This window comes from Empedobacter sp. R750, from assembly GCF_030324345.1.
GTDB classification, from domain to species: domain Bacteria; phylum Bacteroidota; class Bacteroidia; order Flavobacteriales; family Weeksellaceae; genus Empedobacter; species Empedobacter falsenii_C.
In genome coordinates this window covers 56,667-114,337 of sequence record NZ_JACAGF010000006.1, presented here as the reverse complement: position 1 = coordinate 114,337, position 57,671 = coordinate 56,667, and the positions used below count along the sequence as shown (strand labels likewise).

The window sequence follows — 57,671 nt, the reverse complement described above, 5'->3', positions numbered from 1 at the left end:
GGCAAAAAGTTAGTGGCATTTAGAGTTTATTTTGATGCAAAGTAAATCAAAATATCCATTAACTACCAAAACGTTTAATGTTAACTTTTCGTTCCTTAATTTTCAGAATAAGCGGTTCATATTCTGTATTTTGTTCCTTTTCTACCGTTATTTTATTCAAATATGTTTTTGCATAAACATGTTCCGGTAAACTATTTTCAACAAGATGAAACGTGTAATTTCCAACAGGTAAAAAAGCTGTATATTCACCTCTATCATTTGTTTTAACTGTAAATATCTGTCCATTTTCGTGATTAAAAATCAACGTAAACCCGAATAAATTTGCCGAAACCTGATACTCCAAATTTGAAGATAATTCATACTCAACTTTCCCTCTCACAACACCAGTTTGTTGCATTGGAATAGAAATAGAAGTCGTTTTAGAATTAATATTAACCGCATAATCTTGTGCAAACCATTTTTGTCCAGGAAGTTTGATTAAATAATTACCATATGGAACTTTTTTATACTTTATATTTCCTTCTAAATCTGTAATAAAGTTAGTTTCATTTATCTTCACATTACGACTATCAGCCACTTTATCACCTTCATCAAAAATACCATTTGCATTGTAATCATAAAACACAAACAAATTTAATGTTCCGTCTTTTACATCTGTCACAGTACGTTTCGCAGGCAAATTATATTGTACACCAACTTGCAAATAAGTTTGTTTGCTATTCAATGTTTTCGAATCGTAATGGCTAAAATTCGTTTGTGTACTCACAATAAAATTATCAATTGGTTGATAATCCACAGAAGCTCCAAAAGTTAGGGTATTTCCAAAATTTTTGTCAATATTATAATAAGTAGAAACTGCCGTATTCAATTTTTTCTGAAAAAAGCTTTGACGAAAACTCGCCGAAGTTGTAAAACGTTCTAATTGATGATTTAGATTATTCGTCGAATAAACCTCTGCAATCATCATACTTCCTCGTTGATAAATTGAGTTTAACTGAAAGTTTTTCACATTCCACGTTAATTGTCCATAAACAATTGGATCAACCTTACTCAATTCGTTTAGCTCAGAAAACCCTCCCAAAGCATTCAACACCAACTGATGCACACGTGAATTAGACAACCAAGTAAATGTTCCGTTTAAATAAGTCGATTTAAAATCCATCGGCATGTACGTAAACGTCTCATAATTCAGAATATTTGATTTTTCTATATTGAATTTTGGAGAAATCGAAAGATTAAAATGATTTGCTAATTTGAACGAAATTCCCGTCTCAAAACGCAACGTTTTCGACTCATTTGCTTGCATATAATTAATCAAATACGGATCGATAGATTTCGGATTGTTATTCGTAATCGTTAACGAAGACCACAACGAAAATTTAGAAAACGTACGTTGCAAACGCTGATTCAGATACAAAGCTCCACGTCGCGTTCCAGGATAATATCCTGAGCTGTAATAATTGGAACTATAAAAATCAAATTTACCTATTGTTCCTGAAACATTTGCAGAAACTGATAATGAATTTTCGACATCATTTGTCTCTTTAAATTTTGACAAACCATACCCAAATTTCACCGAGTGATTCCACTTATTTGGCGTAATCCATTTGTAACCATTTGTCAAAACAAAGTCCGTTGTCGAATAATTTCTATCAAATAAAGCGGTTGTTTCTAATTCGTTTTTATCTTTTATCAAAAATCGTCCATTCGCAAAAGTTGTATGACTATTCTTGAAAACATCATTACTCAAATCATCTAATAAATTATAATTTTTTTCGACTGTTCCAACTACAATTCGGTTATCATTCTTATCATAATTATTAAACAACATCACGCCTCGTCCATTAATTGGAATATCAAAATCGTTGTTGTTGATTGATCCGATTAAAATTCCCTTGTCTTTTCGTTGATATTTCACCCAAGAATCCGTCAAAACCATGTCTTGATCGTTATTCCAAGTTGTTCCATTAATATTATATGCAAATTCATTCAACCCAACCGAAAATTCTTGATGCGCCATTAAATTATAATTCGCATTAGCAGAATTGATATCACGAGCAGTTAATCGAACATAATTTGTAGAAAAATTGGTCCAATTCTGATTTAACATTGTTGGATCTCTATATACACGATTGGAACTTGCATTCTGAATGGTAAAAAACACATTTCCTGCAAAATCTTTGGTCGTTGTATAACCCGAAACATTTGCCTGAAAACTTTCAATTTTCATCATATCGCGGTCTACATATTTAGAAAATCGAACAATTTTTTCTTGAAAAGCTTCAACTATAATTCGCTTGTTTTCAGAAGTAAAATTACCTCTGAAGTCGGGAAGAACATTGGTTAACAAAACTTCTTCTGCTTGATTTCCCATATTCATTACTTTCAATTCATAATGAATAGAATCTCCTTCTTGACGATAAAAAATATTACTCTGGACAGGAAAAATTTTGATGTTTCTCTTCTGCAAAACAACAACCGAAGTAACGGATTTTCCTATTTCTTTTTTGCTTAAAAAATCAATAATACTGAATTCTAAATCTAATTTTCCAGCCATTTGCGATTTGTTCACCGTAAACTGCATTGGAATAAAAGCCTTCTTGTTTGGATTGATTTTTATTTGAAGATTATCTTGCGAATACGATCTTATTGCTGAAGGAATTTTAATTCCTAGACGAGCATTTATCGTATCATTGGTTGTATTTTCTAATTGAAGAATAACAGAAAAGTTGTTGTTATCTTCTAATTTAACTTCTTTTATTGTGCTAAATTTCAATCCATTATTTATAGTTTGAGCACGCAAATTTTGTCCGCTAACAAGAATAAGCAGAATAAAAAATACGCTTCGAAAATAATTGATTAAAAAGAACATATTGTTTTACAAAGGTGTAATCGTGTACAGCAAAGAAGTTGAATAATTCCCAGGTTTACTATTCAAAATTTTATTATCCGACGGAGTTGTAGAATAAATAATATTATATTTTTTTGAAGCCGTTTTAGAACTATTCGTCATCAATGATTGATTGTAATTTGAAAGTTTTATAACCTTAGAAAGATTATTTGTTTCGGTGTCTTTTATCTGAACATTGATTGAATTTAATTCCAAATTCTGTGCATCACTCGATTGTAAATATTGATTAAGCGACGAAACTTGAATATCGTAAGCCGTATCAGAAGAAACAATCAACCCGTTTTGATATTCTTTCTTCACACCATTTTTATAATCTTGTATCGTATTGAAAACCAATTCTCCATTTACAGCAGAACCATCGACCGCAATAGAAAGCGTTTGAATTGGTTCGTAATTTCCATTTGGACTAATTTGCATTTCAATCGAAAAAAGACTTGTTCCAATCACAGCTCCAAATTCATTCAATAAAGAAAACTCTAATTGAATAGGATAATTGTTCCATGATTTTAGAGGATTTAGATATGTTCCTGCATCAATCACAATATCATAATTCAAGACAATTGCACCATATTTTCCTACTGGTGTTGCAATTGTTAAAGGTGAACTTCGGATAAAATAATTTGGAGAAAAACTCATCGCAATGTTATTCTGAATAACTCCTAATTGATTTAGCGTAGGATAATTCTCTGAATAATATTGAGAAGTTGTATAATTATTGAATTTCAATTTCAGTTTTTCGACAGGAAATTCTTTTTTCTGAGAATTTACAATAGGCGAAACAACACGCGCAACTAAAGACCAATTTTTATAATTTAAAGCACCAGACATGTGCATTTCTACAGCCACAATATTAGTCGCCGTAACTCCACTACTTCCATTTACTTGCACCCAACCGTTATTGTGCGCATTAATCGTAAACTGAGCAGACACTGCCATTGTCAACAATACTGTAATTGTTGAAACTATTTTCTGAAACAAATTATTATTTATCATTTGAGAACGTCAATTCAGCAATTTTCAATTGATCATCTTTCTCAAAACTTAAAGTTGAGGTAACAATATACGAACCTTTTGGCAAATCCTTTGGCAATGGTATATATACAATTCTTTTATCATTTGGTAAACTATAAAAAACTGCATCTTGCAATTTTATTTGTTGACCATTTTCTTGATTAATGATTTCATTTCTAATCGTTCCTTCGCTCCAAACATTTCCATCATTCGAAATATTTAACACCAAACGATTTTCAGTTTTATCGTAAACAAAATTTGTAAACTCAACATTTGTATCACGCGCAATATTTAATCGTTGATAAATTTTGACACCTGTACGAATCGAGATTTTAATATTTTCTCCACTTTTGTTTTGTCCATCGATCGGATTTGTTTGCGTGATGTACATCATCGTAGTATGCACACTTTCTGCATTTATCTTTTCTGGAACTTGCATCAGAACTTCTATTTCTTTCGATTCTCTTGGCAAAAGTGTAAATGTATTACTCGGTAAAACTGTGATCCAGTTTGCATTACTTGTTGGTAAAGTATTAATTTCAGAAACTACATTAGCTCCTAATTCATCATACTTCCAATCATTAAAAGAAACTGATAACTCTAATGTATGTACATCACTTACATTGGTTACCATAATCTTTTTACGCTCAGACTCACCAGGATTTAACGCAAAATAAGTCCTTGGTGGACTTACAGATATACCTGATTGCGCACTAATCTTAGTTGAAATGATTAATGCTAAAAAAGAAACGATTGTTAAAAAACGAAGAACTTTCATAAGCAAAAACAGAAGTGATATTTTTCAATACCACTTCCTATTTTTTTATATTATTGTGCTTCTATTGTGTAAGTTACATTAGTTGTATACACGTTAGGATTCTCAACATTGTAATATTTGTTTACATAATCGTTGTTTCCTTTTCCGTTATACGCAACGTTGAATTTTAAATCTGTACCACCAACTGTACTAGAAATCAAGTTTTTGTCTGATTTATCTAAAACAACTTTACTGAAAGAAGATGAATTTAATACATTTCCAGTACCTAAAGTCGCTTGTAAATTAATTGTATTAGCTGCAATGTTATCTGTTGTAGAACCTTTTGTAAAAACTAAGTTTTCATTTTCAGATTTTACTTTTACAGCAAAACCACCAGTACTATATACAATTAAGTGGTCGTTCATAGTTTTTGTAACACCGTTAGAATAATCTTCTTTTGTTTGATATTCTAAGTTAACTGTATTATCAGTACCAATAAGAATAGTTTGAATTGGGTATAATTTTACATTCAATGTTGCTGAAGCTGTTTTTTGAGCTAAAGCCATTCCAGAAACTAATGCACAGAAAATCGTTAAAATAAATGCTAATTTTTTCATCATTTTATAATTTGTTAAAAATTTATTAAAAAATATTTGTTAAATAATCTGGTAGTTTATATATTTAAGATTGGTTATTCTCAAATGCGATTGCAAATGTAGAAGATGTTTTTGTTCTTAAAAGATTAAATCATACCAAAAGATGATGAAAAACGACATTTCTAACTATTTAATTCGGAGTGCTTTGTCTGAATTTAGTCGGAGAAATCCCAGTATTTTTTTTGAAAAACGCCGTAAAATTGGTCTCTTGGAGGAAATTGAGTTCCAGCGCAATGTCTTTTATTGACATTTTTGAGTTGACTAATAAAATCTTTGCATTTTTCATCAATTCTTCCACAATCATTTCTTTTGCTGTTTTTCCAAAAACGATTTGAGTTGCTTTATCTAACCTTCTTTTTGTAATAAAAAGTTTATCAATGTAAAAAGATACTTGTTTGTTTTCATTGACATTTTCTTGCAAAAGTTTTTTGAATTTAGTTGCCAACTCTACATCAAAATCATCTTGTATAAATTGGCTCTGCATATCAAATGTTTCCATTTGACCATTGATAATAATGCGTTCCAAAAGATTATGAGCAAGCTTCATATCTAATTCATTTTCGAATGCAGTAAAGAAATATTGCAAATAATTAGCCTCAAAAATTGGCGCAGAACAAATTGTATTCTCAACAATATTTATGATATCTCGCGAAAAAAGTGTAGAATTTTCTAATTTCAAATTCTCTTCGATTGATTTCGAATAAAATTCTTGTTTAAAAACGATATAATAAGCATCAGTACGACTAGTTTGTTTCACAAAATCTTGAGAGATATTGGGAGCTATAAAAAGAAAATGGTTTTTAGGAATCGAATATTCTTTTCCATTTATTTTATGAATAAATTTTTTAGAACCAGACCAGATTATTCCAAAATACTCATCAACGGATAACTCTTTTCTCAATTCCTCTATTTGTAGGATATCATTCAATTCAAATGCAGTTATACCTACATCAAAAATCAACTTATTATAAACATTACGACTATTCAACAACATACGTCTATACTATTTTATCAATGTTATCTATGCAAAATTACGACCATTTTTAATCAAATCACTTGATATAAATCAAGTTATAATTTTAGGGCTCCAAAAATAATAAAATACAATATGCTATTTAAGTATTTTTAGAAATTAACTAAAAAAGGAAGCTTATTTTTAATGAATAAAAAAAGTCTCAATAAATATTGAGACTTTTAAATGTATTATAATGTAGAAATTTTCTAATAACCTTCTGCTCCTTGCTCTCCTTTTACAATCGCTAAAGCAGACGATGTTCCAATTCTTTTCACGCCTAAAGCGATCATTTTTTCAGCTTCTTCTGTTGTGCGAACTCCGCCAGAAGCTTTCACTGGAAGCGAACCTGAATTTTCAAGCATTAATTTAATAACATGCTCGTTTGCTCCATTTGGTTCTCCATTTTCAGTTTTATAAAAACCTGTAGAAGATTTTACAAAAACTTTTGATGCATTTTCTTCACCTGCTTTTTCTAAAACAGTATCACGAATTAATTGTGTTATACCAACAATCTGATCATCTGTTAAAGCAGCAGTTTCGATAATCCATTTTACAACTTTACCTTCACGCAATGCGACTAATGTTGCAGCTTCTACTTCTTCTTTTACTTTATCGCTATCACCTTTTTTGAATGCTTCGTAGTTGACTACAAAATCTAATTCATCGGCTCCATCAGCAATTGCTTTTTGCGCTTCTCTCAACTTTTCATTCAAATCGTAAGTCCCTTCAGGAAAACCAATTACAGTTCCCAAAACAACATTCGATTTTTTCTCATCCAATAATTCACGAACTGATCTTACATAATCAGGACGAATCATTACTGCATAGATATCATTATCAATAGCTTCTTGTGCCAACTTGTGCACCATATCTAATGTATCAGAATTCGAAATACCTGCTTGTTCAGGTGTTTTAAGATACGTCGAGTCTAAATATTGATTAATATTCATCTTTGTATATTAAAGTTTTATTTGTCTATCTATTGGTTGCTCCAACGAAATTATAGTTTCTGTACGTGTAACCCCATCAATTTGCTGAATTTTTTTGTTCAACACATTCATTAAATGTAGATTATCACGACTCAAAATTTTAAGGAAAATCCCATAATTTCCTGTTGTAAAATGAGCTTCCACCACTTCTGGAATTTCTTCCAAAGCTTTCACAACTAATTTATAAGAAGAAGGTTTGTCCATAAAAACACCAACGAATGACATCGTTGAATAGCCTAAAATTGCAGGATTTACAATTACTTTTGTCGAATCAATCACACCAGAAGCCTCTAATTTCTTAATGCGTTGATGAACTGCCGTATTTGATATACCTAATTCTTTTGCTAATTGCGAAACAGGTATGTTTGCATTATCCATAAAGGCATTCAGAATCAACTTATCGATTCCGTCAATCTCAACCTGACCATTTTCGTGGATTCTCACCTATTCTTAAAATTATACCGCTACAAATTTAATATTTTAAAATGGTATAAACGGGAAAATGGTCGCTATATCCACCGAAATATTTTCCGCCAACAAAAGTTCTAAATGGCAAACCAGTTGATTTTCCGCCTGTATTCTTCAAAAAATCAGCATCAAAAATATCTGTTTTTATATATTCTAAATTTGATTGAGAAGCAAAAAATCCTTTCGAAAAAAGCTGTTGATCAAACAACATCCATTGTTTTTTAAAAATCATCGAACCCCTTTTATACGATTGTAGACTGACCATTGGATTGAATAATTCGTTTCGGTTTATCTCTTCTTGTTTGGAACGTGTATCCAATTCATCAATTAAGTCAGAATTTGTTGGAGAATCATTAAAATCTCCCATCACAACAATTTTCTCCGAATAATTTTCGGTTAACAAATCGTTAATTCTTTTTCGAATTGTTTTAAAAATATGTTGACGTTTTAATTGATTGATTTCTTTATCAATTTTAGAAGGTAAATGAACAATAAAAAGATGAACAATTTCGCCAACTAAATTTCCTTTTACATATAAAATATCACGTGTATAAGACTTTGTATCATACTGATCTTTAAAGATAAATCTAATTGGTTCGCTTTCTAAAACTTCAAAAAATTGTTGACGATAAATTAATCCAACATTTATTTTTCGTTCATCTAATGATTCATATAAAAGTGTTCTATAATCGCCATCTTTCAAAAAATCATTTTGAATCAAATCTTGCAAAACCTCTTCATTTTCAACCTCAGCCAATCCAACCAAATAAGGTAATTCGTTCGTTTCTAATTTGCCAATTTTAGAGATGCAAAATGCAATCTTATTTACCTTTGTATCGTAACGATTATCTTTCCATTTGATAAAATTACTAGGCAAAAAAGATTCGTCTGAAGATTTAGAATAAAAATTTTCGACATTATAAAATGCGATTGTCGCTAAATTTTGTTTCAAAAGAATTGTTTTATGCAAAATTAAGAAAGAAACTAAGTTTATAAAAATTGGTTTCTTAAGAAGAATTGAAAAGACGATTTTCTCAAAAGTCAACTTATACATGAAGTTGAAAAAAAAATCAATCAAAAATTATCAACTTGAACAATTTTCTTTCAATAAATTATCAACTTGACGACCTATCAAAAATCATGTTAAAAATTATACTAAAATTAGTGTAAATGATTGATTTATGGTCAACTTAATCTGCTAAATATTGTATATTTGCAAAGTTTGCAGTATCTGCATTCAAAATTGAAAAGATGTATTTTTAATTGACTATTATTAAAATAGTCTCAAAAAAATTTAAAACATAATGTCAAAAATTCATTACACACTTACGGATGAAGCTCCGATGTTGGCAACTCACTCATTTTTGCCAATCGTACAAGGATTCACGAAAACAGCTGATATTACAATCGAAGTTCCAGATATTTCTTTAGCTGGACGTATTTTAGCTAACTTCCCAGAATTCTTAAAAGAAGAACAAAGAATTCCTGATGCTTTAGCAGAATTAGGAGCTTTGGCGACTACTCCGGAAGCAAATATCATTAAGTTACCTAATATTTCGGCTTCTGTTCCTCAGTTAGACGAAGCGATTGCAGAATTGCAAGCGAAAGGTTTTGCTGTACCAAATTATCCAGCTGAACCAAAAAATGAAGATGAAAAAGCAATTAAAGCTAGATACGGAAAAGTTTTAGGTTCTGCTGTAAACCCAGTTTTACGTGAAGGAAACTCTGACCGTCGTGCACCAAAAGCTGTTAAAAACTATGCAAAAGCTAATCCTCACAAAATGGGAGCTTGGGCTACAGATAGCAAAACAGAAGTTGCTTATATGAAATCTGGTGATTTTTACGGTACTGAAAATTCTACTACGTTAGAAAACGCAACTGAATATACAATCAAATTTTACGGAGAAGATGGTTCTGTACAAGAATTAAAATCAGCAGCGCCTTTAAAAGCTGGTGAAGTAATTGATTCTTCTGTAATGAACTTAAACTCTTTAAGATCATTTGTTCAAGAAGCAATTCAAGAAGCAAAAGATAAAAACGTATTATTGTCTGCTCACTTAAAAGCAACAATGATGAAAGTTTCTGATCCAGTTATTTTTGGAGCAATCGTTGAAACTTTCTTCAAAGATGTTTTCGTAAAATATGCTGATACTTTCAAAGCATTAGATATTAATCCAAACAATGGTTTAGCAGATTTATTCGAAAAAATCAAAGGTCAACCTCAAGAAGCAGAAATTAAAGCTGCAATTGAAGCTGATTTAGCAAACGGACCACGTGTAGCAATGGTTAATTCTGATAAAGGAATTACGAACTTCCATGTTCCTTCTGATATTATTGTTGACGCATCTATGGCTGCATTGGTAAGAAACGGAGGTAAAATGTGGAACAAAGATGGTGCTGAAGAAGATACTGTAGCGATCATTCCAGACCGTTCTTACGCTGGTTTCTACGAAGCTGTTGTAGACGATATGAAAGCTAACGGAGCTTTAGATCCTACAACAATGGGTTCAGTTCCTAATGTTGGATTAATGGCTCAAAAAGCGGAAGAATATGGTTCTCACGACAAAACTTTCCAAGCTCCTGCAAACGGAACTATCAAAGTTGAAGACGTAAACGGAAACACTTTATTAGAGCAAAAAGTTGAAACTTCTGATATTTTCAGAATGTCTCAAACGAAAGACGCTCCTATTCAAGACTGGGTTAAATTAGCGGTTAATAGATCTCGTTTATCTGATACTCCAGCAATTTTCTGGTTAGATAAAGGAAGAGCTCACGATCAACAAATCATCAAAAAAGTTGAAAAATACTTAGCTGATCACGATACAACAGGTTTAGATATTCGTATCATGGACGTTAAAGATGCTATGAAAGAAACTTTAAGCCGTGCAAGAGAAGGAAAAGATACTATTTCTGTTTCTGGTAATGTTTTACGTGACTACTTAACAGATTTATTCCCGATTTTAGAATTAGGAACTTCTGCTAAAATGTTATCTATTGTTCCGTTAATGAACGGAGGTGGATTATTCGAAACTGGTGCGGGAGGATCTGCTCCAAAACACATCGAACAATTCGTAGAAGAAGGTTACTTACGTTGGGATTCTTTAGGTGAGTTCTTAGCATTACAAGCTTCTTTAGAGCACGTTTCTCAAACACAAGGAAACGCAAAAGCTCAAACTTTAGCTGATGCTTTAGATGAAGCAAATGCTAAATTCTTAGCGACTGACAAATCTCCAGGTCGTAAATTAGGAACTATTGATAACCGTGGTTCTCACTTCTATTTAGCAATGTACTGGGCAGAAGCGTTAGCAAATCAAACAAAAGATGCTGATTTAGCTGCTAAATTTGCTCCTGTTGCAAAAGCTATGGAAGAAAACGAAGCAAAAATTAACGAAGAGTTAATCGGTGCGCAAGGTAAACCTCAAGATATTGGTGGTTACTACAAAGCAGATTTTGCTAAAACAACTGCTGCAATGCGTCCATCTGCAACATTAAATGCAATTGTTGACGGAATCTAATCCAACAACATTTCTTTATAAATTTAAAACCTCGAGAAATTCTCGAGGTTTTTTTATTTAATGTCTTTTAATTAAATTCATTAACAAAAATTAACATTATTCGAGAAGAAAAATCATCATTCAATCAAAAGTTATGATAAACTTTAATAAAAAGTATGAATGAAAATCGTCTAAATAATGATAATTTTAAGAGTTCAAATTCATTCTATTTGATTAATCATTCTCGCATGAAATATATTTATTTACTCGCATTATACTTTTGCTCGATTACAACTTTTGCGCAATCAAAACTGGAAACGGCCATAAAAAGTCTGGATACAAATTATGCTCAAGAAAAAGTCTATTTATTATTTGATAAGGAAGATTACATTGCTGGCGACAATATTTGGTTTAAAGCTTATACATTAAATGGCTACAAACCGAGCTTAATTTCTACAAATCTTATTGTTGAATTATACGATAAAGACAAAAAATTAATCGACCGAAAATTGGTTCCTGTTGTGAACGGAGAAAGTGATGGAACACTGAATACCAAAAACGAAAACGAGGAAGGAATTTACTTTGTAAGAGCCTATACAACTTACATGACTTTCTTTTCAGAAGAATTTCAATACATCAATCAAATTAAAATTTTTAATCCAAATTCTAAGCTAAAACTTGTTCCAAATCCAAATTTAAAATGGAATGCGAAAGCTTTTGCTGAAGGTGGGAATTTTATTCAAAATCAGACAACTAAATTTGCTGTAAGACTAAAGTCAGACGGAAATTTACCAAAAAAATGGAATGGTTTTGTATTCGAGAAAAATAATCCTGCCAATAAAATTTCAACATTTGATAATTTAGATGAAAACGTCGCGACTTTTGCGTTGAGAGCAGAAGAAGGTAAATCTTATCAAGTGCAATTGAATGACGAAAAAGGAAATCAACAAATTATTGATTTACCCGAAGCTAAAAAAGATGGAATTCTGTTAAAAGTTGTTCGAAATAGCAAAGATATTGTGATTCAATTAAAAAGTATCAATCAAGAAAATCCTTTATTGAATTATAAAATTATTGGAACAATTAACAACGAACTTGTGATGAGTTCTCAAATTGTAAAAAGTGTGGAATCGGTTTCTACTTATGTTCCAAAAGAGGTTTTAGACAATGATAAAGGTATTTTGAACATTGCCATTTTTGATGCAAATGATATTCAAGTTGCCAATCGTTTGATATTTATCAATCCAAAAGAATCATACAAAAAACCAGAAATTTCTTTCGAAACAACAACAAATCCGCGAGAATTAAATACAATTAAGGTAAAATATCCTGAAGAAATTAATTTTTCGGCTGTTATCAAAGATCAAAAAAATAATGATGACGATAATTTAATTTCTGCGATGTTGTTGACGCGAGATTTTAGTTCGAAAATTAATCATCCGACACAATATTTTAAAAATAATGAATTCTCAGAAAATCTTGATGCGCTTTTAATAACAGAAAAATGGAAAAGATTTAATTGGGAAGATTTAGTGGTTGGAAATATCGTAAAACCTACTATTGACAATGATCGTAGATATCTTTCGTACAAAGTAAAAGTGTATAATAACGGAAGAGAATTGAGTAATGCTTCGTTGAGTATTATCTATAAAATGCAAAATAATGGAAAAGAATTTGCTTCGCTTGATACGGATTACGAAGGTAATTTCGAAATGAATAATTTGTTTTATTATGGACCAATGGCGATGAATTATTTCTTGAATTCGGAAAATGGAAAATCTGCCAATAATGGAACTTTAACTTTATCTGTTGTACCAAATTATAAAAGCACAAGTTATAAATCTAAATTGCCAGCAACGCCATATTTATTAGAAGAAATCACGAATAAAGAGGAAGTCGAGAAGCAAAATACGTATAAACAGAACATCAAAATTATCAATGATAAAAGTATTCGCTTGAAAGAAGTTGTTGTAAAAGCGGACAAAAAAACGAAAACAGAGAAGCTGAACAATGAATTAAGTAGCGGAATGTTCAATAATATAAACGAAACTGTGATAGATTTTGTAAACGAATCTCAGCCAATAGAAGGTTATACAAATATTATGGACTTTTTAGCTGGACGAGTTGCAGGATTAACGGTTTCTAACGGAGTTCCTAAAATCAGAAATTCTGAAGTTGCAATTTATTGGAACGAAATGAAAATGACTTCGGATAATTTAACGAGCATTAATCCTAGAGATATTGCGATGGTAAAAATTTTCAAAGGCGCTGGTTTACTTGGAAATGCAATTGCAATTTATTCGAAACGAGGAAGTGATGCGCCAGTTGATAACACGCCGATGTTACCAAATAATTTAATTCAGATTGGTGGCTACAATCAATCTCTGCCATATTTTAGCAATGATGATTACGAGTCGCTTTACAACGATATTCCAAATGATATAAGAAGCACTTTATTTTGGAATCCTAATTTGTATACAGCTCCAGGAGAAAACACAGAAATAGAATATTTCAACAATGATAAACCAAAAGATTATCAATTAACCATAATTGGTTTCGACGAAAAAGGAAATCCTGTTTATTATGAAGGGAAAATAAATTAAACCAAAAAACCTCGAGAATCTCTCGAGGTTTTTTTGGTTTGTATAATTTACTATTTCAAAGTATTGATTATTTTGTTATCTTAACAAAACCAAATAATTAATATAAATGAAATTCTATTTTCTCATTATCATTTCGATATTTTCATTATTTACAAAAGCACAAACCAAACTTGATTTAGCTATTAAAAATCTTGAAGAAAATTATGCGCAAGAAAAGGTTTATATCTTATTCAATAAAGAGGATTATATCGCTGGAGAAAATATTTGGTTTAAGGCATTTGTATTTGATGGATACAAAAAAAGTAATATTTCGACTAATCTTTTTGTCGAATTATATGACAAGAATAAAACTTTAATTGATAAAAAACTACTGCCAATAATTAGTGGTCAAAGTGATGGAAGCTTTACTCTTAAGGATGATTTAGAAGAAAATGTCTATTACATAAGAGCCTATACAACTTATATGACTTATTTTTCTGAAGATTTTCAATACATAAAACCGCTTTTAATTTACAATCCCAAGTCTAAATTAAAATTAGTTAAAAATAATGATCTAAAATGGAATGCTTTCGTTTATTCTGAAGGTGGAACATTTATAGAAAATCAGACAACTAAATTTGCTGTAAGACTTAAATCTATTGGAGATTTACCAGAAAAATGGAATGGTTTTGTTTTCGAAAAAAATAATCCTTCAACCAAAATAATTAAATTCAATAATCTTGATGAAAATATTGCTGCGTTTTATTTACGTGCAGAACCAAATAAAACTTACCAATTACAAGTAAATGATGAAAAAGGAAATCAACAAATTATTGATTTGCCAATTGCTAAAAAAGATGGAATTTCATTTAAAGTAATTAATGAAGGAAATGAAATTGGTTATCAACTAAAAAGTATAGGAATTACCCAACAATTATTAGGGTATAAAGTTATAGGTACAATTAATAATACTATTGTATATTCAGTAAAATTCACCAAGAATATTCAAACTATTTCTCAAAAAATTCCACATACAAGCTTTAGTAAAAATAGCGGAATTTTACAACTTTACGTTTTTGATGCTAATGATAATATGGTAGCTCAACGATTAGCCTTTATTAACCATAATAAAACATTATTAAAACCTAACCTCAATTTTGATACTAATAACGAAGCAAGAACAATAAATACTATTACATTAAAATCTGAAACTCCTCAAATTTTAGCAGCTGTTATCAATGATAAAACTAGTCATAGTAATAATTTTATTTCCTCTCTTTGGCTAACCGAAGATATTATAAATCCTATCTACAATCCAAATCAATATTTTCAGGAAAAGAATAATCAAGAAGCATTAGATGTTTTATTAATTTCAGAAGAATGGAAAAGATACAATTGGCAAGACCTTATGAATAATTCTAAAAAAATACCAAACACTAATTCGAGTTCATATTTATCATATAAAGGAAAAGCTTATTTAAATGGTCAAGATTTAAAAAATTCAGACTTAAACCTTTTCATAGAATATCCTGGTTCAGAAAAATTTTTAATTCCTACCTCAACAGATTCTAACGGAAATTTCGAATTGAAGAATTTTATTTCGTATGATAACTTTAATGTTTATTATTATTTAAATAATCAATCTCAAAAAACTAAAAAACAAGAAGATAAGATTATTTTATCAGTTCTACCTTTATATAATCATATAAAATTTAACTCTAATTTTCCTACAACTGATTATATTTTAACAGAAATAAAATCAAATGAAAATCTTACTGAAGAGAAAACACAAACAGAACAAATCAAAATAAATAAAATTATAAATGACAAAAGTATTCGTCTAAAAGAAGCTATTGTAAAAGCTCAAATTGTTTCGAAAACGGAAAAAATGAACAATGAATTAAGTAGCTCAATGTTCAAAAGTATTAATGAAACGGTTATTGATTTTGTGAATGATAATCAAAATGCTAATGCTTCCAATAATATTTTTGATTTTTTAGCTGGAAGAGTACCCGGATTAACTACTACTCTAAAACAAGGTGTTATAACACCAATGATTCGAAACGGAAATGCAACCGTTTATTTAGATGAAATGCGACTTTCTAACGAAACTCTTAGTGGTATTAATATAAATGATATTGCAATGGTAAAAATTTTCAAAGGCGCTGGTTTACTTGGAAATGCAATTGCTATCTATACTAGAAGAGGTAATATGGGAGATAGTTCTTCCTCAAAATCCCTTAATGTTTTGTCTGTAAAAGGTTATGATAAAACTACATCTTTTTTAAGTAATGACGATTACGAAACTTTATATAAAGATATTCCTAATGATAATAGAAAAACTATTTACTGGAATCCAAATTTAATCTCAGAACCAAATAAAGAAACGATTATCGAATATTTCAACAACGATAAACCAAAAGATTATCAATTAACCATAATTGGTTTCGACGAAAAAGGAAATCCTGTTTATTATGAAGGAAAAATAAATTAACCAAAAACCTCGAGAATCTCTCGAGGTTTTTGGTTTTAATCAAATTCGTCGATAATATAATAGGGTTTGTCGATTTTAAAGTTCAAAAAGAATCGATTTGGAGAATATTTGTTTAAAATTAATTCAACATGAAAACATTTATTCAACTTATCATTTTATTTAGCTCAAGTTTTCTATTTGCTCAAAATTATACTTTAACAGGCGAAGTTATGGAGCAAAACAAAGCGCTTCCTTATGTTGATATAACCTTATCTAATCAAGATACAATCATCAATTTAACAACAGATGAACTTGGAAAGTTCGCTATTGAAGCAAAGAAAAATACGTACAAATTTGAAATCAACTATTTTGAAGAAATTGTTTTTCAGAAAGATATTCAATTGAATAATTCTATCGATTTAGGAAAGATTGAAATTAAAACATCTACAAACTTGAGAGAAGTTGTCGTTGGAGCGGAAAAGAAAATCATGGAGCGAAAAATCGATCGTTTTGTTTTCAATGTAGAAAATTCTACTTCAGCTGCTGGCGGAACTGCAATGGATGTTTTGCGCGTCACTCCTGGTTTGAATGTAACAAATGACAATATTGCGGTTTCTGGAAAAAATTCTGTAATGGTTTTGATTGATGACAAACCAACTTATATGTCGCAAACGGATTTGATTAATTATTTGGAAAGTATGAGCGCTTCTGATATTTCAAAAATTGAAGTCATTACGACTCCGCCTGCAAAATATGAAGCAGAAGGAAATAGTGGAATTGTAAATATTGTAACCAAAAAAATAAAAAATAATAGCTGGAATTCCACTATTGGAGCGTCATATACGCGAAGTAAAAGAAACACAGAACGCTACAATGCAGCTTACAATTTACAAAAAGATAAATGGACAATTCAGACTTCGTTGAATGCTGGAGATAGAAGATTTCTAAGAACATGGAACAACGAATTATTTTTCTCCGATGCGCGCAGACACAACATTTCTTACACAGATTATATTAATAAATATCTTGGAGGACGATTCTCTGTTGATTATAAATTAACCGATAAATGGACAATTGGTTCTAAATTTTCGTTCAACAATTCGAAATATAATTCAGAAAATCCACAAGAAATGTTTTTCAAGAATTTAGCGAACGAAATTTATCAAACAAATAAAGGAAATTCATTCGAAAATGGTAAAACAAATCAATCTTTGGTCAATCTTTATTCAGAATTTGCACTTGATTCATTAGGTAAAAAGATTTCGTTTGATGCCGATTACGCCAATTATTCATCTCCAATGAATAGAACTTATGCAACCAATTCTTACAAAAATAATCAGTTAATAGAAGATTCTTTTTTTGGTGGAAAAAGTAATTTAAACAATCGAATTGAGAATTTTTCTTCAAAAATTGATGTAGAACTTCCATTAACAAATTTCAATTGGAGTTTTGGTGCTAAATTTTCGCAATCAAAATCAAATAATTTGGTTGAAGCATATAAAGCAGACGAAAATTACAACTATACATTTGATGAAAATTTGTCGAATCTTTTCAAATACAAAGAAAATAACGAAGCAATTTATTTGAACGGAAGTAAAAAGTTTGGAGAAAAATGGCAAATGCAAGCTGGTTTGAGGTTAGAAGTAACGCAAACAGAAGGTTTTTCGAGAGAAAATAATCAAACGAACAAAACAGATTATATCAAACTGTTTCCGTCATTTTATTTATTGCATACTTTTGATAAAAGCAAAAGTTTAGGAATTAATTATTCGCGTCGTATCAATCGTCCAAATTACGAAAGTTTAAATCCTTTTCGAATGATCCAAAACGAATATGTTTACAACGAAGGAAATCCTTTCTTGAAACCAGCTTTTACACACAATTTAGAACTTACTTTTACTTACAAAAAGTTTGATACGCGACTTTATTATTCAAGTTTAAGAGATGGTGTCAATCAAGCTTCAATCATTGATGAGAGTACAAAACATAATACTTTTGTTTGGATGAATTTTGTAGATTCGGATAGCTTTGGTTTGAGCCAAAATATGACAATTAATCCTACAAAATGGTGGTCAAGCGTTACTACTTTTGAAGTTTCTTATTCGAGCTCAAATGTCGCAATTTCTTCTAAGCGATTCAAAGGTTGGTCGAGTTCATTATTTTCGACAAATGATTTTACGCTTAATCATCAAAAAACAATGTTTATTAATTTGATTTATTTTCAAAATTTTGGAGAAACTTTCCAAAATTATAAACTAAAACCTTATGCACGTTTCAATCTTTCTTTCAAATATTTGATGTTAGATAAAAAATTAGAATTGAGTTTGAATGCTACAGATATTTTCAAAGCGCAAGAATATTTATCACAAAATAACAATGGAATCGTACAAACTTTTGCCAATGTATGGGATTCGCAAAGCATAAGAATTGGATTGAATTATAAATTCGGAAGTAATAAATTATCCGTAATAAATCGCGAAACTGGAAATCAAGATGAAGTAAATAGAATGTAAAAAATGATTAACTTTAATCAACTATTAACTGATAACAAATTGAATTAATTTATTTTGTTAACAGTTAATTTTCTAAACGACACTTATGAATTTTGATAAAATTTGGAATGATACATTAGCATTTGAATTCGATTCTAAAAATGATAATTACGGTTTTACAGTTCGGTTAGCTAAAGAAAATTATTGGACATATGAGTTTACTCAAAAAGCAATTTTAGAGTACAAAAAGTTCATGTTTTTAGCTGCAATCAATGATGAAATGGTTTCTCCATCAGAAATTGTAGATACGGTTTGGCATCAACATTTAATTTTTACAAAATCGTATAATAAATTTTGTAAACTATTAGGAAAAAAAATTCAACACGTGCCATCAACGCACAATAAGGAAGATTTTGAAACTTTTGTAAATGCAAAAAAACGAACTAAAGAATTATATCTTCAACATTTTGGCGAGCAAGACAAAAGTATTTGGGAATATTCGTCAATGTTCGATAGTTTAAATCTTAAGAAAAGTAATTTCAAATTGCGAACAGCTCTTATTATTGGGCTCAATATTTTTATCGCGCTAACAATTCCTTTTTATTTTATCTTAAAACCATTCTATTCAACTGTTAATTCTGAAGAATTTTTTATTGGAATAATCCTTATAAGTTTAGTCGCGTTTGGGTTTCTTTCGTTTTACAATCATAGAAAATTAAACAGTTTAACTCAACACTTTGACAATTCTTCTTTTATTTTCAATCTTTTACCAAGCGAATTAGTATTTCTAAAAAATGATGGTTTGAAAGATTCAATTCTAATGTTAATAAATAAAATGATTCATGAAGAATCTCTTTATTTTTTGAATGACAAATTGTATGTTTCTACACATGCAAAAGCTCACTCTAATGAAGAAGCTGTCGTTATTAAACAAATAAAAGCAACAAAAAAAGGACTCACTTATTTAGAAGTCTTTCAACTGTTATCTTCTACTCCTCTTTTTAATAATATCTCAAACGCAATGTTGGCGTTTAAAAAGTACATTTTAAAATCTAATTTTTTTGCTAAATTATTTTTACTAAATTTTTCTATTTTAAACGTTGTTCTTCTACTTTCTTTCACACGTATTGTGACAGGATTTGTAAGAGACAAACCTATTCTATATATCACAATATTCACGATTATTTTAGCAATTGCAATTATTTTTTATTTAATTTTCTTAATCAATTTATTCTTTCAAAATATTTTACCTCGTCATTACCATAGCTATGTTTCAGAAGAAACTAAAAGTAGTTTGGATTGGCAATTTTTATTTTTAGGTAGCGTTGTCTTAGTTCCAACATTAGTTATCTCTATGAATGCTTTTTACTCTATGCCTCAAAACAACTCAGGAACTCATGGTTCTTGTGGAAGTGGAAATTCTGATAGCTCGTGTGGTAGTAGCTGCGGTAGTTCTTGTGGTAGCGGTTGTGGAGGATGCGGTGGCGGAGACTAAAACCTCGCTTGTACTTGCACACTTCCAGTATGTATTGGTTTATTTTCTTCAGTTTTTCGTCCATCATATGAAATATTCAATTGCAAAAAACTTGTGATTTGTCGTTGAATTTGTAACTGCCAAACAAAATTATTTCCAGCGCGTAAACCTTCCATCATTTGATTTCCAACAACAGATTCTTGATTTCCGATAAATTTATTATTGATAAAACTAAAACTTCCCAACAAACTCATTTTATCCGAACTATTCCATTGAATTTCTGTTCCTAAATCTGACTGATTTAATTGCTCTTCACCCGAAACATTCTTCTTATTTTGATAATTATAAAACAATGACGCAACAAGATTTTTTTCTGTTTGATAAGTCATTTTTGGTGATAAACGAAGATTATTTAACTTATATCTTCTACTCAAAAATAATTCAGAATCGCTGTTAATCACCATATATTCGGTATCGAAACTTGCGATTAAATCTTGCAAAATCTTATAACGTGTTTGTAACAAATAACTGTCCGAATCACGGTATTCAGAACCTGTATAAACATAGGTTTGGGATTGTTGTTGATTGTAAATAAAATTCGACGACCATTTATATTGTGTTCCTTGATTAAAGAAAATCGACGAACGAATACTTCTTGTTTTGCCTAAAATTTGAGTAGAATTTGTAAAAGGATTCCATTCTAAGGTCGTTCCTTCCTTGCGCAACGAATTACTTGCCGAGATATTTTGCTGAAACATCCAACGATTCCAAAATTCATTTTCGGTATTGAAAACTTGTTTTGGACGAAAACGCAACGTAAAATTGAATTGATTTTTATTCGTTTTCAAATACTCAATTGTGTTCGTATAAACGCGAATATAATTTGCTTGATCGATAAATTCTGCCACTTCAAACTCATCAATTTGCTCAATTCCATCACCGTTATAATCCGTCCATTTGTAAATTCCCATTCCATCCGAAACTTTTACGTACTGAAATTCACGCTGCGGTTCTACTCCACTTCCCACTTCATAATCTACATTTAACTGTAAACCTTGATTAAAAAAAGCTTTGTACCACTTTACGCTTCCTGTCATAAAATCTTCGTTCGGCGCATCTAAAAATTGATAATTAACTCGTCGATAATGGAAATTTAAACTTAATTGATGATTTTGTTTTTGGATTAAAGTTGAATTAAAAATAGCACCTTTACTTTGTTGAATATTTTGCCAAGTTCCTAAACGAACCGAATCGTCTTGACGTTGATAAACCGTCAAATCAATTTTATGACCTATCGAATCTGCAAAACCTCCTTTCAATTGAAATTCATTCCATTTAAAACTCAAATCTGATTTTTGATTTTTTGTCAAATCATCCATGTCATTATTTTCGCCCCAAACTCTTGCTCCAACCCAAAATTTATTTCCAATTTTTCGTTTTCCATCCACCATATAACGCGCGAAATTGGTATTTTGAAACGTTGCTTTTGTTGACAAAATATTTGCTTGCGCAACAATTTCATCTTTTTCAGTTTTGTAATTCGCATCAAGTTGATTTCTCAAACCTTTGTACAAACCAGTATTTTCAAGATAATCGAATTTATATTGTGCAGTAAATTTTTCTTTCCAAGATGAATTAATTTTCGCCGTAATAAAATTCTGATTAACACCACTTAATTCTTGTTCCAAATTAAAATCTCGAGCAAATTCAACAGCTCGTAAACGCTCGGCACTTTTATAATTTTTGTTGATAAAATTCCATTCTGCATAAGGTGTAATTTTCCAATTTTTGAAAGAAAATGTTTTTTCACCATAAACACGAGTTGCTAAACCAGAATTGTTTTGATCATCAATTGAAGAAAATAAATTTTGATCATAATTACTCAAACCTAAATTAAAACCAATATTTCCATTATTTTTCAATTGATATTGACCATTCAACGTATAAATCTGCAATTTTTTAGGCGAAATTAATTGCTTTATTGGTTCATAATCACCTTGTAAAACTCCAGCAATTGCTTCGTTATATTGAAAAACTTTTCCGTTTTGATTCGCATTTATTTGTCGATAACTTCCCTGATTCGCACCAACATACGTGAAAGCCACTTGATACAATCCATCATTTGGATCCGTCGAATATTCGAAAATATCTAAGCCATTTTGATTTACTTTTCGATACAAGATTTTATTCGAATCATAGGTCGTTTTCTCAGCAGAAACTGTGTACATTTTATCAGGATCATTTCCTGCATTTGCCAAAATTTGCTTTTCAGCATCTGTCAAATCATTTCCAAGCGAATTATTTTTCGAATCTCCTTGAGAAAAGAAAAAACCTGACAATTTTAATCGTTCCGATTCGTATTCAGCGCCTCCATAAAGTAAAACTTGTGAATAATTTCGAGAATTGTACAAATACTCCACATTAATGCGCGTATTTGCGGTAATCAATCGATTTGAAGTAAAAGAAATTTCGCCCGTATTGTAATTAATCACATAATCATTTTGCTCTCCTCGCTCCAACAAAACGCCATCAATATATACTTTTTCACTTCCCGAAATAATAATCACATACAATTCGTTATTTTTTCCAGAAAGCCTGTAAGGACCTTGATTTCCGTCTTGTCCAACAAAATTAACGCGCATAAATTCGCCTCGTGTAATACTTCCCGAAGCAAAAATATTGGTCGACGACTTTTCGCCTTTCAACTGAGTTGATAATTGTAAACCTGTTACTTTTTGATTAAATGGATTGAAAAAATCTCTTTCTTGATTTGTATTAATATCAATATGACCAGCTCGAATTTTTGAGTTTTTACTCGCTAATTCAATGTAAACTTTGTCAAATTCTTGCAAATTTTGCGTGTATCCATCCGATTCTATTGGCACATTATTATCCGCAATTGCTGCATTTACCGTAATATCGTCCGATAATTTTCCAGACAATTCCAAATCCAAAGAAGATTGCACAGACGCACTTTGATTATTTCCAAAACGAATTCCACGAACCATTGAACCTTTGCTATTCAAACCATCAAAAACATCTTTGTTCGCTTGTTTTGAATTCGGTTCTATTTGATGAAAAATATCAACTGGTTTCGCATCGTTGACAATAATGCTCGGATTTTTAGCATAAAAAACAGATTCTGCTAATTTTGGATTAACGAAATACTGAATTTTCACCATTTGTTTGGCGATTGATGAATTAAAATAAACTTCGTTTCGTTCGAAATTTATCGTATAAAATTCTTTTGAAATGGGATTTCCTGTCGAATCTAAAATTTGAAATTTTTCGGATAAAATTCCTTTATTTTTTAGCTTTATCGTATCAGAAAGTTGAACAGAATCTTGTTTAAAATTAGGATTTTTCCACCCAAAATGTTGAGCAAAAACAAAACTGTTCACTAACCAAAAACATAGAAAAAATAGAATCCGAAACTGCAAAAGATTTTATTAGAATAACGAAAATTTAAGCTAAAAATTTTACTCGAAATTTAATCACTTTTTTTGAATCAAATAATAGTTTCTTTGAATACGATCGTTATAATTTTTTTGACCTTTCGAAGAATGATTCAAATCGACCACACCAATTTTTTTGATTGAATAATTATTGAAATGATCCGCAAAAAAAGTAGAATCTGACAGACTTGCTAACATTCCAAACTTCTCTTCTTTCGGGAAAATAGTTTTCTTTCCATCGTTAATTGCGGGAATTGAAGTCCCATAATCCAACACTATTTCTGGAACAAAACTTTGCCATTCGTATGTTTTAATTTGATTTTGCTGTTCTAATTTCTTTAGATTTTTAGCAGAAGAATACAACTCTTCGGAAAAAGTTAATTTAGAAAGTGGAAATCCAAATGCTACAACCGAGCACATCAATAAAATAGTTGAGTAAAATATCTGTTCAAATGATTTTATCTTTAATCCTTTAAAAATTGAAATTCCTAAAATTAATCCAACAACAGCAAAAGGAATCGACCAAACTAAAAATTCTGACAAACGATCTTTTGTATAAATAAAAACACCAACTGAAATCGCAACTCCTATTATTCCGTATAAACCAAACGTAAAATTGGTAAAATATCGTTCGGTTTTATTTGATAAATTTTTAAATTCTAATCGTAAATATTCGATATAAAAGCCAATATTCATCGCTAATGGAATTAAAACTGGCAATAAATATCTTGATTTTTTTTCTGGAATTACAGACAATAAAACCACCGATAAAATTGTCCATAACCAAGCAAATTGATAAGCTTTTCTGTTTGCAACTTTACTTTTGAGATAAGGATAAATCAAACTTACCAAAGCTGGAATTGTCCATAAACCCGATTGTGTAAAGAAACTCCAATAGTAATAAATTGGGCGAGTATTGTAACTGTGCCAATTATTTACTTCCTTTTGAGAAGCGGCTAAAAAATGTGCTGCATCAAAATATTTAACATACATCATCCATGCAAATCCTACGACGCAACCTAATATTATCGTTAAAATTGTGATTCCTAAATTTTTTCCTAATTTGTATCTATAAACAATAAAATAAGCAATTAAAAACGGTAAAAATAACGCATACAACGAAACTGGACCTTTGCTCATTATCGAACATCCTAACAAGAAAAATGCAGCAATAAAGTTGAAAAAATTAAATTTTGATGATTGAAATTCTTTCACCAAAAACAATATCGCTCCCATCACAAAACTATGCGTGTACATGTCCCAATTGTTGTCTCTTCCAGAGAAAAACACGTAAAATGAAGTGATTAAAACCAATGATGAATTAACAACTTGTTGTTTTGTTAAATCGAAATGCGTTAATGTTTTATAGAACCAAACGACCAATAAAATGGTAATTAGAACAACTGGAATGCGTAACCAAAAAAAGTTTTCGAAACCAAAAACACTTCCAAAAGCAGCCGTAATCCAAGTTGGTAAAGGAGGCTTTTCATAACGAGGCAAACCGTTAAGCGTGGTAAAAATCCAATTTCCATCATGTACCATTTCTCGCGCCGAAATAATGTTTCGAGCTTCCATAATGTTCGTTTGTAAAACACCAAGATTGACAAACAACATCAAAATTGTTACGATGATTAAAAATAAAACTGAATTTTGCTTAATCCACTGAACCATTTTTTTCTTTTCGTTTGATTAATATATTTCGAGCATAAACGATAAATCCCATAAAATGACCAACAAATAAAACGGGATCTTTTCGAATAATCGCGTAAGTTAAAATCAACAATGATCCTGTTAAACTAATTGCCCAAAATCCCATTGGTAATTGCGATTCGTGTTTTCGTTCGGAATAAATCCATTGATAGACGAAACGAAATGTGAAAAGTACCTGAGATACGACTCCTAAAGATAAAAGCCACATCGGAATTTTTTCGTTTTTGAATAATAAATCTACATCAAAAATTCCGTTATTGAAACCATATAAAACAATTAATGCAGGAAAAATATACAAGAAAATGCGTACTATTTTCGGAAATTCTTTCCAATGATTTTGTAGTTGAATATTTCTGATATAGATATAATACGTCAATGTTTGTCCCAACATAATCGAAAAATCATGACGTAAATAACCATATAAAAATAGCAAAACAGAGGCAAACAAGCTAACTTCCCAAAATAATTTTGGTGTAAGAACTTTCTTATTCTTTTCAGAAACAATCCATTGTAAAATAAGACGACTCGAAAAAAGTGCTTGTGCAAGAAAACCAATACTGATGATAACCCAATTTGGCATTACGCTCTTTCTTGAATTTTATAATTGATGTATTTTTTCTTCATCCAAACAAATGCAAAACAATCCATTAACGGCCCTAATAAACGGTTCCATAAATTGAATTTTGATTTGCCCGCGATACGAGGAAAATGTTTGACAGGAACTTGAGTAACCGTTCCATTTTGTAATAAAATCATAGCTGGTAAAAAACGGTGCAATCCTTTGAACATCGGAATTTTCTTCGCTTTTTCAGCATCTATAACTTTTAATGGACAACCCGTATCATCCATTCCGTCATTAGTAAATGCTCTACGAATAGAGTTGGCAATTTTAGATGACATGTTTTTCACGAAAGAATCTTTGCGATCTGCACGAACTCCAGTCACCAAATCATATTGATCTGCTAACGCTAATAATTTATTGAAATCTTCTGGATCAGTCTGTAAATCAGCATCGATATAACCAACCCATTTTGATTGCACTGTATCAAAACCAGCTTTTATAGCAGCAGATAAACCATAGTTTTTGTCAAAAGAGATATAATGAAAAGCTTGATTTCTATTACAAATCTCTTTAATAAGAGCCAAACTTTTGTCTTTAGATCCATCATTAATCAATAAAATTTCAGTCTGTTTTATTGACTTTGACAGATATTGATTCATTGTTTCTTCCAATCTTATCAAGTTATCTTCCTCATTATAAATTGGGATGATAATTGTAAACTCTGTTGACATTTTTGTATTATTTCTGAGGACAAAGCTATGAAATAATCAAACGAAATTAAAATATTTTTGAAATAGCTAATTTAGTTCATATCAAATCGATACAAACTTTATTCAATGATAAAAAACAGCTTTTTTAAACCAATAATTTATCCATTTCTTGAACAAGAATACCCTTATCTTCATTATTAATCAAGACTACAGCATTCCCGTTTCCATAAGGTTTATAACGTGCCAAAAAGTTTTCACACTTAAACAAACCAATTGTTTTTGTAGGCGCGGCACAACTCAAATGCATCATACCAGAATCGGCTGCAATCACAAATTCGCAACTTTTCATCACGGCTGCAATTTCTCTCACATCTTTACTGTAATAAGTAGGCAATCTATGATTTAACATCGAAATATTTTCGACAGGTAAAATTTCAATTAAATTATATTCTTGCGAATATTTTGGATAAAATAAATTGTAAAATTCTGTCCACCATTCTTCATCATAACATTTTGCACCAGTTGCATACGTAAAAAATGCCAACGTTTTCTTTGAAGGATCTTGAATCAAATCATTTAACATTTCTATTCCTTTCGTAGACTCTTGCTCTGTTAACTGAATATTTAGAGTTGGAATATTTAGAGTTTCTTCTTGATTTTTAAATAATTCTAAATATTTTCTGAATTGATGAACTGGATATTGTGCTTGATGAATATGAATTTCTTGATTCAAATTCATTTCAAATTCATTTCCGAAAATTTTATATTTAGAATTCGCAAAAGAAGTTGAAAGTCGTCCTGAAGATGAATTTTTATCAACATTAATCACTAAATCGTAATCCTTTTTCTTGATTTTTAGCCAAACTTTAGCGTATTGAATCAATTCTTTGAAAGGTTTTTTAGGTAATTCTATAATTTGATCAACTTGAGGATAGTTCTCAAAAATAATCGGAGCGACCTTTCCTTTTACAAATAAGTCAATTTTAACATCTGGATTATATCGGATAATTTCCTGAATCAAAGGTGTAATCAATAGAATATTCCCCAGACGCTGATTGGGTCTGTTTATCAGCACTCTATTAAGTTCAAGAGGTTTTTCTTTGTCTACTTTTGGTAAATTACCATCACCTATTCCTCCTGTTAATCGACGCATAATTGTACGACGAAAATGATTGACTGATTTTTTAAAACTCATTAAAAAGGATTCATTAAAAAAATACCTTTATTGTATTTCTTATTTTTCCACGAAACTATGTAAACTATTGGTAATTACGAAATATTTTCTTCATAAAAAAAGATCTCTTATCGAGATCTTTAAATTATTTTGTTTTCGTAGGACGAACTTCTATTTTACTTGGCAAAACATTTGGATTCATTTTCAATAAATCAACGACCATTTGTCCTAAATCTTCGGGCTGAATTTTCCATCCATCCTCAGAATTTGGCACATGATCATTAAAATTTGAAGTCACAGAACCAGGCATAATCGTTGTACATTTGATATCATAATTTCTCAAATCTAACATCGCAGCCTGCGTAAAACCAACAACGCCAAATTTCGAAGCATTGTAACCAGCTCCATTCGCAAAGAAATTTGTTCCAGCCAAAGAAGCAATCGAAATATAATATCCTTTCGAAACTTTTAATGCTTCAACTGAAGCTTTTATCGTATGAAAAACTCCCGTCAAATTTGTATCAATCATCGCATTCCAATCTTCTAAAGAAAGTTCATCAACTGGAGCAAACTTCCCTAAACCAGCATTTGCAATGACAATATCCAAACGTCCAAACGCAGAAATAATCTGCTCAATTGCATTTTGTTCATCTTCGAAATGTCTCACATCCGACTGAATTGCCAACACATTTTGATTTCCTAAATAGTGACGCGCTTTTTCAACATCATCAATATTTCGTCCAGAAATTGCTACTTTTAAACCATTTTCTACCAATGATTTTGCAATTCCTAATCCAATTCCTTTTGTTCCGCCCGTTATATAAGCTACTTTACCTTCTATATTTTGCATAATTATTTTATTTTTGATTCAACCAATTCCATTTACCATCTTTTCGGTAAATAAATCCGCCTTCTTTCGCATTATCTTGATGCACATAAATCGCATCATAATCTAAAGTTACGATTTCATTTTTAGAAACTCCATTTAAATTTCGTTTAACTCCATCTTTATAATTCGAATAAAGTGGCGTTCCTTTTGGAATCATCATCAACGTTCCGAAATCATAATTTGTAATTTTGAACGGATCTTTTGCTCCTCCCAAACCATAAATTTGACTTCCTTTTTTTAGATTGTTTACTATAAATAAACGTACATTTCCTTTTGTATCAATCATTCGATACAAATAATCCACCACGCCATCTCCAAAAAAATCGCCTTTAATTGCGAAACATTTATAAGCTGTAGCTAAATAAAATTCGCTAAAAGCTGGGTGTGTAGAAATTTCTGTTTCGAATTGATTGACAAAATTTTGTTGCGTGATTAAATAACCACTAAATGCATACAAATCGCCTTGAACAGAAGAGTCACTAACACCTTCATCCAGAATTAATTTAGACGAGCTAACATCCAATTTCACCCAATTTCCACTTTTTGCTTTCCCATTATCTTTGATTGCAAACGCTTCACCTTTTTCTGAAATTTTAACGGGATAACCGTACGGAATTTTACCAATTCGTTTTCCATTCGGACTTGTTCTAACAGTCAATCCTTCTTGTGCTATAACTTGATAAATTTCTTGTGAAAACACAACAGAACTCATCATCAAAATGAATCCAACAACTATTTTTTTCATGATGTAAAATTAAAAAGCTTCAAGTAATCTTGAAGCTTTTATATGAACTATTTTAAATTAAAATTTACTTAAAATTAGGTTTTCTTTTCTCTACAAAAGCAGTTGTTCCTTCTTTGAAATCTTCTTCATCAAATAAATTTCCGAAACTTTCAATTTCAACCTCAAAACCATTGTCTTTATCCGACGCATTAATCGCTCTAATTGCATGACGAATCGCTACAGAAGAATTTCTAGAGATTTTAGTCGCAATTTCTTTCGCACGGTTGATTAATTCAGCTTGTTCCACGACTTCGTTCACTAAACCAATCTCATATGCACGTTCAGCTGTAAACATATCTGCTGTCATAATTGCCTGCATTGCACGACCTTTTCCAATTAATTTTGGCAAACGTTGCGTTCCTCCATAACCAGGGATCAAACCTAATGTAACCTCTGGTAATCCTAATTTTGCATTGGTTGATGCAATACGAAAATGGGACGCCATCGCCAATTCTAAACCTCCACCTAAAGCGAAACCATTAACTGCAGCGATTACAGGTTTTTTAGAATTTTCAATTTTATCAAAAACATTTTCTTGACCTTTTGCAGCTAATTGCTCTCCTTGACGACCATCAAAATTTGCAAATTCTTTGATATCAGCACCAGCAACAAAAGATTTTTCACCAGAACCAGTCAAAATAATTACTCGAATAGCGGGATCAGAATCCGCATCAGTAAAAAAGTTTGAGATATCATCTAATAAATCTTTGTTCAATGCATTTAACGCTTGCGGACGATTTAAAGTAACTAACGCAATTTTATTTTCTACTTCAACAATCAGATTGTTATAATTATATTCCATTTTGTTTGTGTTTTTATTATTTACTCAAAAATATTAATTGTTGAGTCAACTAAAAAATTTATCAAAAAATAATTTGTACAATTCAAAATCCTTTCTAAATTTGTCACAATGAAAACATTATTTACAAATAACTGGTGGTGGAATATCGGACAACAAAACGTTGGTTCGTAAGACCTCTATGCAGTTATATGTAGAAAAGGCTTGTCGTAACCGACAAGCCTTTTTTTGTGCTCTAAACCTAAATATTTAACAAATGAATTTAACTTTTAACATACAGAAAGAAACTGTTTTAGCGGATTTAACGACTCCTGTTCAGCTTTATTTGAAACTTCGAGATATTTATCCGAATGCCTTATTATTAGAGAGTTCTGACTATCATTCGAAGACAGATGCTAGCTCTTTTATTTGCCTTAATCCGATCGCAACTTTTAAGGTTACAAACGGAATGGTAAATGAAACGTATGCGAATGGAGAAACAAAAGAATATACGTTGAATGCTCAAGAATTGACAGAAAAATTCAAAGAATTCACCTCTCAATTTGCTATTCAAAATGGAGAAGATTTACCTGTAAATGGTTTATTCGGATACATTGCTTGGGATGCGATTCCTCATTTCGAAACAGTAAAATTTTCATCTAAAGGAAATGAAGCAACGATCCCAGAATTTTCATATTCATTCTATCAAAATATTGTGGTCTTCAATCATTTTCATAACGAAATTCAGTTTATCGAATATCAAAATGATGAAACAACTTCTAAGTTTTCTGAAATTAAAAGTGTTATCAATAACAAATCAATTATTGAATATCCATTTAATGTCGAATCTGAAATTCAATCGAATTTAACAGATGATGAATTTAAAGAAATGGTGACAAAATGTAAACAATCTTGTTTCCGTGGAGATGTTTTCCAAATTGTTCCTTCTCGCCAATTCAAACAAAAGTTTTCGGGGGACGAATTCAATGTTTACCGCATTTTACGCTCTGTAAATCCTTCGCCTTATTTGTTTTATTTCGATTATGGAAATTATAAAATCTTCGGTTCTTCGCCAGAAGCGCAAATTATCATCAATAATAATCATGCAGAAATTCATCCAATTGCAGGAACTGTTCGTAGAACAGGAAGTCCAACTTTGGACAAAGAATTAACCGAAAAATTAATCGCCGATCCAAAAGAAAACGAGGAACATGTGATGTTAGTCGATTTGGCACGTAACGATTTGAGTCGAAATTCTGCTGATGTAAAAGTCGCACAATACAAAGAAATTCAGTATTTCTCGCATGTGATTCACATGGTTTCGAAAGTGACTGCGCAATTAGATCCAAGCGTGAATACAATGAAAGTTTTTGCAGATTCTTTTCCTGCCGGAACACTTTCTGGCGCGCCAAAATTCAAAGCAATGGAATTGTTAGACGGTTACGAAAATCAAAATCGTGGCGTTTATGGTGGCGGGATTGGCTATTTAGGATTCAACGGAGATATCAATATGGCGATTGCGATTCGTACGTTCGTCAGCAAACAAAATACCTTATATTTTCAGGCTGGTGCTGGAGTTGTTTCCAAGTCGGTCGAAGAAAATGAATTACAAGAAGTCAATCATAAATTAGGAGCGCTTCGTCGCTCAATAGAAATCGCTCAAAATCTATAAACTATGAAAATTTTAGTTATCGATAATTACGATTCGTTCACCTATAATTTAGTGCATTCGCTAAAGAAATTCGCCGATGATATTACCGTTGTTCGTAATGATGGAATCGCTTTGGAAGAAGTAAATAATTATGATAAAATATTACTTTCTCCTGGTCCAGGAGTTCCTGATGAAGCCAATTTATTGAAACCAATCATCGAAAAATATGCTGCAACAAAATCTATTTTTGGAGTTTGTTTAGGTCAACAAGCAATTGGAGAAGTTTTTGGAGGGAAATTATTAAATACACGAGAAGTTTTTCACGGAGTTGAATCAACTATTGAAGTGATAAAAGATGAAGTGTTATTCAATAATTTACCGAAAAAATTAGAAGTTGGACGTTACCATTCTTGGGTAGTTTCGAACGAAGATTTTCCTGAAGAATTAGAAATTACAGCAATTGGTCCAAAAGGAGAAATCATGGCTTTGCGTCACAAAACCTATGATGTTCGCGGTGTTCAGTTTCATCCAGAATCTATTTTGACGCCACTTGGAGATGAGATGATTAAGAATTGGTTAGAAGCTTAAAACGATGAAAAAATTATTAAATTTATTATTCGAAAATTATACTTTGAGCGAAGATGAAGCATATCAAATTATGGTGGAAATTTCGGAAGAAAAATATTCAGCAGTCGAATTAGCTTCTTTTGTTACCATTTTTAATATGCGCAACATTACATTGGAGGAATTAAAAGGTTATCGCCGAGCTTTGTTAGATTTATGTATCAAAGTTGATTTGCCAAAACAAGCGATTGATGTTGTAGGAACGGGAGGTGATGGGAAAGATACCTTTAATATTTCGACATTAAGTTGTTTTGTTTTGGCTGGAGCTGGCGAGAAAATTATCAAACAAGGAAATTATGGAGCATCGTCTGTGAGCGGTTCTTCGAATATGTTGGATAATTTTGGTTATGAATTTTCTGTTAATCAAGATAAACTAAAACGTGAATTTGAAGAAGTTGGAATTACATTTTTACATGCACCACTTTTTCATCCAGCTTTAGCGAAAGTTGCTCCGATTAGAAAAGGTTTGGCGGTAAAAACATTTTTCAATTTGATGGGACCTTTGGTAAATCCAGTTCAACCAGAATTTCAAAATTTGGGAACATATGATGTCAAAACTGCTCGATTATATCATTATGTGATGCAAAATTCGGGTGTGCAATATTCGATTTCAACTGCCTTGGCTGGTTATGACGAAATTTCGTTGACATCTCCTACAAAAGTGTACAATAATTCGGGTGAATTTGTTTTAGAAAGTAAAGATTTTGGTTTAAGTATTCTTCAACCTGATGAGATAAAAGGCGGAAAATCAATCGAAGAAAATTCTAAAATATTTTTAAGCGTTTTAGAAGGAAATTCAACCAAAGCACAAAAAGAAGTTGTGTTAGCAAACGCTGCTTTAGCGCTTAAAACAATTTATCCAACCAAAGATTTAATCGAATGTGTAGCGATTGCGAACGAAAGTTTAGACAGTAAAAATGCCTTGAATGTATTCCAAAAATTAATGAAACCATGAAAACGATATTAGACGAAATTGTCACGCAAAAACGTGTTGAAATTTTAGAAAAACAGAAAACTCAATCAATCGAAAGTTTTAGAAATTCGGAAAATTTCTTGCTTCCTGTAAAATCTGCAAAAGCTCCAATTTTAGATGAATCAAAATCTGGAATTATTGCAGAATTTAAACGTAAATCTCCTTCAAAAGGTTTTATAAACAAAGATGCAAACGTAAAAGAAGTTGTTTCGGGTTATGAAAAATTTGGTGCTTCTGTGGTTTCTGTTTTGACGGATGAACAATTTTTTGGAGGAAGTTTTGATGATTTGCAACAAGCAAAAGAAGTTTTAAATATTCCAGTTTTGCGCAAAGATTTTATTGTTGATGAATTTCAAGTGTACGAAACGAAAGCGATTGGTGCAGATTTGATGTTGTTGATTGCAGAATGTTTGACGAAAGATGAAGTGTATCATTTAGCGAAAACAGCTAAAGAAATTGGCTTGGAAGTTTTGTTAGAATTGCATTCAGAAGATCAATTAGAAAAAGTAAATGAATTCATTGATTTGATTGGAATTAACAATCGTAATTTGAAAAATTTTGAGGTTGATATTGAAAAATCGAAACAAATTTTGAAACAATTACCAACCGATTTAATCAAAGTTGCGGAAAGTGGAATTTCTGATCCAAAAACAGTAAAAGAATTAAGACAAGCTGGATTTCAGGCATTTTTGATTGGTGAAAATTTTATGAAAGCTGAAAATCCTAGTTTAGCATTTGAACAATTTGTAAAAGAATCAAAATGAAACGTTTTCAAGTAAAAGTTTGTGGAAACAATAACATCGAAAATTTCAAAGAAATTGCAGCAGTCGAACCTGATTATGTTGGCTTTATTTTCTATCCAAAATCAAAACGATTTGTAGAAGATGAATCTGTTTTTGAAGTTTTTCCAAATGCAGAAAAAGTTGGTGTTTTCGTGAATGAATCTATTGAAAATATTCTTGAAAAAGTTGAACAATATAAATTAGATGTTGTGCAATTGCATGGTGATGAAACATCAAGATTTTGTGAAGAATTAATCAATCGAAAACATCAACGATTACTAACTGATGAAAGCTTTTTAGACTTTAAAATTTGGAAAGCTGTTGGTATAAAATCGATTGAAGATTTTCAACAATTAACCACTTATCAACAAGTTGTTGATAGTTTTGTTTTCGATACAAAATCAAGTGATTATGGCGGAACAGGAAAAAAATTTGATTGGCAATTGTTAACAAACTATCAGTTATCAACACCCTTTTTATTAAGTGGAGGAATAACATTGGAAGATGCATTTATCTTGAAAAATTTTCAACATCCGAGATGTATTGGATTTGATATCAATAGTGGTTTTGAGTCAGCACCAGGAATAAAAAAAACTGACGAAGTAAAACAGTTTATCGATACAATTGATGGACGAATTGAACAAAATTAAAAATAAACAAAATGAAATACGAAGTTGACGAAAGAGGTTTTTATGGTGAATTTGGAGGAGCATTTATTCCAGAATTATTACATCATAATTGTGAAGAATTATCTGAAGCTTTAGCCCTATATGCAGATACAAAAGAGTTCAAAGATGAATTTAATTTGTTGTTAAAAGATTACGTTGGTCGACCAAGTCCATTGTATTTTGCACCAAATCTTTCCAAAAAATATAACGCCAATATTCTTTTAAAACGAGAAGATTTGAATCACACAGGAGCGCATAAAATCAACAATGCAATTGGTCAGGCACTTTTAGCGAAACGAATGGGTAAAACCAAAATTATTGCCGAAACTGGTGCTGGACAACATGGTGTTGCTACTGCTACTGTTTGTGCGTTGATGGGATTAGAATGTATCGTTTTTATGGGAGAAATTGATATTTCTCGTCAAGCTCCAAATGTTGCGCGAATGAAAATGTTAGGAGCAGAGGTGATTCCTGCAACTTCGGGAAGTAAAACATTGAAAGATGCAACAAATGAAGCGATTCGTTATTGGATTAATAATCCTGAAACTTTTTACATCATTGGTTCTGTCGTTGGGCCTCATCCTTATCCAGCAATGGTAACCAAATTTCAAGCGATTATTTCGGAAGAAATTAAAGCACAAATGAAAGAGAAATATGGAAAAGAGAACCCTGATTATGTGATTGCTTGTGTTGGTGGTGGAAGTAATGCTGCGGGAGCTTTTTATCATTTTTTAAATGATGATTCAGTCAAATTAATCGCGGTTGAAGCGGCTGGTTTGGGCGTAGAATCTGGAGAAACTGCCGCTACAACAATCAAAGGAACGGAAGGAATTATTCATGGAAGCCGAACATTATTGATGCAAGATAAAGATGGACAAATTGTTGAACCTTATTCAATTTCGGCTGGATTAGATTATCCTGGCGTTGGTCCTTTACATGCGCATTTGTTCAAAACTGGACGTGCTGAATTCTTAAATGCAACAGATGATGAAGCCTTGGAAGCTGCTTTTATGTTGACAAAAGAGGAAGGAATCATTCCTGCATTAGAATCTTCTCACGCTTTAGCTGCTTTAGAAAAAATTAATTTTAAACCGCAAGACATTGTGGTTCTGAATCTTTCAGGAAGAGGGGATAAGGATTTAGAAACATATATGAAAGTTTCCGAAAAATATTCTTAAAAATATTTGGTTAATTTTCAAAAATCACCTTACATTTGCACCCACGATAATGAAATCTATCGGGGTGTAGCGTAGCCCGGTCATCGCGCCTGCTTTGGGAGCAGGAGGTCGCAGGTTCGAATCCTGCCACCCCGACAAAATTTTCATCCGAAAATAGAAAGATTTATCGTAAAGAATGACCGAATCGGGGTGTAGCGTAGCCCGGTCATCGCGCCTGCTTTGGGAGCAGGAGGTCGCAGGTTCGAATCCTGCCACCCCGACAAAATTCAATGAATTTTTGGATCGGTCCAGTAGCTCAGCTGGATAGAGCAACTGCCTTCTAAGCAGTAGGTCTCAGGTTCGAATCCTGACTGGATCACACGTTTTATTAAAAACCAGGAGAGGTGCCAGAGCGGTAATGGAGCAGATTGCTAATCTGTCATCGGGAAACCGATGCCAGGGTTCGAGTCCCTGTCTCTCCGCATTTTTTTTGAATGACCGAATCGGGGTGTAGCGTAGCCCGGTCATCGCGCCTGCTTTGGGAGCAGGAGGTCGCAGGTTCGAATCCTGCCACCCCGACAAAAACCTTTGTATATTTGCAAAGGTTTTTTTTATACATTTATTTCATGAAATCTATCTTAGGTAGCAAAGAATCTTTCGTCTCATACTCCGTCGCTTTTCTATTTATTTTAATCATGATTGGAAAGGCAATGATTTATGGTGATAAAGAAATTATTTTACCAGAAGTCGCTGCATTATCTGTAGGAATTTTAACGTTTCGAGAGAATAAATGGCTACAACGACCATTTCATATTTTTTTACTTCCGTCAATTACAGCTATTTTAGGATTTGGGATTAATTTTTTACCGATTATATTATCATTCAAATTAGCATTGGTATTGGTTGCAATGTTAATTGTCTTGAAAATTTTTAAAAGTCAACTTGCGCCAGCATTAGCTACGGGATTATTACCAATTGTTACAAATGCAGAATCTTTTGTATTTCTATATGCCATATTTCTATTTGTCTTTTTACTTTTTCTATCAATAAAACTATTCAAATTAAAACCAACTGAAAATGCAGTTCCAATGATTTACACAAGCCATAATAGATGGTTAATTGGATTATGTATAGTTTGGTTTGCAGCTTGTTATTTTAGTGGATTTGCACACTTCTCTGCTATTCCTCCTATTATCGTAATTTCTTTTGAATCTTTAAATAATCCAACATTAAAATTAACCGTACGTCTAAAACGTATTCTTGTAATGTTTATGGCTACAATGACTGGTTATTTAACAATGCATTATCTTGATAAATGGTTAATCATTGGCTTGACCGATTTGATTATCGTAATGTTTATTTTGAAATTAACAGATTTACGCTTACCTCCTGCTTTTGCAATGGTTATTTTACCAATGATTTTACCTTCTGACTCGATAAAATATTTACCTGTTGCAACATTAATCATGAGTATATTTTTTATGCTATCAATTTATATTATTCAGAAAGTTGCTTATCCAAAAGCGATTGATTTCAAATAAAAAAGTCATCCAAACTTGAATGACTTTGTAGCTATATTTTAACAATATTTTTCTCCGTTTTTCTGTAATTTCAAATCGCTGACATACGTCTTGATATTTTGAACATTACTTCGAGGACAAATCAATAATCCTTTCTCCGAATTAATAACCACATAACTATCTAATCCGTCAATAATAATTGCTTTATCTTGTGTAGAATAAATGAAATTGTTTTTAGCGTTGTATCCAGAAAAATGTTTACACAATAACGTATTGTGATTTTCATCCTGATCTTCACCTGTATATTTATACTTTTCGTTGATTGCCGACCAAGTTCCAATATCACTCCAGCCAAAAGTTGTCGGAATAACATAAACATTATCTGCTTGCTCTAAAATTCCTTTGTTAATAGAAGTTACATCTAACGTTGTGTAAATAGGTTTTAAAGTTTCTGTATTCTGTAAAGAACGATCAAGATCAAAATACTTTTTCAAAGTTTCTTTCATCGAAGGTAAATGTTGTTGAAAAGCTTTTACAATACTATCTACAGACCAAATAAGGATTCCTGTATTCCAAATAAATTCGCCACTCGTTATAAAAGATTCAGCAAATTCTAAATCAGGTTTATCGATATAAGATTTTACTTTTTTTATAGGTGTTGTATTTTCGATGAACTGAATATAACTGTAATTAACATCTGGTCGTGTTGGAGCTACTCCCAAAGTAATCAATCGATCGTTGTCAGCATCCTCGAAAGCAAGATTTACTTTTTCTACAAATTCATCTTCATCAAAAATAAAATGATCTGAAGGAGAAATTATCAATTTTGCATTTGGATTAATTTGTTGGATTGTCATTGCTGCCAATAAATTACAAGCTGCGGTATTCATGACTCTTGGTTCTATGATAAAATTTTTATCCTCAAAATCTGGTAATTGTTCTTTTACAATCTCTTTATAATCTTGAATAGTTACAATGAAAATATTTTCTTGTGGAACGATTTTTTTTAATCGATTATATGTTAATTGAATAAAAGTTTTTCCTATTCCTAATAAATCATGAAATTGTTTTGGTTTCTTAATCGTACTCAAAGGCCATAATCTCACTCCTGTACCACTGGCAAGGATAACAGCGTAGTTATCTTTATTATTCATGATTGTCTTTTAAAGTTTATTTACAGTTGCAGTTGCGTTTATCAAATATTTTTTCTTGGTTTTCAACTCTAAACAAAGATACCTTAATTTTCGTTTAGATTCTTTTTTAAAGATTCTTTTTCCAATCGAAAATATTGTGCCATCCTCCAAATCTTCAAGATAAATTTGAGCAGGATTTTTATCATCTATAATATATTTTGAGATATTAACATCCGCTCCTAAACTTGCCTTTGGATGTTTGGCATGATGAAGAATATACGGTTGCAATTCTTCGGGATAAACGTGAAGAGATTCTAATAATAAATGCCCAAAAATGGTTTTCCATTCTTTTCCATGCGGATTTATTTTACGCGAATCAAACTGTACAAAAGTTTTGAGATGCGCCACTTCATGTGTAAAAACAAAAAAGAAAGCATACTGATTTAAGTCGCCATTCACTGTAATTTGATGACGATTATTTTCGACCAATTTGCGATAATCTCCCAACTTAGTTTCACGTCTTCTTGTAATTTTTAACGTTATAAAATGATTTTCTAACCACTTTTTTACATACAAGTCTGCATTATGAGGGAGATAAGAAGTTAAATGTTCTAAATTCACATTGTGCAAGATAAATAAAAAGCCTTTCCAATAAAAATATTAATTTTGTCGTAATGAAACTAATCGAAAATTTAGGGTCATACTTTATGCTTATGGGTAAAGTATTTAGCAAACCTCAAAAATTGAGCGTTTTCTGGAAATTGACCGTTAGAGAAATATATGATTTAGGTGTCAACTCTTTGGGAATTGTAACCTTTATCTCAACATTTATGGGTGCAGTTGTAGCAATACAAATGGCGCAAAACTTTCAGGGAGCGTCTATTCCTGTTCCAGATGCTTACATTGGTTATGCGACCAAAGTGGTTTTGGTGTTAGAGTTTTCCCCAACCATTATGTCGCTAATTTTAGTTGGTAAAGTAGGTTCGTACATCGCATCGAGTATCGGAACTATGCGTGTTACAGAACAAATTGACGCGTTAGATGTAATGGGGATCAATTCTGCAAACTTCTTGATTTTACCAAAAATTATCGCCTGTGTATTTTTCAATCCTTTATTGGTTATGATTTCTATCGGATTTGGATTATTAGGAGGTTACTACATTGGTGTTTTTACAAAACTATGGTCTGCAGCCGATTTTATTACAGGTTTACAAATGAATATGGCAACAAAATTGTTTGTCTATACATTCCTTAAAACAATGGTATTCGCGTTTGTTATCGCAACAATTCCGGCATATTATGGTTATAAAGTAAAAGGAGGTTCGTTAGAAGTTGGTCGTTCTGCAACAACAGCTGTTGTATGGACATCAGTAGCAATTATTGTGATCAATTTAATATTAACACAAACAATTTTGAGCTAATGATTGAGGTAAAAGATATCAGAAAATCATTTGATGCAGTAGAAGTACTGAAAGGTTTTTCTGTCACTTTCGAGAAAGGAAAAGTTAGTTTGATTATTGGTCAAAGTGGTTCTGGAAAAACTGTTTTTTTGAAAAATTTGATTGGATTATTAACGCCAACTTCAGGTCAAATTTTGTACGAAGGAGATAATATGATCGAGTTTGATTACAAAGAAAAACAACGTTTACGTTCAGAAATTGGAGTAGTTTTTCAAGGTTCGGCTTTGTATGATACGATGAATATTGTCGAAAATGTAAAATTTCCATTGCAAATGTTTTCGGATATGTCAAATGCAGATGCCGAAAAACGTGCACGTGAAGTGTTAGACCGTGTAGAAATAGCTCGTACAGCACTTAAAAAATATCCGTCAGAAATATCTGGAGGAATGCAAAAACGTGTGGCAATTGCGCGTGCGATTGTAAATAATCCAAAATATTTATTTGCTGATGAACCAAACTCTGGTCTTGACCCAAAAACGGCTTTAGTTATCGACCAATTAATTTATGATATCACAAAAGAATATAACACAACAACCGTTGTAAATACACACGATATGAACTCGGTGATGGAAATTGGAGATCATATTGTTTTCTTAAAAAATGGTTTCTTGGAATGGGAAGGTACAAAAGAGGAGATTTTGGTGGCTGATAATCCAAATGTAATTGATTTTGTATATTCGTCAAATCTTTTCAAGAAATTAAGAGAAGCCTTATTAAAAGAGCAACAATAAATCAATAAAAATAAAAATTCTATGAAAAAATTAATTTTAACTGCAATTGTAGGTTTAGCTGCAAATTTTGCTACAGCACAAAATATCGATTTTGGTATCAAAGGTGGAGCTGTTTTCAATACAGATAAAGGAAAAGTTTGGCAAGATGATGGAAATATTTTCAAGAGAGATGGAAAAGCTTCTGCTGGATTTCAAGCGGGTGCTTTAGCGCGCGTTTCTTTAGCAGGAATTTACATTCAGCCAGAGTTATTGTATACGCAATTCAAAAACGAATATGATGTTGATGGACAAAATCTTGATGTAACTAAAAAACGTTTAGATATTCCTGTAAATGTTGGAAAAAGATTTTTAGGAATCGGACACGTTCAAGCAGGACCAGTTTTCTCATACTATTTTGATGATAAATTATCTGTAAAAGATTTTACAACTGCAAAACAAGACGAATTTAATGTCGGAATGCAAATTGGTGCAGGTGTGGAAGTTTCTAAATTATTATTCGATTTACGTTACGAATTCGGTTTAGGAAAAGTTGGATCTGACATTTTGAATGGATCAAAAGGACAATATAGAACAGAAAATCGTCCACAAATGTTGAACTTATCAGTAGCATATTTATTCTAAAAGGTTGTTTGTAAATAAATTTATTGGATATATTTGTTCCAAATTGTATTTTTGCAACCTCGTAAATTATTAAAATGGCAAAAAATAATAAAAAAGAAGAATTCGCAACAGAGCAATTCGTAGAAAAATTAGATAGAACAGCTTTCAACGTAGAGTTCTTTGTTGAAAAATATGCTAAAGCAATTGGTATTGGTTTAGGAGTAATTATTGTAGCTGTTTTAGGTTATTTTGCTTACTTAAAATTAGTCGTAGAACCTAAATCGGATGACGCTTTCAAAGAAATGGTTCAAGCAGAACGTCTTTTCGATCAAGATTCTATTAACGTCGCTCTTAATGGTAGCGCAGGAAGCTTCCAAGGTTTACAACAAATTGTTGATGAATATGGAAATACTGATGCGGGTAATTTAGCACGTTTCAAAGCGGCAAGTTCTTATTATAAATTAGGAGATTACGCATCTGCTGTAAAATTATTAGAAGATTTTGACACTGATGACAATGTAATGTTAGCGCAAAAATATGGTATGTTAGGAAATGCATTAGTTGCTTCTAACAAATTGGAAGAAGGTTTACCTTACTATGTAAAAGCTGCTGAAGCGACAGAAGTTGAAACTTTACAATCAACTTACTACACAAAGGCAGGTGAAATTGCAATGGAATTAGGTAAAGATGCTGATGCTTTAAAATATTTTCAAGCTTTAGAGGATAAATATCCAAATGCGAATAATGGTGAAACTGCGAAGTTTATTGAGCGTTTAAAATACGCTTCTGAAACTGCGAAATAATTCACTTCAAAAGATAATTAAAAGCCGAACAAGTTGTTCGGCTTTTTTTATTGACTCAAATCAAAGTTTATCCTAAATCATTTTTGTAATTTTACCATTCAAATTTTAAACAAAATGGCAACAGAAAATAAAAATTTATCTCAATATAATAAAGCAGAATTACCAAATGTAGCGGGCTCTAAGTTTGCAATCATTACATCTGAATGGAATAATCATATCACATTTAATTTGCGCGATGGAGCAAAAGACACATTGATTGATTTGGGTGCAAATCCTGACGATGTTACATTATATCAAGTTCCTGGTAGTTTTGAATTGATTTATGGAGCAGATAAAGTGGCGCAAACCCATCCAAATTTGGACGGAATTATCGTTGTTGGATGTGTGATTCGTGGAGCAACAGCGCATTTTGATTATGTTTGTCAAGGTGTGACACAAGGTGTAAAAGATTTGAATATCAAACACAATATGCCAATTATTTTTTGTGTTTTAACGGACGAAAATGAACAGCAATCAATTGATCGTTCTGGCGGAAAACATGGAAATAAAGGAGTTGAAGCTGGTGTAGCTGCGGTTATGATGGCGGATATGAAAAAGAAATTAGGTAAATAATTTCAGCATAATAGATTCAAAGCTTTATCGATGCCAATAGCAGAAGATTTTAAATCAATTTATACGAAAAATTGGGAAATTTATTTTTCTCAATGTGATCCGACAGGTAAAATGAAATTGTCTGAAATGGCAAATCTTTTTCAATTAACAGCTTCAGAACATGCGATAAAAGGAGGTTTGGGATTCTTTGATTTACAAGAATTTAATCAATCTTGGGTAATGAATCGACTTCGAATAGAAATTGATGAATTACCTTCTTGGACAGATTTTGTTGATGTAAAAACGTGGATTGAGGTGCTGAAAGGTGCAAAATCTATTCGTGATTTTACGATTGAGAAAAATGGAAAAAAATTAATTGGAGCTTCAAGCTTGTGGGCGGTTTTCAATACAGAAAAACGTCGTCCGGATATTCTTCAACTTGATTCATCTCACATTGAACGATTTCCTAATCTAAAACCAACAGAAATCGAGAATTCGATTTTGAACATTGATTTTGAACCAACAGAAGTTATTCAGTATAAAGTTCAATTCTCTGATTTGGATATCGTAAAACACGCCAATAACACCAAATATTTGGATTGGTGCTTGAATACTATTGATCCTGAAATTACATTAAAACATCGTATCAAAGCGATTGATATGAATTTCTTAAAAGAATTAAGTTTAAACGACGAAATAGAAATCCAGAAATTAGAAACTGAACATTTAATTCAGTTTAAAATCATCAATCAAGAAAAAGTAAACTTTGTTTGTCGATTGGAGTTGAGGTAGAGTATTTGAATAGATATCAAACTGAATTTATTTCAGCTTATCAAAAAATCTAAAATTATTACAATAAAAAAAAGGTTTCATTACGAAACCTTTTTATCTATTTTTCTTTTGTCAAAACAAATTTAGCAGAATCAGCCGATTCGATTTTCTTTTGATTTTTATCTAACTGAATAATTTTTCCTTCTTCAACTAAAAAAGCATTCGGAACATTGGCAATTTCAGGAAAAACAATTGTATTTCCATCTTCTTTAAACTGAAAAGTTCCAGTTGTCATAATGGCCATTTTATCTAACCCCAAACGTTTTGTAGAATAAACATATCCTTTGTTTGGCAATAATTTTATTTCCATTTCAACCTCTTTGCAATCTTTCTCGTAACAAGGTAAAATTCCTTTGTAAGCTCCTTCGTATTGAATAGATTCTTCGGCAGTTTTTGCTTCAACTTTTACTGAATCTTCTACATTTTCTACTTCATTTTTTACAGGTTCTGTTTCGCTTTTACAACTTGACACAACGAAAGCTGCGATTGTAAATGTGGCTAAAATTATTTTTTTCATATTTTAGAATTTGATTTAAAGGTAAGTAAATTTTGAGCCAAAAAAAATCCTTCCGAATATTTTCAGAAGGATTTGTATAATGTTTTGTAATCTTATTCGATTAGAAAATTTCTTTCGCAGCAAAGTGGAAAGCAGCTTCAATAGCAGCATTTTCGTCAGAATCAGAACCGTGAACAGCGTTAGCATCGATAGATTCAGCGTATTTAGCACGGATTGTACCTTCAGCAGCCTCAGCTGGGTTAGTAGCACCGATTAAAGTACGGAAATCAGCAACTGCGTTGTCTTTTTCTAAAACTGCAGCAACGATTGGTCCAGAAGTCATGAATTCTACTAAATCCTTGAAGAAAGGACGCTCTGCGTGGATAGCGTAAAATGCTTCAGCATCTTGTTTTGCTAACTGAGTCATTTTAGCCGCTTTGATTTTGAAACCAGCGTCAGTAATGTCTTTTAAAATATCTCCGATGTGTCCTTTTGCAACTGCATCAGGCTTAATCATTGTGAATGTAATGTTTGCCATTTTATTGAATTGTATTTATTACTTAATTTTTGAGGTGCAAAATTACAAAAATGATTCGAATGTTTATGTTTTATGATTAAAATTTCTTGTTTTAATAAAATGCATTAATTATTATTCATTTACGATTATTTCAATTCGATAATATTTCTTATTTTTAAAGTAAATCCAAAGTTATGAACACAAATAATCTTTCCACATTTCATCATAAAACGAAACTCAAAAAGGTTGGTGATAAATATTTTCTGCCTTTCGAAATTTGGAATTATTTAGATTTAGGTTTAATGTTTTTACTTATTTTGTTTTTCGCTTATGCATCAAGTGAAATCAATATTATTTTTATTTCAATGATTGTAATTTTTGGAATCCGAATAATAACGACAATTAATGATAGATTTTTTGTAGAAATTAAAACATCAAAATCGTTAAGTGAGAATATTAATTTAATCAAAGAATTAGCTCAGCGACAACTTAATTTTACCGAATCGTTGGATGAACAAGGTTTGTTTCTTTTTGAATATTCGGAACGAAATATTTTTTATAAATACAATTACCGAAGAAGAGATTATATCGAAACAGTTGTGATTTATTGTGAAGACAATTCGATTTGGGTGAACTCTTTTAATCAACGTTATTTAGGAATTTTTAGACGATATAATCTAAAACAATGGATAAAATTAATCCAATTAAAAAGCGAGAATTAATCTCGCTTTTTAATTTTAATATCTTTCGATTAAATCGTTTCCTATTTCGTTGATAGAATCATCAGTTTCTTTTGGGTTTGGTCCCCATTGATTAGAACCTGGTTGGCTATCTGTAACTAATGCTATTATTAATAAAATAGCTCCCACAAGAGGAATTAAACCAATTAAATAATACCAACCACTTTTTCCTGTGTCGTGTAATCGTCTTACAACAACTGCTAAAGAAGGGATAAAAGTTGCTAATGCATACAACATTAAAATTCCATAAATTAAGTAAAATAAAATTCCAGGACTTTCTCCGTCGCTTCCAATAGCTACAGAGATAATAACTAGAATATACATTACAAATGAAATGATAACATTACATAATGTATAATACCAATATTCGCTTCTGCGGGCTCTTCCCGAGAAGTTAGCGTAGTTCTCGAAAACTACTTTTTTGTACCAGTCGATCATAATGAGGTAGTTTAGTTTAATTAAAAATATTAAGAAAAATTTTACTACGCAACTCTTAATCTGTTTTTAAACGTTTAGTTTTGAACATTTCAGGTTTGTAGTTTGTAATAAAAACACCACAAATAATAAGAATTGTAGCGACAATAAACTTTGATGAAATTTGTTCGTCAAGAATTAACCAACCCAAAATAATTGCAATAATTGTATTGAAATAAGAAAGAATAGAAACTTGTATAGGCGAAATTTTGGTCAATGCATAATGAAATGAAAAAAACGTAATCACAGAACCAAAAACAGCTAAATAAAGCATGGCAGAAATACTTTTTGTACTCCAATTCTCGAAATTATAATTTTCTATAAAAGCGAAAGCAAAAACAATTTGTACAATTCCAGCAAATATAAATTGGTAAAAAAGATTGAGAGAAATATTTTTGGATTGAATATTCATTTTTTTTGTGAAAATAGTTCCTGTTGCCCAACTTGTAATCGCACAAAAAAGTAAAATAATTCCTGTTTTATATGCTGGATTTGCTAATTCTTGAATTCCATCCCAAAATATAAAAATTACACCTCCAAAACAAAGTAAAACGCCTAATAATCCGCGGTAACTGAATTTTTGTAAGCCAATAAAAATACTTCCTAAAAAAACGAGAATAGGTGAGGTTGCGCTAATTAATGCAGCTAAACTACTCGATAAATTTTCTTCTGCAACAGTAGTTAAACCATTTGCAGCGATTAACATCAAACTTGAAAATATAAGTTGATAAGACAAACTTTTCCAGCCAATCCATTTTAATTCCTTTTTCGAAAGTAAAATAATTAGCATAATTAGCCCTGCCAAAAATTGACGAATTCCAGCTACAAACCAACCTGGAATAGTTTCTACAGCTACACGAATTCCGAGAAAAGTTGTTCCCCAAACAATTGCAACTATACTTACGGCAATCAATAATTTGATGTCTTTCAAGATTAAAAAAGTTAAAAGTGTTAATTCTAAATAGAATTATAAAAATAAAAAAAGCGACTTGATAAACCAAGTCGCTTTTAAATATTATGATCGAGATTTGTTATTTAACAAAATCTTCTGCTTGTTTTAGTGCAGCATCTAATCCAGAAACTTCTTTACCACCTGCAGTAGCTAAAAAGGCTTGTCCACCTCCGCCACCGTTGATGTGTTTCGCGATTTCTTTTACAATTTGTCCTGCATTATAACCTTTATCATCTACAAGGTTTTTCGCGATAGAAATTGTAATCGATGGTTTTACTGCATCATTCGTACCAACAACGATAAATGCATTTTCGATTTCTTTTGTCAAATCAATTGCATTTTGTTTTGCTGCATTTGTATCTAAATTCGTTTTAACCGCTAAGAAATTAACACCGTTAATCTCTTTAACAGCAGCTTTCCAAGTTGCTTTTTCAGCAGCAGCTTGTTGCGCAACAAACGATTCTAATTGCTTTTTCAATTCAGCATTTTCATCTAATAAATGTTGAACCGCTTTTACCGCATCATTTTTCGTTTTAAGTGCAGCTAAAACATCATTGTAGTTTTTTTCCGCATCTTTGTATGCTTCGATTGCTTTGTTTGATGTAATTGCTTCGATACGACGAATACCAGCAGCAGTCGAAGATTCAGATAAAATTCTGAACAGACGAATATCCGCTGTGTTTTTTACGTGCGTACCACCACATAATTCGATTGAAGATCCGAAACGAATCACACGAACTTTATCACCATATTTTTCACCGAATAAAGCCATAGCTCCATCAGCGATAGCTTCGTTGATATCACAATCTCTTTTTTCGATTAATGGTAAAGCTTCCGCAATTTTATCGTTTACTTTTTGCTCAACAATTGCGATTTCTTCATATGTCATTTTAGAGAAATGAGAAAAATCAAAACGTAAATAATCATCTCCCACATAAGAACCTTTTTGTTCTACGTGAGTTCCTAAAACTTCGCGTAAAGCTTCGTGCATTAAGTGTGTTGCAGAGTGATTTTTAGTTGTCTCATTACGTTTTTCTGTGTCAACTTTCGCATTGAATGTAGCGTTTACATTTTCTGGTAAAGTTTCAACGAAATGAATTACTAAGTTATTTTCTTTTTTCGTGTCAACAACTTCAATTGTTTCATTCAAAGTAGAAATTGATCCTGTATCACCAATTTGTCCTCCAGATTCTGCATAGAATGGCGTTTGATTGAATACTAATTGGAAAAATTCTCCTTTTTTATTTTTTACTTTTCTGTAACGTGTAATTTTTACTTCAGCTTCTGTGTTATCATAAGCGATAGAGGTTTCGTTTCCTTTATCATCTAAAATAACCCAGTCATCCGTTAATAAAGCAGTTGCTTTTTTCGAACGTTCTTTTTGTTTCGCCATTTCAGCTTCAAAACCAGCTTCGTCAATTGTGAAACCGTGATCTTCTGCTACAATACGAGATAAATCTGCAGGGAAACCAAACGTGTCATATAATTCGAAAATCACATCACCAGGAACAATTTTAGAATCTCCTAATTGCTCAATGATTTGATTTAATCGATTTAATCCTTGTTCAATTGTACGTAAGAAAGATGCTTCTTCTTCACGAATAACGCCAGTTACAATTGTTTCTTGTTTTACTAATTCTGGGAAGAAATCGCCCATTTCAGCTTTCAAGATTGGATATAATTTATAGATAAAAGGCTCTTTAAGACCTAAGAAACGATATCCATAAGAAATAGCACGACGTAAAATACGACGAATTACATATCCAGCTCCTGTGTTTGATGGTAATTGTCCGTCTGCAATTGCAAAAGAAACTGCACGTAAATGGTCAACTACAACACGAATCGCGATATCTGTTTTTTCTGCTGCGCCATATTTTACACCAGAAATTTCTTCTAATTTTTGAATTGTTGGTTGAAAAACATCTGTATCATAATTTGATGATTTTCCTTGTAAAACCATTGCTAAACGCTCAAATCCCATTCCTGTATCGATGTGTCGCGCTGGTAAAGATTCTAAAGAACCATCAGCTTTACGTTGGTATTGCATAAATACCAAGTTCCAAATTTCGATAACTTGTGGATGATCCATATTAACCAATGTTTTACCATCAACAGCTAAACGATCAGCTTCTGGACGAATATCAACATGAATTTCAGAACATGGTCCACATGGTCCGATATCACCCATTTCCCAGAAATTATCTTTTTTATTTCCGTAAAGAATTCTGTCTTCAGCAATATGTTGTTTCCAAAGTTCTAATGCTTCTTCATCTAATGATGTTCCGTCACCTTTATCACCTTCAAAAACTGTTACATAAATTTGATCTTTAGAGATTCCGTATTTTTCTGTTAGTAATTCCCACGCCCAAGCGATTGCTTCTTTTTTGAAATAATCACCAAAAGACCAGTTTCCTAACATTTCGAACATCGTGTGGTGGTAAGTATCTTTTCCTACATCATCCAAATCATTATGTTTACCAGAAACACGAAGACATTTTTGTGTATCCGCGATACGATTACTTTTTGGAGTTCCGTTTCCTAAAAAATATTCTTTGAATTGTGCCATCCCCGAATTATTGAACATTAATGTCGGATCGTCTTTCAAAACAATCGGCGCTGAGTCTACTATTAAGTGGCCTTTTGTCTCAAAAAAATGCAGAAATTCTTTTCTTATATCTTTGGATTTCATTTAATTAAATTATTTTTATCATTTGATTAACAAGTTTACTCGTACAATATTCGTTACTTTGCAAACGTTTTACAAAGATAATAAAAGGTTGGTTAAGTAATGGAAAATAAAAACTATAAGTATAATTCTGTGAAATTTTTGATGAGTTGGGCGAAGAAAAGAGTCCAAAAAACTCCTAAAACAGCATTATACGTATTACTATTTTTATGTCTATCGACAATATCTGCTGGAATGATAGGATATCATTTTAATGATTCTGAATACGCATCGAGAGCAGGAAAATTCAAAGACGACAAAAGCAAATTATTGGCTGAGTTGGAAAGAATGGAAAATGAAAATCAGCAATTACATAAAAAATTCAAAGAAGTTGAAGAGGCTTTGACAGAAATCGAAGAAAAAGATCGCAATATTTATCGTACAATTTATGATATGCGTGTAAATGAAAACATCGATTCTGTAAATAAAGAAATTGATAATTATACAGCAGAAGATATTGAGAAATTAATCGATAAAATTGAAATTGAATCAAAATCGTTGGACGAAGTGTTTCGTTCGGCTGGTGTAAAAGATGCGAATTTATCATCAATGCCAGTTCTAAAACCTGTTGCAGATAAATATGTAAGCAGATTAGCTTCTGGTTATGGATCTCGTTTTCACCCGATTTTGAAAGTGAATAAAATGCACAAAGGTTTAGATTTTGCTGCTTCTACAGGAACACCAATTTATGCAACTGGAGATGGTTCTGTAAAAGTTTCTGAATTTAATTCGGGTTACGGAAATATGGTGGTTTTGAAACACGGAAATGGTTACGAAAGTTTGTATGCTCACATGTCTCGTGCTAAAGTTCGTAGCGGACAAAAAGTGAAAAGAGGTGATGTAATTGGTTATGTTGGGACGACAGGATTGTCGACAGGAGCACATTTACATTACGAAATTCACAAGAATGGAGAACCAGTAGATCCGATTATGTATTTCTACAATGATGTAGATCCAGACGATTTCATTAAAATTTATCAAAACTCTAAAAAATTGTCATTATCTTTGGATTAAACGCTGATAATGAACGTAGACCTGCCTGATAAACTATATTACTCGATTGGCGAAGTTGCCAAAGCCTTTGATGTAAATGCATCGTTGATTCGATTTTGGGAAAAAGAATTTGAAATTATTCAACCCAAAAAGAATAAAAAAGGAAATCGATTATTTACCAAAAATGATATTGATTGTTTCAAGAATATCTATTATTTGGTCAAAATAAAAGGCTATACGTTAGAAGGCGCGAAACAAGCGATAGGTAAAAAAGGAATTGCGACAACAACGGATGAAATAGATGTTGTGAAGCGATTAGAAAATATAAAAGATGAACTCATCAAACTTAAAATGAGTTTTGAATCCGAAGAAATTTTAGAAAAAGATGAACTGAATTAAGTTCATCTTTTTTGGTTTGATTAAGCAGCCATTTCCTTACAAATTTTAGCACATTCGCGGCAAGCTTTTGCACATTCTTCGCAATGTTTCATACCCATTTTGGCGTGCATTTCGCATTCTTCGGCACATGCTTCACACGCTTTGACGCATATAGAACATAATTCTTTGCTAAACTTTCCATTCAAGCTCATTATTTCAACAGCGGCGTTACAAATTGCAGCACATTCTAAATTTGTTTGAATACATTTTTTCAAATGTTCTACTTCTTTTTCGTTCAAACATGCAACGGCACATTGTTTACAAATGACTAAACATTCTAAGCAAGCTTCGATACATTTTTTGTAATCAGTTTCTAACATAATTTATATTTTTTGTGGTTATAGCTATAAAGCTCCAAATATTATGCCGCTGATTTTTAATGAATTGTTGTTAAAATAATTTTATAAAAGCTAAATAAGTAAAAACCGCCATAAAAAAAGCAATGATAATTAAAACCCATTTTGGTTTTTCAGTTGATTGATTTTCGAATAATTTTATAAATATTTCTTTAACTTTTCTGAAATCAATTATTAAAATAATGAAGATGAAGAATTGTAGATAAATCGAAATTCTTAAGGCTGAAATTTCATAGAAATAATCTTGTAGAATAATATTAACTAAAATTGTGGTTAATAACAAACATCCAAAAATTCTTGTCCTTCTAAAAAGTAAAGTAATTGCACCAATCACTTCAAAAATTCCGATGATTATTGGATATCCTTTACTAAAACCATAAAAATTCCACATTAATTGATGACCTTCAGAAAGATGATTATTAATGGCGTTACTCGTATTTGCAAATTGAGTAGGTTTCAAAATTCCATATACAAACATTGATATTGAAACTGTAAAAATTGCAGCCCAATAAAGTATATAAATTAGTTTTTGTCTCATTTATTTTTTTAAATTATTTAGAATAATCATTACAGTTTTTATAATTAATACAATAATAGTGATTGGAAACAAGAAGAAAAAAATAGAATATAAAATCCAAGAGTCATCTAAAATTTTAAAATATTCTAAAAAATATAAACCGATATAATATAGCCAGAATAAAAAAACTAAAATGAGAAGGTTATTTATTTTGAATATTTTTCGTTCAACGTAATAAAAAGATAAAATAATCAAAAGTGGTATTGCAATAGTATAAACGTAAAACATATTGGATATATATCTTTTAATAAAATTACATTTTCTATAAAAACTTTCTTAACTTATCTTAAGAAAATCTTCTGCTAAGATTTCGTAAATTTACAGATTCAAACGAAAACTCAATGTACTTAATATACGATACAGAGACAACTGGTCTTCCGAAAGATTGGAATGCGCCGATTTCTGACTCCGACAACTGGCCACGTTGTATACAAATCGCTTGGCAATTGCACGATGAAATGGGACAAATTATTGAACATCAAGATTATTTGGTTCGTCCAGATGGTTTTGATATTCCGTACGATTCTGAGCGTATTCACGGAATTTCGACTGATTTGGCTACCGAAAAAGGTGTTTCATTAAAAGAAGTTTTAGATAAATTCAACGAAGTTTTAGGTAAAGCTAAATTCATTGTTGGACAAAATTTAGGTTTCGATATTAATATTATGGGAGCCGAATTTTATCGTCTGAATTATGAGAATAATTTAGCCGAAAAACCTGTTTTGGATACCTGTACCGAGGTGACTGCTGAGTTATTGAAACTTCCTGGTGGTCGTGGAGGTCGTTACAAATTACCAACGTTAACGGAGTTGCATCAATATCTTTTTGGTGTTCCATTTGGCGAAGCGCATAACGCAACTGCCGATGTGGAAGCAACGACGCGTTGTTTTTTCGAGTTGATTCGTAAAGGTATTTTTACAAAAAACGAGTTAGAAGTTGAGGATGATTATTTTGTTCGATTTAATGAAATTAATCAGACAAATATTCAGCCAGTTGGACTAAATCACGTCAATCTTAAAAAGGCTTCGGAAGAAATTGCGAAAATAAAAGCCAAAGAAGGAGGAGATGATGAGGTAGTTGAAATTTCGGAAGAAGTTTTAGCACAGTTTGAAAAAGCAAAATTTGCACATTTACATAATCACACACAATTCTCAATTTTACAATCAACCATTTCTGTAAGTGATTTGGTGAGCGCTGCAGCAAAAAATAAAATGCCTGCAGTTGCGATTACCGATCATGGAAATATGATGTGTGCATTCCATTTTAATGCGGCAGTTCAGAATCACAACAAAGCAGCAAAAGAAAAGAATGCAGAATTAATTGAAGAAGGAAAAGAACCAACGGAAGTATTGATTACGCCAATTATTGGTTCAGAATTTTTTGTGTGTGAGAATCATTTAGACAAATCTAAAAAAGATAATGGTTATCAAATTGTTGTTTTTGCAAAGAACAAAAATGGTTATCATCATTTAGCAAAAATGGCGTCGAAGGCGTATACAGATGGTTTTTACTATGTGCCTCGAATTGATAAATCGATTATCGAAGAATATAAAGAAGATTTGATTGTTTTATCTGGAAATTTACAAGGTGAAGTTCCAAATAAAATTTTGAATCTTGGTGAAAAGCAAGCCGAAGAAGCCTTACTGTGGTGGAAAGAGCAATTTGGCGATGATTTTTACATCGAATTGATGCGTCACGGACAAGAAGATGAAGATCGTGTTAATCAGACTTTGCTTGCATTTGCGCGAAAACACAATGTAAAAGTTGTGGCGACAAATAATACGTATTATATTAATCAAGACGATTCGAATGCACATGATATTTTATTGTGTGTGCGCGATGCAGAAAAGCAATCTACACCGATTGGTCGTGGTCGTGGATACCGTTTTGGTTTGCCAAATCAAGAATATTATTTCAAATCTGAAGCTGAAATGAAACAATTGTTTCAAGATGTTCCAGAAGCGATTATTAATATACAAGAAATTATTGATAAGATAGAAGAGTACACGCTTTATCGCGATGTATTACTTCCAAAATTTGATATTCCAGAAGAGTTTCACCATGCAGAAGACGATGAAGACGGAGGAAAACGTGGTGAAAATGCTTATCTAAAACATTTGACATACGAAGGAGCCAAAATACGTTATCCCGAATTAACAGATGAGATTAAAGAACGTTTAGATTTTGAATTAGCAACAATTGAAAAAACTGGTTATCCTGGTTATTTCTTGATTGTACAAGATTTCATTGCTGCAGCTCGTGAAATGGGCGTTTCTGTTGGTCCAGGACGTGGTTCTGCTGCGGGTTCTGCTGTAGCATATTGTTTGTGGATTACCAATTTAGATCCAATTCAGTACGATTTACTTTTTGAGCGTTTCCTGAATCCTGACCGTGTATCTATGCCCGATATCGATATCGATTTTGATGACGAAGGTCGATCGTTGGTAATGGATTATGTGATTGATAAATATGGTGCAAATCAAGTAGCGCAAATCATTACGTATGGTACAATGGCGGCGAAATCTTCGATAAAAGATACGGCTCGTGTATTAGATTTACCATTGTTTGATGCCAATCGTGTTGCAGGTTTGATTCCGAATATGAAGTTATCTAAAATCTTCAATTTAGATGAAGCTGCATTAAAAGGAGCCTTAAAACCAGAAGAATTTGATGCGGTAAGCGAATTAAAACGTTTATCGAATGGAGATGATTTAGCTGCAGAAACGATACAGCAAGCAAAAATCTTAGAAGGTTCTGTTCGTAACACAGGAATTCACGCGTGTGGGGTAATTATTACGCCAGATGATATCACGAATTTCGTACCTGTAACAACGGCGAAAGATTCAGATTTATATGTGACACAATTTGATAACTCGGTTGCAGAAAGTGCCGGATTATTGAAGATGGACTTTTTGGGGTTGAAAACCTTAACCTTGATTAAAGATACCATCAAATTAGTAAAAGCGAGAACAGGAATCGAAATTAATCCGGATGAAATTCCAATTGATGACGAAAAAACATATGAGCTTTTCCAGCGTGGTGAAACGGTTGGGGTTTTCCAATACGAGTCTCCCGGAATGCAAAAATACATGAAGGATTTGCGTCCAACAGTTTTTGCCGATTTAATTGCCATGAATGCCCTTTATCGTCCGGGTCCTATCGAATATATTCCGTCGTTCGTTCGTCGTAAAAATGGTGAAGAACCGATTCAGTACGATTTGGATGCGATGGAAGAATATTTATCAGAAACTTACGGAATTACGGTTTATCAGGAGCAAGTAATGTTGCTTTCGCAAAAATTAGCAGGTTTCTCGAAAGGTGATGCCGATGTTTTGCGTAAAGCAATGGGGAAAAAGCAAAAAGCTGTCTTGGATAAAATGAAACCAAAATTTGTTGCACAAGCTTCAGAAAAAGGGCATGATCCTAAGATTTTGGAAAAAGTTTGGACAGACTGGGAAGCCTTTGCATCGTACGCCTTCAATAAATCGCACTCGACGTGTTATGCGTGGGTTGCGTACCAAACGGCTTATTTGAAAGCGCATTATCCTGCCGAATATATGGCGGCTGTTCTTTCAAATAATATGAATGATATCAAGCAAGTTACCTTCTTTATGGAAGAGTGTAAACGCATGGGGTTGGCGGTTCTTGGACCGGATATCAACGAGTCGATTACAAAATTTAACGTGAACGAAAATTATGAAATTCGTTTCGGAATGGGCGCTGTAAAAGGAGTTGGACATGCTGCGGTAAATTCAATTATATCGGAACGTGAAGAAAATGGTCCATTCAAAGATATTTACGATTTTGTGAAACGTGTCGAATTAAGAACGGTGAACAAAAAGACAATTGAAAACTTAGTTTTGGCTGGAGGTTTTGATTCGTTCGAATTTCATCGTGGACGTTATTTCTTTATCGATAATACAACGACGAATTTGGAGAAATTAATCAAATATGGAGGAAATTATCAGGAGCAAAAAAACTCTTCTCAAACTTCTTTATTTGGTGATTTTGGAGGAGATTCTGTTGTAGAAGATGTGGTTCCAATGTTGCCAGATTGTGAGAAATGGAATATGTTACAACGTTTGTCGAAAGAGAAAGAAGTTGTCGGAATTTATATTTCTTCGCATCCTTTGGATGATTTCAAACATGAATTGAAAATGGCTTCAAATTGTAGTATTTCTGATATCAATGCGAATGAAGATAATTTTGTTAACAAAGAAGTTTCGATTTGTGGAATGATGTCAAATATTCAACATAGAATTGCCAAAAATGGAAACGAATTTGGTATTTTTACGTTTAGCGATTACACAGATTCGATGGATATCATGGTTTTTGGGAGTGATTATATGAAATATAGACACTTTATGCAGGAAAATATGTTCTTGAATTTGAAATTGAATATCTCGAAAAAAGAATTCAAAGACAAAGAAGGAAATGTAACGCAAGGACGTGTGTATAAAAACATCACAAATATTTTGTTGTTGAATGAAATTGTGGAAAAACAAGCCGAAAAAATGACGGTGAAGATTGAAGTTCCAGAATTTTCGGAAGAAACATTTAGCAAATTATCAGATATTATGTTCAAATATCAAGGAGATAAATTATTAAAAATTCAATTAATTGATCCAAAAGATTATTTGAATAATTTAGATTTACCAGCAAGTAAAATCAAAATTAACATTTGTCGAGATTTGTTGAAAGAATTAGATGAATTGCAGGAAATTACATTCAAACTGAATTAATTATTCGTTTCATCTATTCAATAATTGATAGATAATATGAACGAAATTTTTCAAGAATAAAATTTTATGTAGATTTGTAAACTTAAGATTAGATAAAAAAATATAAGATTATGGCATTAGAAGTAACAGACGCATCATTTGCATCAGATATTATAGAGTCAGGAAAACCAGCAATGGTTGATTTTTGGGCTGTTTGGTGTGGTCCTTGTAGAATGGTTGGTCCAGTTGTGGAAGAGCTTGCTACAGAATATCAAGGAAAAGCAGTTATTGGTAAAGTTGATGTAGACACAAACCAAGAAGTTGCTGCGAAATATGGAATCCGTAACATTCCTACAATTTTATTCTTCAAAGACGGAGAAGTAGTAGATAAAGTTGTTGGAGTTGTTCCAAAAGAGCAATTAGTAGAAAAATTAAACGCGATTTTATAATAAATTAAATCGCTGATTTTGAAATAAAAGAATCTCGGATGCAAAATTTCCGAGATTTTTTTTGAAAAAAGTTTAGGTTTTATCAGAAAACCGCCTATATTTGCAATCCGAAATCGATACAGATTTTGATCCGGTAGTTCAGTTGGTTAGAATACTTGCCTGTCACGCAAGTGGTCGCGGGTTCGAGTCCCGTCCGGATCGCAATTTTTTATAAAAATTCATAAAAAATATATCAATTTATAATTTTCTGATCCGGTAGTTCAGTTGGTTAGAATACTTGCCTGTCACGCAAGTGGTCGCGGGTTCGAGTCCCGTCCGGATCGCA

Annotated in this window: 49 protein-coding genes and 7 tRNA genes (1 of these 56 only partly in view); 30 read left to right on the top strand and 26 right to left on the bottom strand. The window is 31.7% G+C overall.

Annotated elements, in window-relative coordinates:
- From HXZ74_RS08100 to HXZ74_RS08060, 9 genes are all read right to left on the bottom strand, one after another.
- Positions 1 to 19: the 5' end (the start) of a DUF4184 family protein gene (locus HXZ74_RS08100; protein WP_280061743.1), read on the bottom strand. The gene continues 713 nt to the left of window position 1, outside the view; the window shows 19 of its 732 coding nt (coding positions 1-19); the start codon lies at positions 17 to 19; the stop codon falls past the left edge of the window.
- 39 nt (positions 20 to 58) lie between these two features.
- Positions 59 to 2,776: a COG1470 family protein gene (locus HXZ74_RS08095; protein ID WP_286474785.1), complete on the bottom strand. Its 2,718-nt coding sequence runs from the start codon at positions 2,774 to 2,776 to the stop codon at positions 59 to 61.
- A gap of 102 nt (positions 2,777 to 2,878) precedes the next feature.
- The gene (locus HXZ74_RS08090) at positions 2,879 to 3,904 is read right to left on the bottom strand and encodes a hypothetical protein (protein WP_286474782.1); all 1,026 of its coding nucleotides are present in this window, start codon (positions 3,902 to 3,904) and stop codon (positions 2,879 to 2,881) included.
- Positions 3,894 to 4,700 (bottom strand): fimbrial biogenesis chaperone, encoded by an 807-nt coding sequence (locus HXZ74_RS08085; RefSeq protein WP_280061746.1) that lies wholly within the window; start codon positions 4,698 to 4,700, stop codon positions 3,894 to 3,896. Before HXZ74_RS08085 ends, HXZ74_RS08090 begins: the two co-directional genes overlap by 11 nt.
- A 50-nt stretch (positions 4,701 to 4,750) precedes the next feature.
- On the bottom strand, positions 4,751 to 5,299 hold the full coding sequence (locus tag HXZ74_RS08080) for a hypothetical protein (RefSeq protein WP_286474780.1): 549 nt from the start codon (positions 5,297 to 5,299) through the stop codon (positions 4,751 to 4,753).
- Positions 5,300 to 5,465: 166 nt separating this feature from the next.
- Entirely contained in the window at positions 5,466 to 6,329 is an 864-nt protein-coding gene (locus tag HXZ74_RS08075) for a helix-turn-helix domain-containing protein (protein ID WP_286474778.1), read from the bottom strand.
- Positions 6,330 to 6,556: 227 nt separating this feature from the next.
- Positions 6,557 to 7,300, bottom strand: coding sequence for a deoxyribose-phosphate aldolase (gene deoC / locus HXZ74_RS08070; RefSeq protein WP_286474775.1), 744 nt, complete (start codon positions 7,298 to 7,300; stop codon positions 6,557 to 6,559).
- 9 nt (positions 7,301 to 7,309) lie between these two features.
- Complete coding sequence (locus HXZ74_RS08065) at positions 7,310 to 7,783, bottom strand: Lrp/AsnC ligand binding domain-containing protein (protein ID WP_125350002.1); 474 nt, start codon at positions 7,781 to 7,783, stop codon at positions 7,310 to 7,312.
- A 28-nt stretch (positions 7,784 to 7,811) separates the two neighbouring features.
- Positions 7,812 to 8,759, bottom strand: coding sequence for an endonuclease/exonuclease/phosphatase family protein (locus tag HXZ74_RS08060; protein ID WP_280061750.1), 948 nt, complete (start codon positions 8,757 to 8,759; stop codon positions 7,812 to 7,814).
- 352 nt (positions 8,760 to 9,111) lie between these two features.
- On the opposite strand from HXZ74_RS08060, the gene HXZ74_RS08055 reads away from it, so the two are divergent.
- The 5 genes from HXZ74_RS08055 to HXZ74_RS08035 all read left to right on the top strand — a co-directional run bounded on the left by HXZ74_RS08055 (position 9,112) and on the right by HXZ74_RS08035 (position 20,343).
- Positions 9,112 to 11,322, top strand: a complete 2,211-nt coding sequence (locus tag HXZ74_RS08055) for an NADP-dependent isocitrate dehydrogenase (RefSeq protein ID WP_280061751.1) — start codon at positions 9,112 to 9,114, stop codon at positions 11,320 to 11,322.
- A gap of 155 nt (positions 11,323 to 11,477) precedes the next feature.
- Positions 11,478 to 13,904: a hypothetical protein gene (locus HXZ74_RS08050; RefSeq protein ID WP_286474773.1), complete on the top strand. Its 2,427-nt coding sequence runs from the start codon at positions 11,478 to 11,480 to the stop codon at positions 13,902 to 13,904.
- 106 nt (positions 13,905 to 14,010) lie between these two features.
- On the top strand, positions 14,011 to 16,377 hold the full coding sequence (locus HXZ74_RS08045; protein WP_286474771.1) for a hypothetical protein: 2,367 nt from the start codon (positions 14,011 to 14,013) through the stop codon (positions 16,375 to 16,377).
- Positions 16,378 to 16,505: 128 nt separating this feature from the next.
- Positions 16,506 to 18,869 (top strand): TonB-dependent receptor domain-containing protein, encoded by a 2,364-nt coding sequence (locus tag HXZ74_RS08040; protein WP_286474769.1) that lies wholly within the window; start codon positions 16,506 to 16,508, stop codon positions 18,867 to 18,869.
- An 85-nt stretch (positions 18,870 to 18,954) separates the two neighbouring features.
- Positions 18,955 to 20,343 carry a glycine-rich domain-containing protein gene (locus tag HXZ74_RS08035; protein WP_286474767.1) on the top strand — a complete coding sequence of 463 codons (1,389 nt, stop codon included), beginning with the start codon at positions 18,955 to 18,957 and terminating at the stop codon, positions 20,341 to 20,343.
- Here the strand turns inward: HXZ74_RS08035 and HXZ74_RS08030 are convergent.
- The 8 genes from HXZ74_RS08030 to HXZ74_RS07995 all read right to left on the bottom strand — a co-directional run bounded on the left by HXZ74_RS08030 (position 20,340) and on the right by HXZ74_RS07995 (position 30,408).
- Positions 20,340 to 23,723 carry a DUF8818 domain-containing protein gene (locus tag HXZ74_RS08030; RefSeq protein ID WP_286474764.1) on the bottom strand — a complete coding sequence of 1,128 codons (3,384 nt, stop codon included), beginning with the start codon at positions 23,721 to 23,723 and terminating at the stop codon, positions 20,340 to 20,342. The two genes, HXZ74_RS08035 and HXZ74_RS08030, sit on opposite strands and share 4 nt — an antisense overlap.
- Positions 23,724 to 23,816: 93 nt before the next feature.
- Positions 23,817 to 25,448 carry an ArnT family glycosyltransferase gene (locus HXZ74_RS08025; RefSeq protein WP_286474761.1) on the bottom strand — a complete coding sequence of 544 codons (1,632 nt, stop codon included), beginning with the start codon at positions 25,446 to 25,448 and terminating at the stop codon, positions 23,817 to 23,819.
- Positions 25,432 to 26,067, bottom strand: coding sequence for a lipid-A-disaccharide synthase N-terminal domain-containing protein (locus HXZ74_RS08020; protein ID WP_180905754.1), 636 nt, complete (start codon positions 26,065 to 26,067; stop codon positions 25,432 to 25,434). The genes HXZ74_RS08025 and HXZ74_RS08020 overlap by 17 nt, the downstream gene beginning before the upstream one ends.
- Positions 26,067 to 26,780, bottom strand: a complete 714-nt coding sequence (locus HXZ74_RS08015; RefSeq protein ID WP_286474759.1) for a glycosyltransferase family 2 protein — start codon at positions 26,778 to 26,780, stop codon at positions 26,067 to 26,069. Before HXZ74_RS08015 ends, HXZ74_RS08020 begins: the two co-directional genes overlap by 1 nt.
- 124 nt (positions 26,781 to 26,904) lie before the next feature.
- Entirely contained in the window at positions 26,905 to 27,954 is a 1,050-nt protein-coding gene (locus HXZ74_RS08010) for a glycosyltransferase family 9 protein (RefSeq protein ID WP_286474754.1), read from the bottom strand.
- 124 nt (positions 27,955 to 28,078) lie between these two features.
- Positions 28,079 to 28,783, bottom strand: a complete 705-nt coding sequence (locus HXZ74_RS08005; protein WP_038330800.1) for an SDR family oxidoreductase — start codon at positions 28,781 to 28,783, stop codon at positions 28,079 to 28,081.
- A 7-nt stretch (positions 28,784 to 28,790) separates the two neighbouring features.
- Entirely contained in the window at positions 28,791 to 29,567 is a 777-nt protein-coding gene (locus HXZ74_RS08000; RefSeq protein ID WP_286474752.1) for a hypothetical protein, read from the bottom strand.
- A 64-nt stretch (positions 29,568 to 29,631) separates the two neighbouring features.
- Complete coding sequence (locus tag HXZ74_RS07995) at positions 29,632 to 30,408, bottom strand: enoyl-CoA hydratase/isomerase family protein (RefSeq protein WP_286474750.1); 777 nt, start codon at positions 30,406 to 30,408, stop codon at positions 29,632 to 29,634.
- Positions 30,409 to 30,661: 253 nt separating this feature from the next.
- Between HXZ74_RS07995 and HXZ74_RS07990 the strand changes: the two genes are divergently transcribed.
- The 12 genes from HXZ74_RS07990 (at position 30,662) to HXZ74_RS07935 (ending at position 37,780) form a co-directional block, all read left to right on the top strand.
- Positions 30,662 to 32,056, top strand: a complete 1,395-nt coding sequence (locus HXZ74_RS07990) for an anthranilate synthase component I family protein (RefSeq protein WP_286474748.1) — start codon at positions 30,662 to 30,664, stop codon at positions 32,054 to 32,056.
- Between the two features lie 3 nt (positions 32,057 to 32,059).
- Positions 32,060 to 32,623 (top strand): anthranilate synthase component II, encoded by a 564-nt coding sequence (locus HXZ74_RS07985; RefSeq protein WP_038330810.1) that lies wholly within the window; start codon positions 32,060 to 32,062, stop codon positions 32,621 to 32,623.
- A 4-nt stretch (positions 32,624 to 32,627) separates the two neighbouring features.
- Positions 32,628 to 33,614, top strand: a complete 987-nt coding sequence (gene trpD / locus HXZ74_RS07980) for an anthranilate phosphoribosyltransferase (RefSeq protein WP_038330811.1) — start codon at positions 32,628 to 32,630, stop codon at positions 33,612 to 33,614.
- Positions 33,611 to 34,396: an indole-3-glycerol phosphate synthase TrpC gene (gene trpC / locus HXZ74_RS07975; protein WP_038330813.1), complete on the top strand. Its 786-nt coding sequence runs from the start codon at positions 33,611 to 33,613 to the stop codon at positions 34,394 to 34,396. The genes trpD and trpC overlap by 4 nt, the downstream gene beginning before the upstream one ends.
- Positions 34,393 to 35,064, top strand: a complete 672-nt coding sequence (locus tag HXZ74_RS07970; protein WP_038330814.1) for a phosphoribosylanthranilate isomerase — start codon at positions 34,393 to 34,395, stop codon at positions 35,062 to 35,064. The genes trpC and HXZ74_RS07970 overlap by 4 nt, the downstream gene beginning before the upstream one ends.
- Positions 35,065 to 35,075: 11 nt before the next feature.
- A complete protein-coding gene (gene trpB / locus HXZ74_RS07965) occupies positions 35,076 to 36,260 on the top strand; it encodes a tryptophan synthase subunit beta (protein ID WP_114998786.1) in 1,185 nt (394 codons plus the stop codon).
- Positions 36,261 to 36,320: 60 nt separating this feature from the next.
- Positions 36,321 to 36,395: transfer RNA gene (locus HXZ74_RS07960), tRNA-Pro, on the top strand.
- A 50-nt stretch (positions 36,396 to 36,445) separates the two neighbouring features.
- Positions 36,446 to 36,520, top strand: a tRNA-Pro gene (locus HXZ74_RS07955).
- Between the two features lie 24 nt (positions 36,521 to 36,544).
- A tRNA-Arg gene (locus HXZ74_RS07950) sits at positions 36,545 to 36,618 on the top strand.
- Positions 36,619 to 36,637: 19 nt separating this feature from the next.
- Positions 36,638 to 36,721 (top strand) — tRNA-Ser (locus HXZ74_RS07945).
- Positions 36,722 to 36,743: 22 nt separating this feature from the next.
- A tRNA-Pro gene (locus HXZ74_RS07940) sits at positions 36,744 to 36,818 on the top strand.
- A gap of 47 nt (positions 36,819 to 36,865) precedes the next feature.
- On the top strand, positions 36,866 to 37,780 hold the full coding sequence (locus HXZ74_RS07935; protein ID WP_152606066.1) for a hypothetical protein: 915 nt from the start codon (positions 36,866 to 36,868) through the stop codon (positions 37,778 to 37,780).
- A 38-nt stretch (positions 37,781 to 37,818) separates the two neighbouring features.
- Here the strand turns inward: HXZ74_RS07935 and HXZ74_RS07930 are convergent, their stop codons facing one another.
- Entirely contained in the window at positions 37,819 to 38,913 is a 1,095-nt protein-coding gene (locus HXZ74_RS07930) for a mannose-1-phosphate guanylyltransferase (RefSeq protein ID WP_286474746.1), read from the bottom strand.
- 9 nt (positions 38,914 to 38,922) lie between these two features.
- Positions 38,923 to 39,513: a SprT-like domain-containing protein gene (locus HXZ74_RS07925; RefSeq protein ID WP_038331159.1), complete on the bottom strand. Its 591-nt coding sequence runs from the start codon at positions 39,511 to 39,513 to the stop codon at positions 38,923 to 38,925.
- A gap of 53 nt (positions 39,514 to 39,566) precedes the next feature.
- Between HXZ74_RS07925 and HXZ74_RS07920 the strand changes: the two genes are divergently transcribed.
- The 6 genes from HXZ74_RS07920 to HXZ74_RS07895 all read left to right on the top strand — a co-directional run bounded on the left by HXZ74_RS07920 (position 39,567) and on the right by HXZ74_RS07895 (position 43,869).
- Positions 39,567 to 40,313, top strand: a complete 747-nt coding sequence (locus HXZ74_RS07920; RefSeq protein ID WP_125349550.1) for an MlaE family ABC transporter permease — start codon at positions 39,567 to 39,569, stop codon at positions 40,311 to 40,313.
- Complete coding sequence (locus tag HXZ74_RS07915) at positions 40,313 to 41,083, top strand: ABC transporter ATP-binding protein (RefSeq protein ID WP_280045469.1); 771 nt, start codon at positions 40,313 to 40,315, stop codon at positions 41,081 to 41,083. Before HXZ74_RS07920 ends, HXZ74_RS07915 begins: the two co-directional genes overlap by 1 nt.
- 21 nt (positions 41,084 to 41,104) lie before the next feature.
- Positions 41,105 to 41,704 (top strand): porin family protein, encoded by a 600-nt coding sequence (locus tag HXZ74_RS07910; protein WP_286474745.1) that lies wholly within the window; start codon positions 41,105 to 41,107, stop codon positions 41,702 to 41,704.
- Positions 41,705 to 41,778: 74 nt separating this feature from the next.
- A complete protein-coding gene (locus HXZ74_RS07905; protein WP_280045471.1) occupies positions 41,779 to 42,486 on the top strand; it encodes a tetratricopeptide repeat protein in 708 nt (235 codons plus the stop codon).
- Positions 42,487 to 42,600: 114 nt separating this feature from the next.
- Positions 42,601 to 43,098: a 6,7-dimethyl-8-ribityllumazine synthase gene (gene ribH, locus HXZ74_RS07900; RefSeq protein ID WP_114998794.1), complete on the top strand. Its 498-nt coding sequence runs from the start codon at positions 42,601 to 42,603 to the stop codon at positions 43,096 to 43,098.
- Between the two features lie 30 nt (positions 43,099 to 43,128).
- Positions 43,129 to 43,869 (top strand): acyl-[acyl-carrier-protein] thioesterase, encoded by a 741-nt coding sequence (locus tag HXZ74_RS07895; RefSeq protein ID WP_114998796.1) that lies wholly within the window; start codon positions 43,129 to 43,131, stop codon positions 43,867 to 43,869.
- A 97-nt stretch (positions 43,870 to 43,966) separates the two neighbouring features.
- Here HXZ74_RS07895 and HXZ74_RS07890 read toward each other — a convergent pair whose 3' ends face one another.
- The gene (locus tag HXZ74_RS07890) at positions 43,967 to 44,425 is read right to left on the bottom strand and encodes a copper resistance protein NlpE (RefSeq protein WP_280061769.1); all 459 of its coding nucleotides are present in this window, start codon (positions 44,423 to 44,425) and stop codon (positions 43,967 to 43,969) included.
- Positions 44,426 to 44,525: 100 nt separating this feature from the next.
- Positions 44,526 to 44,942: a nucleoside-diphosphate kinase gene (locus HXZ74_RS07885; protein ID WP_038330990.1), complete on the bottom strand. Its 417-nt coding sequence runs from the start codon at positions 44,940 to 44,942 to the stop codon at positions 44,526 to 44,528.
- A gap of 173 nt (positions 44,943 to 45,115) precedes the next feature.
- Here HXZ74_RS07885 and HXZ74_RS07880 point away from each other — a divergent pair, with 173 nt between their 5' ends.
- The gene (locus HXZ74_RS07880) at positions 45,116 to 45,643 is read left to right on the top strand and encodes a hypothetical protein (RefSeq protein WP_038330992.1); all 528 of its coding nucleotides are present in this window, start codon (positions 45,116 to 45,118) and stop codon (positions 45,641 to 45,643) included.
- 15 nt (positions 45,644 to 45,658) lie between these two features.
- On the opposite strand, the gene HXZ74_RS07875 is transcribed toward HXZ74_RS07880, so the two are convergent.
- The 3 genes from HXZ74_RS07875 to alaS form a co-directional block, all read right to left on the bottom strand.
- Positions 45,659 to 46,099: a DUF805 domain-containing protein gene (locus HXZ74_RS07875; RefSeq protein ID WP_114998800.1), complete on the bottom strand. Its 441-nt coding sequence runs from the start codon at positions 46,097 to 46,099 to the stop codon at positions 45,659 to 45,661.
- 55 nt (positions 46,100 to 46,154) lie between these two features.
- Positions 46,155 to 47,066, bottom strand: coding sequence for a DMT family transporter (locus HXZ74_RS07870; RefSeq protein ID WP_286474743.1), 912 nt, complete (start codon positions 47,064 to 47,066; stop codon positions 46,155 to 46,157).
- 100 nt (positions 47,067 to 47,166) lie between these two features.
- Positions 47,167 to 49,776, bottom strand: coding sequence for an alanine--tRNA ligase (alaS, locus tag HXZ74_RS07865; RefSeq protein ID WP_286474741.1), 2,610 nt, complete (start codon positions 49,774 to 49,776; stop codon positions 47,167 to 47,169).
- 99 nt (positions 49,777 to 49,875) lie between these two features.
- On the opposite strand from alaS, the gene HXZ74_RS07860 reads away from it, so the two are divergent.
- Entirely contained in the window at positions 49,876 to 50,826 is a 951-nt protein-coding gene (locus tag HXZ74_RS07860) for a M23 family metallopeptidase (protein WP_038330999.1), read from the top strand.
- A 9-nt stretch (positions 50,827 to 50,835) separates the two neighbouring features.
- Positions 50,836 to 51,204 carry a MerR family transcriptional regulator gene (locus tag HXZ74_RS07855; RefSeq protein WP_038331000.1) on the top strand — a complete coding sequence of 123 codons (369 nt, stop codon included), beginning with the start codon at positions 50,836 to 50,838 and terminating at the stop codon, positions 51,202 to 51,204.
- Between the two features lie 20 nt (positions 51,205 to 51,224).
- Here HXZ74_RS07855 and HXZ74_RS07850 read toward each other — a convergent pair whose 3' ends face one another.
- Both HXZ74_RS07850 and HXZ74_RS07845 read right to left on the bottom strand, forming a co-directional pair.
- On the bottom strand, positions 51,225 to 51,563 hold the full coding sequence (locus tag HXZ74_RS07850; RefSeq protein ID WP_286474740.1) for a four-helix bundle copper-binding protein: 339 nt from the start codon (positions 51,561 to 51,563) through the stop codon (positions 51,225 to 51,227).
- Positions 51,564 to 51,633: 70 nt separating this feature from the next.
- Positions 51,634 to 52,137 (bottom strand): hypothetical protein, encoded by a 504-nt coding sequence (locus HXZ74_RS07845; protein ID WP_286474738.1) that lies wholly within the window; start codon positions 52,135 to 52,137, stop codon positions 51,634 to 51,636.
- 380 nt (positions 52,138 to 52,517) lie between these two features.
- On the opposite strand from HXZ74_RS07845, the gene dnaE reads away from it, so the two are divergent.
- The 4 genes from dnaE to HXZ74_RS07825 all read left to right on the top strand — a co-directional run bounded on the left by dnaE (position 52,518) and on the right by HXZ74_RS07825 (position 57,669).
- Positions 52,518 to 56,918 carry a DNA polymerase III subunit alpha gene (dnaE, locus tag HXZ74_RS07840; RefSeq protein ID WP_286474735.1) on the top strand — a complete coding sequence of 1,467 codons (4,401 nt, stop codon included), beginning with the start codon at positions 52,518 to 52,520 and terminating at the stop codon, positions 56,916 to 56,918.
- Between the two features lie 110 nt (positions 56,919 to 57,028).
- Positions 57,029 to 57,346 carry a thioredoxin gene (trxA, locus tag HXZ74_RS07835; RefSeq protein WP_038331009.1) on the top strand — a complete coding sequence of 106 codons (318 nt, stop codon included), beginning with the start codon at positions 57,029 to 57,031 and terminating at the stop codon, positions 57,344 to 57,346.
- A gap of 127 nt (positions 57,347 to 57,473) precedes the next feature.
- Positions 57,474 to 57,547: transfer RNA gene (locus tag HXZ74_RS07830), tRNA-Asp, on the top strand.
- Positions 57,548 to 57,595: 48 nt separating this feature from the next.
- Positions 57,596 to 57,669, top strand: a tRNA-Asp gene (locus tag HXZ74_RS07825).
- The last annotated feature ends 2 nt before the right edge of the window (positions 57,670 to 57,671 follow it).

Coding starts and splice junctions, on each gene's coding strand:
- HXZ74_RS08020 (WP_180905754.1), bottom strand. CDS start 26,067: ATGCCAAATTGGGTTATCATCAGTATTGGTTTTCTTGCACAAGCACTT.
- HXZ74_RS07890 (WP_280061769.1), bottom strand. CDS start 44,425: ATGAAAAAAATAATTTTAGCCACATTTACAATCGCAGCTTTCGTTGTG.
- HXZ74_RS07995 (WP_286474750.1), bottom strand. CDS start 30,408: ATGGAATATAATTATAACAATCTGATTGTTGAAGTAGAAAATAAAATT.
- HXZ74_RS07970 (WP_038330814.1), top strand. CDS start 34,393: ATGAAACGTTTTCAAGTAAAAGTTTGTGGAAACAATAACATCGAAAAT.
- HXZ74_RS07910 (WP_286474745.1), top strand. CDS start 41,105: ATGAAAAAATTAATTTTAACTGCAATTGTAGGTTTAGCTGCAAATTTT.
- HXZ74_RS08085 (WP_280061746.1), bottom strand. CDS start 4,700: ATGAAAGTTCTTCGTTTTTTAACAATCGTTTCTTTTTTAGCATTAATC.
- trpC (WP_038330813.1), top strand. CDS start 33,611: ATGAAAACGATATTAGACGAAATTGTCACGCAAAAACGTGTTGAAATT.
- HXZ74_RS08050 (WP_286474773.1), top strand. CDS start 11,478: ATGAATGAAAATCGTCTAAATAATGATAATTTTAAGAGTTCAAATTCA.
- trxA (WP_038331009.1), top strand. CDS start 57,029: ATGGCATTAGAAGTAACAGACGCATCATTTGCATCAGATATTATAGAG.
- HXZ74_RS07915 (WP_280045469.1), top strand. CDS start 40,313: ATGATTGAGGTAAAAGATATCAGAAAATCATTTGATGCAGTAGAAGTA.
- HXZ74_RS07920 (WP_125349550.1), top strand. CDS start 39,567: ATGAAACTAATCGAAAATTTAGGGTCATACTTTATGCTTATGGGTAAA.
- HXZ74_RS08075 (WP_286474778.1), bottom strand. CDS start 6,329: ATGTTGTTGAATAGTCGTAATGTTTATAATAAGTTGATTTTTGATGTA.
- HXZ74_RS07885 (WP_038330990.1), bottom strand. CDS start 44,942: ATGGCAAACATTACATTCACAATGATTAAGCCTGATGCAGTTGCAAAA.
- HXZ74_RS07985 (WP_038330810.1), top strand. CDS start 32,060: ATGAAAATTTTAGTTATCGATAATTACGATTCGTTCACCTATAATTTA.
- trpD (WP_038330811.1), top strand. CDS start 32,628: ATGAAAAAATTATTAAATTTATTATTCGAAAATTATACTTTGAGCGAA.
- dnaE (WP_286474735.1), top strand. CDS start 52,518: ATGTACTTAATATACGATACAGAGACAACTGGTCTTCCGAAAGATTGG.
- deoC (WP_286474775.1), bottom strand. CDS start 7,300: ATGAATATTAATCAATATTTAGACTCGACGTATCTTAAAACACCTGAA.
- HXZ74_RS08090 (WP_286474782.1), bottom strand. CDS start 3,904: ATGATAAATAATAATTTGTTTCAGAAAATAGTTTCAACAATTACAGTA.
- HXZ74_RS08055 (WP_280061751.1), top strand. CDS start 9,112: ATGTCAAAAATTCATTACACACTTACGGATGAAGCTCCGATGTTGGCA.
- HXZ74_RS07850 (WP_286474740.1), bottom strand. CDS start 51,563: ATGTTAGAAACTGATTACAAAAAATGTATCGAAGCTTGCTTAGAATGT.
- HXZ74_RS07880 (WP_038330992.1), top strand. CDS start 45,116: ATGAACACAAATAATCTTTCCACATTTCATCATAAAACGAAACTCAAA.
- HXZ74_RS08025 (WP_286474761.1), bottom strand. CDS start 25,448: ATGGTTCAGTGGATTAAGCAAAATTCAGTTTTATTTTTAATCATCGTA.
- HXZ74_RS07875 (WP_114998800.1), bottom strand. CDS start 46,099: ATGATCGACTGGTACAAAAAAGTAGTTTTCGAGAACTACGCTAACTTC.
- HXZ74_RS07895 (WP_114998796.1), top strand. CDS start 43,129: ATGCCAATAGCAGAAGATTTTAAATCAATTTATACGAAAAATTGGGAA.
- HXZ74_RS08045 (WP_286474771.1), top strand. CDS start 14,011: ATGAAATTCTATTTTCTCATTATCATTTCGATATTTTCATTATTTACA.
- HXZ74_RS08080 (WP_286474780.1), bottom strand. CDS start 5,299: ATGATGAAAAAATTAGCATTTATTTTAACGATTTTCTGTGCATTAGTT.
- ribH (WP_114998794.1), top strand. CDS start 42,601: ATGGCAACAGAAAATAAAAATTTATCTCAATATAATAAAGCAGAATTA.
- HXZ74_RS07935 (WP_152606066.1), top strand. CDS start 36,866: ATGAAATCTATCTTAGGTAGCAAAGAATCTTTCGTCTCATACTCCGTC.
- HXZ74_RS07930 (WP_286474746.1), bottom strand. CDS start 38,913: ATGAATAATAAAGATAACTACGCTGTTATCCTTGCCAGTGGTACAGGA.
- trpB (WP_114998786.1), top strand. CDS start 35,076: ATGAAATACGAAGTTGACGAAAGAGGTTTTTATGGTGAATTTGGAGGA.
- HXZ74_RS07860 (WP_038330999.1), top strand. CDS start 49,876: ATGGAAAATAAAAACTATAAGTATAATTCTGTGAAATTTTTGATGAGT.
- HXZ74_RS08010 (WP_286474754.1), bottom strand. CDS start 27,954: ATGAGTTTTAAAAAATCAGTCAATCATTTTCGTCGTACAATTATGCGT.
- HXZ74_RS08005 (WP_038330800.1), bottom strand. CDS start 28,783: ATGCAAAATATAGAAGGTAAAGTAGCTTATATAACGGGCGGAACAAAA.
- HXZ74_RS07855 (WP_038331000.1), top strand. CDS start 50,836: ATGAACGTAGACCTGCCTGATAAACTATATTACTCGATTGGCGAAGTT.
- HXZ74_RS07845 (WP_286474738.1), bottom strand. CDS start 52,137: ATGAGACAAAAACTAATTTATATACTTTATTGGGCTGCAATTTTTACA.
- HXZ74_RS07905 (WP_280045471.1), top strand. CDS start 41,779: ATGGCAAAAAATAATAAAAAAGAAGAATTCGCAACAGAGCAATTCGTA.
- HXZ74_RS08040 (WP_286474769.1), top strand. CDS start 16,506: ATGAAAACATTTATTCAACTTATCATTTTATTTAGCTCAAGTTTTCTA.
- alaS (WP_286474741.1), bottom strand. CDS start 49,776: ATGAAATCCAAAGATATAAGAAAAGAATTTCTGCATTTTTTTGAGACA.
- HXZ74_RS08000 (WP_286474752.1), bottom strand. CDS start 29,567: ATGAAAAAAATAGTTGTTGGATTCATTTTGATGATGAGTTCTGTTGTG.
- HXZ74_RS08015 (WP_286474759.1), bottom strand. CDS start 26,780: ATGTCAACAGAGTTTACAATTATCATCCCAATTTATAATGAGGAAGAT.
- HXZ74_RS07990 (WP_286474748.1), top strand. CDS start 30,662: ATGAATTTAACTTTTAACATACAGAAAGAAACTGTTTTAGCGGATTTA.
- HXZ74_RS08035 (WP_286474767.1), top strand. CDS start 18,955: ATGAATTTTGATAAAATTTGGAATGATACATTAGCATTTGAATTCGAT.